The following is a 40,382-nucleotide window of genomic DNA, read 5'->3' on the forward strand; positions in this document are numbered from 1 at the left end:
TCCGGCGACGGCGGCTGGTTCTCGTCCGGCGACGACCGGATCGTTCTGGCGGCGAGCGAAGGCGGCGAGATTTCCGGCGACGATATCGACGGCAACAGCGGCGACGACGTGATCGCGCTGGTGGCTTCGGAAGGCGGCGACATCCGTGTCGACGACGTCGATGGCGGCTGGGGCGACGACACCATCATCCTGGCGGCGACCGACCGGCGCAGCGACATCCGCGCCGATGATGTTGACGGCGGCTCGGGCGACGACCGGATTGCCCTCTACGCCGACGGTGGTGATATCCGCATCGACGACATCGACGGTGGCTCGGGGGATGACGACATCATCATCGCCGCCACGGATGCGGAGGGGAGCTGGATCTCCCTCGACAATATCCGCGGCGGCAGCGGCGACGATCTGGTCGTGCTGTCGGGTCTCGACAACATGAACTCCAATTTCTTCATCGGTGGGGAAATTGACGGCGGTCGCGGCTTCGACACGCTCAGCGTCACCAATGGCAGCACGCTGTCGCTTGATGATGTCGAGCGCTTCCAGCAGCTCGGCGTCTCCGAGGGATCCTATCTCGAACTCACCCAGCGCTGGGTGAACTTCAACGGCAACAGTGGTATCGACGGGCTGGTGGCGGTCGACGCGACCTCCTATCTCCGCCTCTCGGACATCAATGCCGATCTCGACACTGGCACCTTCGTTCTCGAGGCCTCGCAGGACGGCGAACTGGGCTATCGTTCCATCTACACCGGTGCCGATGCTGGGTGGCTGGACCAGACCGGCGGCGTGCTGGATGTCTCCGGTACCACCGCCACCGGCCTCGCCTACACCCAGGTCGAGCTGTCCGACACCGAAGGCAGCGAGCCCGACCCGCTTCTGCCGGACGCGACCTTCATCAACCAGGGCACCATCGCCCTGCACAGCGGCCTCACGGTGGACGGCCAGTCTATCGACGTAGCGGGCGATCGCCTGACCATCAATGGTGACTATGTCGGCGGCGGCAACCTGCTGATCGATACCTACCTAGGCGCCTCGGACAGCCCGACCGACGTTCTGGTCATCAACGGCAATGTCGCCGCCGAGAGCACCACGACGATCTACGTGAACAACACCAATCCCGGCGAAGGCATCTACACCGGCACGGGTCTGGGCCAAGGCATCAAGGTGGTTGATGTCTCCGAAAGCGGCGTCTCGCCGGATGATGCGTTCCAGCTGGCGCGCAACACGGTCAGCGGCGAGCGCGAGGTCATGGCAGGCGCGTTCTCCTACCGCCTGTACCAGGACCCTGACAATGAGATGACCTTCAGCCGGTCCAGCGAGGACACGGGCGCCGGCGACTGGTACCTGCGCGCGGGCTACACCGCCCAGGCCACCGGCTATGCGTCGGCGCCTTCCGCCATGCAGCGCCACTTCTATGCCGGCCTCGACACGCTGCATAAGCGGCTTGGAGAGGTGCGCCAGCAGGACCAGCTTGAAGGCCGCAACGCCGATCTGGCCCAGGCTTCCGTGGAAAAGGCTCCTGCTTACCAGCCGGTGCCGGCGCCGAAGTTCCAGATGTGGGGCCGCGGCGGTGGTGCGGATCTCTCCTACGATGTCAGCGGCGGGTGGGACTTCTCGCAGCAGACCTGGGGCCTGCAGGCCGGCGGCGACTACACCTTCGACTATAATGACTGGCGCATCACCGCCGGCGCCTTCGGTGGCTATGGCTGGTCGGACGTCGACGTGGGCGGCGACTGGACGTCCTGGGGCGGCAGCTCCAGCATGGACATCAATGGCTGGAACGCGGGTATCTACGCCTCGATCCGCCAGGTTGGCCTGGTTCCCGGTGCCGGCTTCTACACTGACCTCGTCGGCAAGGTTGACGTGCTCGATCTCGACATCGCCTCCAGCAGCAACGTGACGGCGAACACCGACGCGACCGTCTGGGGTGGTTCGATCGAGATGGGCTACGGCTTCGAGCTGTCGAACGGGTGGGTGATCCAGCCGCAGGCCCAGCTTGCCTATGCCAGCGCCAGCCAGGATTCCTACTACGACTCGATCGGCACCTACATCTCGCCGGGCGACGCGGAATCCCTCATCGGCCGCCTGGGCCTGCAGGTCCAGTCGACCTTCGTCATGGAAACCGGCCAGACGATCACGCCCTATGCGATCTTCAACGTGAACTCTGAGTTCCTGGGCGACAACAAGACCAATGTTGCGGGCACCGTGCTCACCAGCGACATTAACGGCACCTGGTTCAATGCCGGCCTCGGCTTCACCGCCGATCTCAATGGCAGCGTGGCCCTGTTCGGCACCGGCGAATACAATTTCGGCGATGTCCAGGGTTGGGCGGGCCAGGGCGGCGTCAAGTTCCGCTGGTAAGTCCTGTCGGCTGGCGCGCGGCCCCGGCTGCGTGCCAACGAGTTAAGCCTGGGCCGGCCCTCGTGGCCGGCCCTTTGCTTTTTATAGAAGGCAATCGGGGGCAGGCGCGCCCGCGCAGCCAGCCGCGCCTCTGCCGCAGCGGCGAGGGGGCGGCCGGCATCCGTGCCGCTTCAGGCCGGCGAGCGGGCCTTGCTGCGCGCCCTGTGTCTCTCGGCACTGCCCCTCGCCATGTGCCCCGCGCAATGGCACAACAGACCCGTGATTCTCACCCCGCGGCGTCGATCGGCGGCGCAGAGCCGCTGTCGACGGGCCCGGGATATCCGCCGGAGGACATCATGACCACTTTCGCCAAACGGACCGCCGGACTGCTGCTGGTGCCCTGCCTTCTGGCCGGCATTCCCGCCGCCCTGGCACAGACGGCGCCGGCCAACGGCAAGCCGCCGGTCCGCACCGAAACCACCACCTATGACAATTGGGTCGTGACCTGCCGCGCGAGCGTCGAGAAGAGCGCCAAGAAGACCTGCGTCGCCACCATGAAGGTGACGGAGGCCAAGTCCAAGAAGACCGTCCTGCTCTGGCAGGTCGGCCAGGACAAGGCCGGGACGCCGACCTATCTGGTCCGCACCCCGCTCGGCGTACGGCTGAAGGATGGCGTGCAGATCACCATCGGCAAGGGCAAGCCGCGCAAGATCGACTACGCCTCCTGCAGCCGCGGCGGCTGCGAGGCCATCGGCCCGTTCGAGGACGCCTTCGGCAAGGAACTGCTCACCGCCAAGGAAGTGGTGGCGAGCTTCGTCCTCTCCAATGGCCAGACCGTGAACGTCACCCTGCCGATCACCGGCATCGCCCAGGCGCTGCCGGCGCTGAAGGGCTGAACCGGCCTCCGGCCGGCCGCGAATCGGTACGAGGGGGCGCGGGGGGCAGAAGAGGCCCCCCCCCTTGTCGCCGCGGTGACACGGGCGGCGCGCCCTTGCCCTGCGGGCCTTTGCGGCGCCGCCAGCCCCGCCTCCCGCGCCGGGCTGCCATGAAGTCGATTGCGCCAGCGCTCGCGAATGTTACATTTCGCCCGAGATGTTGAACAATGCGAGCCTGGGCCGCCTTTCTGCGCGGCCGGGTCGACGGCTTCGGCCGGGGAAACTGAAATGGTCGACGAGACCCAGATGTGGGCCGGGGAGCGGGTGACGGAAACGTCGGCCCGCGACGAGCGGCCCCCGGCGCGTGCGCGCCATCGCCAGGGCGGTGGGCCGGCCTGTGGCGGCGCGCCCTCCGGTGCGGCGGGGCGCGACCCGCGATCGAATGCGCGCCCGCGCAACAATGACCCCTGCTATGCCGCGCTGGACCTAGGCACCAATAATTGCCGGCTCCTCGTCGCTCGCCCGACCGGCAGCGGCTTTCGCGTCGTCGACGCCTTCTCGCGCATCGTCCGGCTGGGCGAGGGACTGATCGGCTCCGGCCGGCTGGGCGAGGCGGCGATGGACCGCGCGGTCGAGGCGCTGAAGGTCTGTGCCTCCAAGATCGAATCGCGCCATATCGTCGATCGTCGGCTGATCGCCACCGAGGCCTGCCGCACGGCGGTCAATGGCGAGGCGTTCATCGACCGCGTCGCCCGCGAGACCGGGCTGGAACTGGAGATCGTCGACCGCGAGACCGAGGCCCGGCTGGCGGCGTCCGGCTGCACGCCGCTGGTCGATCCCACCTCGGACGGGGCGGTGCTGTTCGACATTGGCGGCGGCTCAACCGAAGTGGTCTGGCTCGACCGGGTGGAGACGCACGATGGCGGCCCGCCGGCGGCGGTGATCCGCGCCTGGGTGTCGGTGCCGCTCGGCGTGGTCACGGTGGCCGAGCGCCATGGTGGCGTGAAGGTGACGCGCGACGATTTCGAGGCGATGGTCAACGAGTTCACCCCCCACCTCGCCGGCTTCGTGTCCGCGGTGGGGCCGCATAATTGCGGCCGGCTGCACCTGCTCGGCACCTCGGGCACCGTGACGACGATTGCCGGCGTGCATCTCGACCTGCCGCGCTATGATCGCTCGCAGGTTGATGGTACCTGGCTCGGTGCCGAGCAGGTGCGGGTGGTGGTCGACCGGCTGCTCGCCATGCCGTTCGCCGAGCGCGCCGCCAATCCCTGTATCGGCGTCGAGCGCGCCGATCTGGTACTGGCCGGCTGTGCAATATTGGAATCGGTGCGCCGGGCTTTTCCCTGCGACCGTCTGCGCGTCGCCGATCGCGGCCTGCGGGAAGGAATTTTGGTGGAATTGATGCGTGCCGACGGTGTGTGGCGTCAGAGGGCTGGAGCCCCGACGTGATCGACAAGCCCCAGCCCGGCAAGGGCGGCGAGGCGCGGCCGCTCAAGGTGCGGCTCAAAAAGGCCCGCTCGCTCAGTTCCTCCTCGCAGAAATGGCTGCAGCGCCAGCTTAACGACCCCTATGTCGCGCGTGCCAAGCGCGAAGGTTGGCGCTCGCGTGCCGCCTTCAAGCTCATTGAGATCGATGACCGGCTGAAGATTCTGCGCCCCGGCCTGCGCGTGGTCGATCTCGGCGCCGCCCCCGGCGGCTGGAGCCAGGTGGCGGCAAAGCGGATGAAGATGGAGGAGGGCCGGGGGCACATCGTCGCCATCGACCTTCTGGAGATCGACCCGATCACCGGCGTCGACTTCGCCCAGATGGACTTCCTCACCGACGAGGCGCCGGCGCGGCTCAAGGAGATGCTCGGCGGCGACGCCGACCTTGTCATGTCGGACATGGCGGCCAACACCACAGGGCACCGGGCGACCGATCATCTGCGGATCGTCGGGCTGGTGGAACTGGCGATCGACTTCGCCCGCCAGGTGCTGGCCCCGGGCGGGGCGTTCATCGCCAAGGTGTTCCAGGGCGGTACGGAAAACACGCTCCTCGCCGAGCTGAAGCGCGACTTCACCGCCGTGCGCCACATCAAGCCGCAGGCGAGCCGGGCGGATTCGTCCGAGCTCTATGTGGTGGCGACGGGGTTCAGGGGCCGACAAGCGGCGACCGATCCGGCGTCCGCCGTCGATTAGCCCGCGCTGCCCATCTCGCCAGCGGGCGCGGGGACCTGCGCCGGCTTCACCCGGCGCCGCGCGAGTTCGGCGCCGGCATCGGCCGGTAGGCGCAGGAAGAAGAACACCGAACACACCGCGATTCCCGCCACCACCAGGAAGGCGACGCTGAAATCGCCGAGCGCGATGGTGCCATCGCCGCGCCAGCCGCGCATGAGGTCGAGCACCAGCGCCGCCACCGCGACGCCGGTGGAAATCGACACCTGCTGCGCCACGCTGGCGAAGCTGGTGGCCCGACTCATCGCCTCGGAGGGGATGTCGGCATAGGAAAGCGCGTTGGTGCTGGTGAATTGCAGCGAGCGGAAGAAGCCGCCGAGCAGCAGCGCGCCGATCAGCAGCAGATAGGGCATGTCCGGCCGGAACAGCGCGCCGACCGCGATGAACGCCGCCGCGATGACGCAGTTCACCACCAGCACCCGACGGAAGCCGAAGGTTCTGATGATGGGGGCGGCGGTGAATTTCATCGTCATCGCCCCTGCGGCCGAGGCGAAGGTGATCATGCCTGAGGCGAAGGGGCTCAGGCCGAAGCCGAGCTGCAGCAGTAGCGGCAGCAGGAAGGGCAGGGCGCCGATGCCGACCCGGAACAGCGAGGCGCCGACCACGCCTGCGAAGAAGGTGGGAATCTTCAGCAGCGCGAGATCGAGGATCGGCTTTATCGTTCGCCGCGCATGGCGGACATAGAACCCCATCGACACCGCGCCAACGCCGATGACGGCGAAGGCGATCGAGGGGGCCACCGCATGCTGGCCCAGCAGCGCGAAGCCGAAGACGAGGCCCGCGAGCCCGAGGCCGGAGAGCATCATGCCCTTGATGTCGAAGGGCGGCACGTTCGGTTCGCGAATGTCGGGAATGAAGCGGCTGACCAGCACGAAGCCCAGCAGGCCGATCGGCAGGTTGAGGAAGAAGATGTAGCGCCAGTCGAAATAGGTGGTGATGAAGCCGCCGAGCGGCGGGCCGATTACCGGCCCCAGCAGCGCCGGAATGGTGAGCCAGGCCAGCGCCGAGACGAGTTCCTCCTTCGGTACGGTGCGTAGGATGACGAGGCGCCCCACCGGCACCATCATCGCCCCGCCCATGCCCTGCAGGATGCGGTAGGCGACGAAGTCCGGCAGCGCCTGGGCAAGGCCGCAGAGCAGCGAGCCGGCGCTGAAGATGACGATGGCGGCGCGGAACACCGTTCGCGAGCCGAATCGGTCGGCGAACCAGCCACTCGCCGGAATGAAAACAGCGAGGCTCAGCAGGTAGGAGGTCAGCGCCAGCTTCAGCGCGATCGGGTCCTCGTTGAGGTCGGCCGCAATGGCGGGCAGGGAGGTGGCGATCACCGTTGAATCGAGCTGCTCCATGAACAGCGCGCAGGCGACGATGAGCGGGACGAGACGTTCGGAGCGCACGGGCCGGTCCGGATTCGCGGGGCGGGGGAGAGACAGGCGGGTTCCGGCTATAACGCTGGCGCCGCCATCCGGCGATCGATATCGCACGCACAAATCTGTCATCACCGGCGGGTTACGCAGGGGCCGTGCGGCGCGCAGCGGCAATGCGCCAGACACAGAGATAGATGCCTAGGAAAGCGTGACGGGCCATGGTATGAGCCCTCGCCAACTCGAAGCGAGCGGGCGTTCTCTGCCAAGCCTTCCCGCTTCGTCCATCCATTCATCGGGCGGGTACGGAGCCATGCTCCCCTTGCCCCCAATCGGGAGTTGGCGATGTCGGTCTATGACGGCCTCGCGCGGGAAGCGCTTACCTTCGACGACGTGCTGCTGAAGCCCGGCCTGTCCGATGTCATGCCCGGTGAAGTCGACATCCGCTCGCGGGTGACGCGCACCATCTCGCTCAACATCCCTATTCTTTCCTCGGCCATGGATACCGTCACCGAATGGCGCCTCGCCATCGCGATGGCGCAGGCCGGCGGCCTCGGCGTGATCCACCGCAACCTCGATCCCGAGGTGCAGGCCGAGCATGTGCGCCTCGTCAAGAAGTTCGAGAGCGGCATGGTGGTGAACCCCGTCACTATCCATCCCGACCAGCCGCTGGCCGACGCGCTGGCGCTGATGAAGAACCACGGCATTTCAGGCATCCCGGTGGTCGAGCGCGGCCCGAACGGGCGCTCTGGCAAGCTGGCCGGCATCCTCACCAATCGTGACGTGCGCTTCGCCACCAATCCGGCGCAGCCGATCTCCGAGCTGATGACCAAGGAGCGGCTGATCACGGTGCGCGAGGGCGTCGACCAGGCCGAAGCCAAGCGCCTGCTGCACACCCACCGGATCGAGAAGCTGCTGGTGGTGGACGATGCAGGCCGCTGCGTCGGCCTGATCACCGTCAAGGACATGGAAAAGGCCGTCACCAACCCCAACGCCGCCAAGGATGAGCAGGGCCGCCTGCGCGTCGGTGCCGCCACCACGGTCGGCGAAGACGGCTATCGTCGCGCCGAGCTGCTGATCGAGGCCGGCGTCGATCTCGTCGTGGTCGACACCGCGCATGGCCATTCGCGCAAGGTTCTCGACCAGGTGAGCCGCATCAAGACGCTGTCCAACAGCGTGCAGATCCTCGCCGGCAACGTCGCCACCGCCGAGGGCACGCAGGCGCTGATCGATGCCGGCGCGGACGCGATCAAGGTCGGTATCGGCCCGGGCTCGATCTGCACCACCCGCATCGTCGCCGGCGTCGGCGTGCCGCAGCTCACCGCCATCCTCGACGCGGTGGAAGCGGCGCGGAAGAGCAACGTGCCCGTCATCGCCGATGGCGGCATCAAGTTCTCGGGCGATCTGGCCAAGGCGCTGGCCGCCGGCGCCGACTGCGCCATGATCGGTTCGCTGCTGGCCGGCACGGATGAGAGCCCGGGCGAGGTCTACCTCTACCAGGGCCGCTCCTATAAATCCTATCGCGGCATGGGCTCGGTGGGTGCCATGGCGCGTGGCTCGGCCGACCGCTATTTCCAAGCCGAGGTGAAGGACACGCTGAAGCTCGTGCCGGAAGGCATTGAGGGGCAGGTGGCCTATAAGGGCCCGGTCGGCGGCGTGCTGCACCAGCTCGCCGGCGGCCTGCGCGCCGCCATGGGCTATGTCGGCGGCGCCACGTTGCAGGATTTCCGCGAGAAGGCGAAGTTCGTGCGCATTTCCGGCGCCTCGCTGCGCGAGAGCCATGTCCACGACGTGACCATCACCCGGGAAAGCCCGAACTACCCCGGCGCTGTCTGAGCGCCGGGTTTCGCGCAACCGATGAGGGAGGGCTGATCCATGTACGTCACTGCCACTCTGCTGCCCGTGTTCGTGCAGGTCGCCCTCACTTTTGTCGTGCTGTTCCGGCTTGGGGCGGTGCGTCTCGCCGCCATCCGCGCGGGCGGTCTCGTCCGCGAGGAGGTGGTGCTTGATGACAGAGGCTGGCCGCCGAAGGTGCGGCAGGCCAGCAACTGCTTCCGCAACCAGTTCGAACTGCCGGTGCTGTTCTATGCGCTGGTCATTCTGGCGCTGGCGACGCGCCAGACGAGCGACTTTTTCCATGTGCTGGCGTGGCTGTTCGTGCTCAGCCGCATCGTCCACGCCTTCGTCTATGTGACCAGCAACCATATTGGCTGGCGCTTCGGCGCCTTCGCCTTCGGCGCGCTGGTGCTGCTCGCGATGTGGGTCATGTTCGCGCTGGCGATCCTGCTGGCGCCGGCCCTGCCGTGACGCCCTTTTTGATACTGGAGTTCAAATGACGCCGGCTGCCAGGCTATCCGCCGCTATCGAGGTGATCGGCACGATCCTCGCCGAACGCCGCCCGGCCGCCGACGTGCTGAAAGACTGGGGCCGCAGCCACCGCTTTGCCGGATCGGGCGATCGCGCGGCGCTGGCCTCGCTGGTCTATGACACGCTGCGCCGGCGCGCCTCCGCCGCCTGGGTCATGGGCGAGCGGATGGGGGAAGAGAGCCCGCGCGGGCTGGTTCTCGGCATGCTTAAGGTCGCCCGCGGACTCGACGCAAGCGCTATCGCGGCGCTGTGCGACGGCTCCCGTTTTGCCCCGCCGCCGCTGAGCGAGGCCGAGCACGCAAGCCTGGCGGAGGCCTCGCTCGACGACGCTCCGGCGCATGTGCGCGGCGACTACCCTGAATGGCTCGACGCGCCGCTCGCCGCCGTGTTCGGCGAAGCCCGCGCCGAGGAAGGCGCGGCGCTGGCCGAGCGCGCGCCGCTCGACCTCCGGGTTAATTCGCTGAAGGGCGATGTCGACAAGGCGGGCGAGTTGATCGCGCACCTGTCGCCCGCTCCCGGCCGCTGGTCGCCGCTGGCTTTGCGCATCGCGCTGGAAGCCGACGGCAAGGCGCCGCCGCTGACCTCCGAGCCCGCCTATCTCAAGGGGCTGGTGGAAATTCAGGACGAGGGCTCGCAGATCGCCGCCATCCTCGCCGCGCCGCCGCGCGGCGGGCAGGTGCTAGATCTGTGTGCCGGCGGCGGCGGCAAGACGCTGGAACTGGCCGCGCTGATGGACGGCGCCGGCCAGCTCTACGCCTATGACGACGATCTGCGCCGCCTCGCGCCCATCCACGAGCGGGTGCAACGTGCCGGCGCCCACAATGTCCAGGTCCGCTCGCCGCGCGGCAAGGCCGACGTGCTGGAAGACCTTGAGGACCGCATGGACCTCGTGCTGGTCGATGCCCCCTGCACCGGCACCGGCACCTGGCGCCGCAACCCCGACGCCAAATGGCGGATGCGCCCCGGCGCGCTCGCCGAGCGGATGAAGGAGCAGGCGTCGATCCTCGACAATGCCGCGCGCTATGTGAAGACCGGCGGGCGTCTTGCCTATGTCACCTGCTCGCTGCTCGACGAGGAGAATGTCGGCCAGGTGCGCGGCTTCCTCGACCGCCACCCCGCCTTCCGTCTCGTGCCGCCGGCCGAGATGGTGCTGGCGCTGGGCGAGCGCGGCATGACGCTACGCGCCGCCGCGCTGGAGCGGCCCGAGGGGCTGCTGCTGACGCCGCGCCGCACCGGCACTGATGGCTTCTTCATCAGCCTGATGGTGCGCGGTGAGCAAGCCGGATAAATGAACGCAACAGAGACCGCCCGCGCCGCCGAAAGCCACAAGACAGAGCCCGCCAGATAGAGCCCGTCATGACCCAGTTTGAACCGACCGCCGCCACCGCCGAGCACGACACCATCCTCATCATCGATTTCGGCTCGCAGGTCACCCAGCTCATCGCCCGCCGCGTGCGCGAGGAGGGGGTCTATTCCGAGATCGTGCCGTTCCAGAGCGCGGCCGAGGCGGTGCGGCGGCTCAATCCGGTCGGCATCATCTTCTCCGGCGGCCCGGCCTCGGTGATGGACGCAGGCAGCCCGCGCGCGCCGCAGGAGGCGTTCGAGCTTGGTGTGCCGATCTTCGCCATCTGCTACGGCCAGCAGACCTGCGCGCTGCAGCTCGGCGGCGAGGTGGAAGGCGGCCATGCCGCCGAATTCGGCCGCGCCGAGGTGACGGTGCACAAGCCGAGCGCGCTCTATGACGGCGTGTGGGAAGTCGGCCAGCGCTATCCCGTCTGGATGAGCCATGGCGACCGCGTGACCCGCCTGCCGGAAGGTTTCGAGGTGGTGGCCACCTCCGAGAACGCGCCCTTCGCCATCGCGGTGGACGAGGCACGCCGCATCTACACCACCATGTTCCACCCGGAAGTGGTGCATACTCCCCATGGCGCGGCGCTGATCCGCAATTTCGTCCGCAAGATCGCCGGCGCGCGCGGCGACTGGGGGATGAAGGCCTATCGCGAGGAATCCATCCGCCGCATCCGCGAGCAGGTGGGCGAGGGGCGTGTGATCTGCGGCCTCTCCGGCGGCGTCGATTCCTCGGTGGCGGCGGTGCTGATCCATGAGGCGATCGGCGACCAGCTGACCTGCGTGTTCGTCGACCACGGCCTGCTGCGCCTGGGTGAGGCCGAGCGGGTCGTCACCCTGTTCCGCGACGCCTACAACATCCCGCTGGTGCATGTGGACGCCTCCGAGATGTTCCTCGGCGCGCTGGAAGGCGTCACCGACCCCGAGGTGAAGCGCAAGACCATCGGCAAGCTGTTCATCGAGGTGTTCGAGGACGAGGCGAAGAAGGTCGGCGGCGCGGCCTTCCTGGCCCAGGGCACGCTCTATCCCGACGTGATCGAAAGCGTCAGCTTCACCGGCGGCCCCTCGGTGACGATCAAGAGCCACCACAATGTTGGCGGCCTGCCCGAGCGGATGAACATGAAGCTCGTCGAGCCGCTGCGTGAGCTTTTCAAGGACGAGGTGCGCGCGCTTGGCCGTGAGCTCGGCCTGCCGGAAGTCTTCGTCGGCCGCCACCCCTTCCCCGGGCCGGGCCTCGCCATTCGCTGCCCCGGCGAGATCAGCCGCGAGAAGCTCGACATTCTGCGCCTCGCCGACGAAATCTACCTCGAAGAGATTCGCCGCCACGGCCTCTATGACGAGATCTGGCAGGCCTTCGCCGTCATCCTGCCGGTGAAGACGGTGGGCGTGATGGGCGATTTCCGCACCTATGACTACGTGGTCGGCCTGCGCGCCGTGACCTCGGTGGACGGCATGACGGCGGATTTCTACCCGTTCGACATGGCCTTCCTCGGCCGCGTGGCGACGCGCATCGTCAACGAGGTCAAGGGCGTCAACCGCGTGGTCTACGACGTGACCTCGAAGCCTCCCGGGACCATCGAGTGGGAATGATTTTCGCCTATCCGGGCGTATCCAAAACTACGCTAGAGCACGATCTAACTCGCTGATAAAAATAAATAATTCGCTCGGCATCTATCGGCGCCATGGCCGTTTCGCCGCCGATTGCCGTCGATTGTTCGACCGCCTCAACAGATTCGTTGCTCACGGTGGGCTCGACATTCGACGCGCCCCGATCGGCGGTGCGCAACGGTTCGGGCAACCAGCCGGTATCGGCGAGCAGCGTCTGCGCTTCCGCTGCCATGTCGCCCTTCTTCAGATGCTCGATCCGATCGGCGGCGCGCTGCCCTTTCGCCTGGGAAACCGCCTGAAGAATGCGAGCCTTCGTCACCCTGCCGAGGAAGTTGTCCACGGTCGGCTTCCACCCGGCCGCCGCCATGTCGAGGTCGACCGTCTGGGCCAGCCGGTCGGCATGGGCGGCAGCACGGGGCCGCCGGTTCCAGGGCTCATACACGGCGTTCACCGAGAGGCTGACGATGTGGGCGAACAAGCCCGCCTGGCTGTCGCCGTCCCATTCCCGCAGCGCGTCCCAGAGATCGGCCGATTCCTTGGGAAGCGCCTTCGACCAGCTTTCGTGGCGCACGCGGATCGCCTCAGCCGATGCGCTGTCGTTTAGCCCCGGCGCCTGCGTCCCGAAGCTGACACTCTTCAAATCGAGGTCGAGGCAGCTATCCGAGCCGTAGTGGTAGAAGGTCTTCAGCGTCAGAACGTGCAGGGCAGCGACGAAGGCAACGTCCGGCCGCTCGCCCAGCGCGTGGCGCAGGCCAAGCGTCCGGTGCGAGGTCAGCTCGGTCATCAGGCGGTCGGATATGGGCGAGAGACCCTCATCCTCCTCCGGCTCGGCGTCGGGCTCCGCCGTCATGACGGCTTCGTCGCCCTCGTAGCCAGCGGCCATAGCGCGTTCATCGTCGCCGTCCGCGTCCGGCTCGGACGCAGGCTCGGCCGGCAATTCGTCTTCCGGTCGGACGTAGCCCCGCTCGACGCGAAGCTGACCGTCGGCGCCGATGCTGACGAAAGCGCCGGCGCGAGCGATCTCGGCGGCGTCGAACACCACGGGACGGTTGTCGAAACCCTCGATCAGCGTCTCCAGCTCCGACAGGCGCTCATCCACTTCATCCGGAAGCTCGTCGGCGTCCTGATATTCGTCCGAAAGGCGGTCCAACTCGGACTGAAGCGCGTTGCGGCTTGCCTCCTCCTCGGCGGTCAGCGCGACGGCCTCGCCACGAAGCTGGCGCATACCGAAGGCATGGCCGTAGGCGAAGTCCGGCGCGACTTCGATCCACTTCCAGCCTTCGGCGGCGACCACCTCGGCGTCCGCCTCCAGCTTGTCGGCGGTCATCTGGTCCACGAGCGGAACATCCTGCAGCCAGCCGCCATCGTCGCCTTGGAACAGGTCGCGCAGGACCGTGCCACCGGCCGCGATGTAGGCGTCGAGACCGATGAACTGCGCCCGCTTGTCGGAGGCGCGGACCGCGCCCTCAGTCAGCATCCGGCGGATGACGTAGGGTTGCCTGTCGTAGGAAGCCTTCAGGCGCTCGAAGACCTGCTCTTGGCGCTCGTGGTCGCCGGAGACGGTGAAGGCCATGAGCTGGTCGAGCGTCATGCCGTCCTCGGCATAGACGTCGAGCAGCGCCGGCGAGACCGACGCCAGCTTCAGGCGCTGCTTCACCACGTTGACCGAGACGAAGAAGGCGGCGGCGATATCTTCCTCGGACTGCCCCTTCTCGCGCAGCGCCAGGAAGGCCCGGAACTGGTCGAGAGGGTGCAACGGCGCGCGCTGGACATTCTCGGCGAGCGAGTCCTCCTCGGCGATGCCGCTGTCGCGGACGATGCACGGCACCGGCGAGGTCTTGGCGAGACGCTTCTGCTTCACGAGTAGCTCTAGCGCCCGGTAGCGCCGGCCTCCGGCCGGGATCTCGAACATGCCGGTCGGGGCGCCGGTCTGGTCGGTGACCGCGCGCACGCTGAGGCCCTGCAACAGGCCGCGGCGGGCGATATCGTCGGCCAGCTCCTCGATGGAGACGCCGGCCTTCACCCGCCGGACGTTCGACTGAGAGAGCAAGAGCTTGTTGAAGGGAATGTCGCGCGAGGGCGAGAGGGTGATCTTCTGAACAGTGGTAGCCATCGGGATGTACTCCGCGACGAGCGCCGAAAGCCTCTCTCTCGGCATCAACTCGTCACGAAGCGCAGCGCCGCGGGACCGACGATCAGGAAAGAGGGAACGGCACGGAGCCGGAGACTCGTAAAGCCGTGTCTCCGGCTTTCTGTGGGTCAGGCTGCCCGATCGAGAAGCTTCTTGGCCCGCGCCTCGAGAACGAGCCGCGCGTCCTGTTGGGTCTTGTCGCGGGCGACCGCGGTGATGCCCTGCACGAAATCGAACACGCTTTCGGGCTTACGGCCTTCTTCGGCCAGCACTGTCTCGATGATCTTTGCCGTCTCGGTCTTCGAGAAGCCGCGCTTGCGCAGGAAGTCGCTGCGATCTTCGTCGGTGCGGGCCACAATCTTTTCCCGCGCCGCCCTGATGCCGTTGACGAAGGGCATCGGCGAAGAATTGGCGAAGCGAGTCAGCGCCGGTGCCGCCTCATGCGCGAAGCGCGAGGCGGCGTATTTCGAGTGGCGGATGGTGATCTCCTCGAAATCCTCGACGCCCCACAAGTTCCGGTTCTGGCAAACGGCACGAAGATAAAAGCTGGCCATGCCGAGCGTCTTGGCGCCCACTTCGGAATTCCAGCAATAGAAGCCGCGGAAGTAGAGGTCGGGCGAGCCATCGGGCAGCCGACCGGCTTCAATCGGGTTCAGGTCGTCGACCAGGAAGAGGAAGACGTCGCGATCGGAGGCATAGAGCGTGGTCGTGTCCTGGGTGATGTCGACGCGCGGATTGTAGATGCCGGTCGACCAGTCGAGGACGCCCGGCACCTTCCAGCGGGTGTCGCCGGTGCCATTGCCGGCAATGCGCTGCACGGCCGCGACCAACTCGTGGTCGAAGATGCGGCCGTAGTCGGGCCCGGTAACGGCGCGCAGCTCAACGCGGCCATCTTCGATCTCGAGCGTCTTCACCTGCTCGGCGCGATGAGAAGTCAGGCCGTACTGCAGATTGATGCCGGCCAGCGGCGCCGGAAGCTGGCGCAAATAGGCCGCCGGCGCTCCGACCAGGCCGGCGAGCTGGCCGAAGCTCCAATGGGTGGGCTCGATCGGCGCATCCGACCCGGGCAGTATAAGCGCCAGGCGCTCGGCATCGTCGCGGCTGGCGTCTACCCGGATCGCCGCACTCTCGACGGTTCGGGTACGGCTCCGTTCGGTCCGGCCACGAACGGCGGCATAGAGGTCCGACAGGGACAGGTAACGCTCGTCCGCCGGCCGCGAGAACCATTCTGACGATACCCGGCCGATCCGCTGGCCGCGGCTCACATCCACTTTGTAGCCGTCAGCGCGATCGAGAGCGGCGTCCAGAATCTCCACATGGGTCATGGCTAGTCTCCATGACGGGCGCCGGAGGCCTCTCCTCCAACCCTCAACCCGTCACGGAGAACCCGTCCACACTCTCACTCTCAGGGGCGTTGCGGGGTCTCCCCGCAGAAGGGGTCGGCAGAGACCGATGGGCTCGGCCACAGGGGAAGACTTTCCCCTTTCAATCGGTGCCAACCCCATTCGTAAAATGGGGTGCTCTCCGCACAAGGCCGCAGTCACGCGTATTGCAGAGTGTCAGAAATCCGCGCATATTTCTGACAGGGGGATGGCCATGCAACGCTTGACCGAACAGATTCTTTCGCACGCGAAGGGGCTGCCTGAAGGTACGCCGCTCGCAGCCAAGAGCTTGCTCCATCTCGGAAGCCGGGCGGCGGTGGATCAGGCTCTGTCGCGCCTTGCCGAGCGGAGGCAACTGCTTCGGGCTGGACGGGGTGTGTACCTGCTGCCCGTTACTAGCCGGTTTGGTACGAGGGCTCCGTCAGTGGAGCAGGCAGTAGAGGCAATCGCTGCTCAGCGCGGTGAGGTCATCGTCTCGAGCGGCGCGGCTGCTGCTAACCGTCTTGGACTTACCGCACAGGTGCCGGCCCGGTCGGTCTATCTGACATCGGGGCGCTCCAGGAAGATGAGACTTGGAAAGCAGATCGTCGAGCTTCGCCACGCGCCACGATGGCAACTCACCCTGGCTCAGCGGCCCGTGGGCGAGGCGATACGAGCCCTGGCGTGGTTAGGACCGGATGGGGCAGAGGCAGCTCTCCAAACCCTGAAGCGGAAGCTTGCACCCACTGCATTCAACGAGTTGGTCGCAGCGGCGCCGCAGCTCCCGACATGGCTGGCGCGAAGTGTCGGAAAGGTCGCGCATGGCTGATGCTTTCCAACTCGCCTGGATCGAGTTCACGGATGTCGTGCCTTTCGGCAATAAGTTGACCGTCCCGCCGCTGTCCTGGTTCCGGAGCTAAGGCATTGCGACAGGCGGCGAAACGATCCCGAACAAGACGCGCACCGGCGATCGAACCTGCGCTTGGCTGGACCTATCTCTCGCGTGAAGCGCTCGCTCGCGCGAAGGCGCAGATGGACGAAGAGTCCATGGGCGTGCGCGACGAGATTGGCTTCCTGACGATACACCAGCGATACGCCGACCACTTCTTTCCCGGTACCTCGGTCCTGCATACCCGCGCGCGTTACGCGTTGTTCGTACCCTGGTTGTTCGAGGATCTCGCGGGTATAATCGGACCGGCTGCGCAGCGCGCCTTGCGTGAACGCGAGAGACTGCTCGCAGGACGGCTGAAAGCCAAGGGCGAAGCCCAGGTGATCGGCGGCCGCGTCTTTCCAAACCCCTCAAGTCAACCGCCGTCCACCGTCTATTGGAACGCGCTTGCGGTTTGGGGGATCTTGCGTCCGCGACTGGACGGTCGGACGATTTCTCGTGGACAGGCGCATCGTTTACTGAAGACCGTCGGCTCGCCCAGCGACGACGATGGTCAGCCTCTCCTGAGCTTCGAGCCGCCTTTTGTGCGACTTCCCGATCGTCCGAAGAATTGGCAGAGCGGACATATCTCGCTTCGTCTGAAGGAGGCGGAGGCCGGGTTCCTGCGTGAGCGCCTAGCGCAGTTGCGCGGCAATGGCGGCCGTGAACTGTCGCTGCTGGCAAGGCTTGTCAGGACCGAGGCAGCGGCTCCTGCAGAGATGTGGGCCGACGAAACATACGCCGTCGCCAGCGCAGATCATGGCCCGCTCATCCGCGCGCGGCAGGCAGCTAGTCTCGCGGGCATCGGCCGCGCCGTCTACGACGCGTTGCTGGAGCGGATTGTCGAGATCGACGACAAGCGGCAAATCTCGGCCCGTCACCGCGAGCATCTCGGGGTTATCCTCGCGGAGCAGGGTCCGATCGCAGCCGGGCTCGATGTAGCGGCGCTCGAAGCGGACATTGGGTCTCTGCCGGCGAAATTGCGTGCTGTGGTGACGGCGACGAGGGACTGGATTGCTGCGGGATCGGGGAATCCTGTCGCGCTTTCTGACGTCTATACCGCAGCCGAGGCGCGCAAGGGACCGCGCGCACGGCTTGCGCCGACCCCCAATGGGCGGGCGCGGCGACTCGAGTGGTCGAGCGATGAACATGGCTTGGCCGGCCCCCTCCATTACCGGTGGCAGCAGGTCAGTACGCTTCTCGACGATCTGGCTGATCCCGAATGAGCGGCGCGATCGACAGTTGGCCAGCTCTTTCGTTTCTGGAAGGCCTGCGTCCCGGTCCTGACGAGAATGTCGAATTGGCGTTGCTGGCGTCTTATTCGGCAGACCTTGGATCCATCGGCGCGGCCTTGCTAGCCCTCGCCGGCAAGGACAATGAGGCGGGGCGAGGGAGCCCCTCCGATTTCGCCGATGCCGTTGAACGCCTGCGCGGCAAGGTGCGGATCATCATCCAGCGCGGTCGGCTTGCGAAGATGCGGCGAACGCCGCGGATCGCGGCGGTGCTGGACCAATTCGTGCGGGAAGTCGATTTCGACGAAGCGACCCATAGCTGGCATCCCAAGGCAGCGCTGATACGGACGCGGAGCGAAAGCGGCGAGACCGGCTGGCGGCTCTGGATCGGAAGCCGAAATCTCACCGAGTGCGTCAACCGCGACATCGGGCTTCTGCTGGTGTCAGGGGAGAATGGCGGAGGCCCCATCTCCGGGGCAGGCGATCTGGCACGCGCGTTAGCTGAGCGTGCCGAGCTGAAGGGCGTCCGGCCTGCTTCCCTCGCGACTGCGGTTACGAAGATCCCGTGGCGAGCGCCCGCCGGCGTGCGCGTCGAGCGAATTCGCTGGTCTACGGGGACAGGAGGCCTGCAAGCTCCAGCTCCACCGGCAGGGGCCGATGAAATCGTCGTCGTTAGCCCGTTCATCGACAAGAATTTCTTGGCCGGACAAGTGTCGAAGGGGCCGAAGCCCGCCCGTCGCGTGCTGCTAACGACCATGCGCGAGATCGAGCGGGTCGGCCCGTCGCTCTCCTCGTTCGACGATTTGTTGGCGCTGGATGCGCCGGATTATCCCATCGGCGACCCGGAGCCGGAGCAGGCGAACACCGGATCGGCATCTGACGCAGACACTGCGGATGACGAGGAGGCAGAGATCGGCCGAGGCCTCCATGCCAAATTGCTGTTCGTGCGCGCGGGACGAAAGCGGACCCTATGGCTCGGAAGCGCGAACGCCACCATGCGGGCGTGGACGGGCCGCAACGCGGAGGTCATCGCCGAGTTGCAGATTACCGAGGCTCTGGAGAAAGGTCTGAAGGCGTTGCTCGACTCGGCGCGGATTGTCGAGGCGCCGGATACCGAATATCAGCCGGACGCCGCGGCGCTGGAAGAAGAAGCGCTCGAGCGAGCTCGGGCGCAGGTCGCAGCGCGGTGGGCGAGCACGCTCAGCATCGACGGGGATGAAATCCGTCTCGTCCATGGTTCCGATCTCTATCCCGATGGACCGCATCCCGAGGAAGCCGACATCCTGCTCGAAGTCGGTGCCTTGCACGGCGAACTCAAAGCATGGCCGCGGCGACAGACGACGGTGGCGCTTGGGTCGACGCTTCCTGCCGAACGGAGCGAATTCGTGCGCTTGCGTGTCAGCCGCGGTGCGAAGGGGCTTTCCTGGCTGCAGCGCGCCCCTGCCGACCCGCCTTTCGGCGAAGAGCGCGATCGTGCGGCCTTCGTGCGATTTCTGGGAGCGAGGGGCTTTCTTCTCTGGCTGGCAGGACTGTTGGCTGACGACGGCCGCGATGGGGAGGATGACTGGACGATCGAGAAGCAACAGGATCGTGCAGCCCCCGGTGCAAATCCAGCGCTTGACCCCGCACTGCCGACGCTGGAGGAGATGCTCGCGGCCTGGTCGCGCGATCAGAACAAGTTTCGCGAAATCGAACGCCGCGTTTCAGAATACCTGCCGGCGGTGCTGGAACAGGCCGGCCAGGAAGACCCGCAAACCGCTGCGATGCTGCGGCGCTTCGAGGAGCTTTGGGGCAAGCTGCGGGTCGGCCTCGGCGAAGAGCGGAGGGGGAAGCGTCGGTGAGCGTCCCCAAGCCGTTCCAGACAGCGGCCGTCGATGCCGCGCTATCCGCCTTTGCGAATCAAGGCGGGCGCCGACGCTTTCTCGTGGCCGATGAAGTCGGTCTGGGAAAGACCATCGTGGCGAAGGAAGTCGCGCGCCGTATGTCGGAAGACGGTGAGCGGCCTCTCGTTATCTATTACGTCGCCAACGGCCATGCGGTCTCCCATCAGAACAAGGGGCGCGTCGTCAGCTTCCTAGACGAGCCGGAACGTAAGGCGGCCGTTGCGACGCCGGATCGCCTTTCCCTCATCGCCGTCTCGAAGCGGCCCGACAAGCCGGTTCTGATCTATGCTCTGACGCCGGCAACGTCCTTCCCCGGCGCGCGTGCTCGTCTGACCGGCGGAAGAAAAGAGGAGCGGGCATTTCTCAAGGTGCTGCTCGACCGGGCTTACCCGGCGTTCGCTCGCGATCTCGATCCGGCCATAATGCGCCTGAGCGTTGGCGATTCCTGGGATTGGCTGGTCGAGGATGCCGAGAGGAAATTCGCCGCGGCGCCACCGCATCTGACACGGCGTTTTCGCGAGGCGCTGGCGGCTGAATTTGGAGAGCCCGTGCGCGAAAGGCTCGAGCAAGCTCTGTATGGTGACGAGGAGCGGAAGATAAAGCCGCTCAAACCGACCACCTTCGTCGGTCATCTTCGTCGGGCACTGGCGCTGGCGACCCTACGTCATCAGGCGCCCGATTTGGTCATTCTGGATGAGTTTCAGCGTTACAGGCAGCTATTGGACGAGAAGGACGCCGACCCGCTCCTCAAGGCCCTGCTGGAGCCGCACGGGTCAGTTGCTCGGCCAGCGATCCTGCTGCTCAGCGCGACACCCTACCGGCTGCTCAGTACCCGATGGGAGGAAGCCCAGGGCGCACTCGCGCACGCCGAGTTGCTGGAGTTGATCGAGTTTCTCGCCGGCTCCGATGTCCGTGACCGCGCAAAGTCTCTGTTTTCTGATTTCGGCGACAAGTTGCGGGACATCGCGGTGCATGCGGAGGCGACCGATCCCCGCCTGGAGATCGAGATCAACGAGGCTGCCGGACTCAGAGATGCTCTTCGCGCACTGCTGACACCGGTCATGTCCAGGACAGAGCGGGACAGCGTCGCCTCGGGCGATCCGTTGGCTGGAACGCAATTCCTTGCGGCGGAGCCGATAGCTGAAGACTTCCAAATCTATCGGCATCTGGCGGATAGCTTTCCTGAAGACGTGCGATACGAAGCGCTGCCCTATTGGTCGTCCGTCCCACTCCCGGCCCAATCCCTGGGGCCTCGGTACGCGGCTTGGAAGCTCGCAACCATCAAGGCCGCGCCGAAGCTAACGAAGATGACACGGGAGCGCCGCAACAAGCTGGATGCGCCAGCGAGGTGGCCTGACGCCAAACTCAGGGCGCTCAGCGCCGCAGCGCCGGCGAAACTTCTATCCCTGCCGTGGGTAGCGCCATCCCTACCATGGTGGCCGCTTGCCGGCGGCTGGAAGGGTAAAGTCGCCGACCCGAAGCTGCTGATGTTCAGCCGGTTTCGGGCGACTCCGCCGAGCGTGGCGGCGCTCCTGAGTTTCGGCGTCGAAGCGTCATGCCTTCCCCAGCAACGCGGTGGCTACGAGAAAGCCTATCGGCGGCGTCGCTTCAAACTGGCGGCCGTTCCCGGACCGGTCATGGCCGCCTTTCATCCGTCTCCATGGCTCATCCGGCATACGGATCCGCTCGCGAAGGCGGGAGAGACGGTCGGTGCTATCCGCAAGCAGGTGAGGCGGCAGATTCTCGCGGCGCTTCCCAAGGGGATCATCGGGAAGGACACGGTGAAGGCCCGTCGACGGCACCGATCCATCGGCCGGACCTTAGCCGCGATAGAGCGGGCGGCCGGGCTGTCGGAACAATCTGCCGCCGCTTGGAACGGCGCCGTCGGTGAAGATCGCGGCGCCCGGTCCGCTGTCCTTAAATGGCGACAGACGCCGACGATCGAGCGCCTCTCGCCAGCCGAACTCGACGATCTCGTCGACTATGCCATCGGCGCGCCGGGCGTGGTGCTCGGTCGGGCGCTATTGCGCCATGACCCGACAATCCTTGATCCGGCGCGCTATGGTGAACTCGTACAATTGAGCTGGCAGGGCTTGCGCGCGTATCTCGACAATCCGGTGATCCTGTCGTCCCTGCCGGGCAAGAACGCGGTCGATCAGGTGATGGGCGCCGTCGTCGATGGCGGTTTCGAAAGTGTCCTCGACGAGCATTTCTGGCTTCGCGCGCAGAATCTTCCAGAGGGCGCAGCGGGCCTCGCCAAGGATTTGCAATCTTCGCTCGGCCTGCGGGCGGGTAATTTTAGCTTTCACAGTGTTGGCGGGCCAGCACACAAGATACCGGTACGGTCCCATGTCGCTGTTCCGTTCGGCGACGCCGAGGCGGAACCGGCCGGCAAGGTGAATGGGGCACTCGCGTCATCCGCGCCAGCGCGGCCGGACGAAGTTCGCCGAAGCTTCAACACGCCGTTCTGGCCGCACGTGCTGGCAACGACCTCGGTGGGGCAGGAAGGTCTGGATTTTCATCCCTGGTGTTCGCATGTCGTCCATTGGGATTTGTCCTCCAACCCGCTCGACCTTGAGCAGCGCGAAGGTCGCGTTCAGCGCTATGCCGGGCTGGCGGTGAGGCGGCGACTTTCGAATATGTTGGGCGAAGAAGCTCTTGGACACGCGGTTGTGTCGGGCGGCTCTGCTTGGCATCACCTGCAGCGCCAGGCGGAGAAGCTGGTTGATGTGAGCGGCCTTCGACCTTGGTGGGTGCTTGAGAACGCTGAGATCAGCCGCCACGTCTTCGAACGTCCATTTGGCCGGGACATGAGCCGCTTCGCCCAACTTCGCGAGCAGCGCATGATCTACCGACTGGCGTTGGGCCAGCCCAACCAGGAGGACTTCATCGAGATTCTTGCGCGCGGCGGCGAGGCGACCCGCATACTGCTGAGCCCGCTTGTGCTGGATCTCTCCGCTATGGGGCTACGTCAGGCGCCCGAACCGGCCACCACAGATTGTCGCGGTGCCTCACGGTTCCCCCTTCCCTTGGAGGAAGGGGGATGATACAAATCCTCGGATAATAGATGCCACACTCCGAGCCTACATATCATGCCCGAAACCGCGTCCCAGCGCCACATTGCTCACTCCGTGCTGAAAGCGCGCGGTATTGCGCGTCTTGCCGAGCTGCGGACCGCGGGAGTGACCGCGGCAACTATGAGCCGCATGGAGCGGGATGGCGAGGTGCTCCGACTTGCGCGAGGGCTTTACCAACTCCCTGATGCGCCGCTCGACGCGCATCACAGTCTAGCCGAGGCAGCGAAACGGGTGCCTAAGGGTGTGGTCTGTCTCGTCTCGGCCCTCGCGTTCCATCAACTTACCGATCAGCTCCCAAGGCAGGTGTGGATCGCCATCGGCCAAAAGGATTGGGCTCCCAAGGGTGATGGGGCGCCAGTTCGGCTCGTGCGCTTCACGGATCGCCTCCTTACGGAAGGTGTCGAATCCCACACCGTCGAAGGGGTGCCCGTAAAGATTTTTGGGGTCGCCAAGACGGTCGCCGACTGCTTCCGGTATCGCAACAAGATAGGCCTGTCGGTGGCGATCGAGGGCCTCCAGGAGGCGCTGCGTCAACGCAAGACAACCCCTGGCGAAATCGTCAGGCAAGCCGATCGAGGAGCGATCGCGACGGTCATTCGACCCTATCTCGAGGCGCTGACCGCCAATGGCTAAGGAGATCAAGAATATCGGCGCCTCGGTGCGCGCCCGCCTCCTGCAGGTCGCCAAGGCAAGCGGTCAGAGCTTTGATCTTGTCCTGACGCGCTTTGCGCTCGAACGACTCCTCTTCCGGCTCAGCCAATCACCGCATGCGGACCGCTTCGTTCTGAAAGGCGCGATGCTGATGATGAGTTGGTTTGAGGATCCATATCGCGGCACGCGTGACCTCGATCTGTTGGGGTTTGGCGACCCTGAACCAGAGGCGATGCTCGCGACATTTCGAGGCATCCTGGCGCTCAACGATGATGATGGTGTGGAATTTGACGTCGATGCTCTTCGCGTCGATCGCATTCGCGAAGAGCTCGAATATGGCGGGCTGAGGCTGCGGACAACCGCCTCGATTAGCGGCGCCAGGATCAATCTGACGATCGACATCGGCTTCGGTGATGCGATGGAACCCGGTGCGGAGATGCTCGACTATCCCTCCATGTTGGCGTTTCCCGCACCGCGTCTGCGTGCCTACGCGCGCGAAACTGTTATTGCTGAGAAGTTTCAGGCGATGGTCGCGCTCGGACGCGCGAACAGTCGCATGAAGGATTTCTACGACATCTGGATCCTCAGCAAGTCGTTCGATTTCGCCGGCGACAGGCTCGCCCGCGCGATCGCTGCAACGTTTGCCCGGCGCGAGACAGCGGTTCCTGTCGATTTGCCCGATGCACTAACGCCGGCTTTCGCCAACGATGAACAAAAACAGCGACAGTGGAACGCCTTTGTCAGGGATGTTTCCGCTAATCCGGGAAGCTTGGAAGATGTCGTGAACAGCTTGGCTGATTTTCTGATGCCGCACGCTATACAAGCGTGAGCTTCAAATAATAATGGTTCAAAGTTGTAATTCGGATATCTCTTTTGGAGATGACTGAAGAGGGGGCGTCGTGGATATATTCGATCTCGATCAGGCGTTGATAGAGCGATACGAATCGTTCGCGCGCTCCTTTTCGGAGATTCATGCGCCGGAAATCCGTGCTCAGGTTGATGCTGCATATAACGAGCAGCGTTTTTGGCCGGAGCCGCTCATTACCATCAATCCGCATTTCGAGGCCGGTCATTCTGTCGAACAGCTTGTCGCTCAAGGCGTGTTGGATCCGGCCCTCAGCAAGATATTCGCCAGCGGTTCGGATCGGGCGCCGATCAAGCTTCACCGCCACCAGGAGCGTGCTGTCGCGAAAGCGCGCAATGGTGAGAGTTTCATCGTCACAACCGGTACGGGGTCCGGAAAATCGCTCTGCTTCTTCCTGCCGATCGTCGATGCAGTCGTGCGCGCACGGCGCGCAGGCGAGGCGCAGCGGACGCGCGCGATCATCATTTATCCCATGAACGCATTGGCCAACAGCCAACTTGAGGAGCTCGAAAAGTTCATCGGTGGCTCAGGGGTGGAAGAGGAGTTACGCCCGACCTTTGGTCGCTACACCGGCCAGGAGAGTGATGCGGATCGACAAGCCATCGCCAAGGCCAAACCCGACATTTTGCTCACGAACTTCATGATGCTCGAATTGCTCATGACGCGTCAGGACGAGCTCGATCGTGCCGTCATCGCCAATGCGCACGGCTTGGATTTCCTGGTCCTGGACGAACTGCACACATATCGCGGCCGCCAGGGCGCGGACGTCGCGATGCTGGTGCGTCGCGTCAAAGACCGCCTCGTCAAAGAGGGCAAGCTGCTTTGCATCGGTACGTCAGCGACGATGTCGAGCGCGCAGGATGAGATCGAGCGAGCAAGTGCCGTTGCTCGTGTCGGCAAGCTCATTTTTGGCGAAGAACTGAGTTCAGCCTCGATCATTGACGAGAACCTCGCGCGGGCCACGGACCCCAACATCAAGAGCACCAGCCTCGGAGCATCCCTCGTGGATGCAATCCGAGCGCCTATCCCGGCTACGCTCACGGATAAGGAGCTGTACGGCAATCCGCTCGCCTGCTGGATCGAGACTGAGATTGGACTGTCTGAAGGCGAAAAATTGCGGCGTCGCCCGCCTATGACGTTGAGCGACGCGACTGCCAAACTAGCGGCTCAGACAAAGATCCTCCCTGAGGAATGCAGGAGCGCTCTTGCCGGAATGCTGTCTTTGATGGGGCGTCGCGAAGATCTTCGCGGCGGCATCAGCGATCGTGCATTTCTGGCGTTTAAGCTTCATCGCTTTATTTCCGGCGCGGGGCATGCCTACGCAACGATCGAACCTGCCACCGGCCGGCGCGTCGTTTTGGAAGGGCAGGTCTTCCACCCCTCCGATCCGAATGCGCGCCTATATCCGGTCTTCTTTTGCCGGGAATGTGGCCAAGAACACCATAGCGTGCGCATTGAGAATGCGCTCGATGGTATCCGGGTTCTTGCGCGGGCCATCGACGAGCCGGCGAGTGAAGACCCAGAACCAGACGGTTCGCGAACCGGCTTCCTAATTCCCGCGGTCAATGCCGACTTTCAGTTCGGCGGCGCTGTCGCTGACTATCCGGACGATTGGCAGGAAACCACGCCGGCAGGCCAGGAACGCCTTAAAGGAGGACATCGCGGCAAGCACGAGGGGCAACTCCTCTTTGTGAAGCCCGATGGGTCGCTCGGCGACGATGGGGTGCCAGCATGGTTCTTCGGCGGCAAATATCGCTTCTGCCCCCATTGCCGCCATCAGCCGCCTCAACAGGCACGCGACATCAACAAGCTGGCGGGTCTGTCGGCTGAAGGCCGTAGTTCAGCGACGACGCTCATCGTCTCGACCATCCTGGCGTGGATGGAGGCCGACGGCACGCTTGAGGAAAGCACACGCAAACTCCTGGGCTTCACAGACAATCGCCAGGATGCGGCCCTGCAGGCAGGGCATTTCAATGACTTCATTTTCGTCTGCTTGCTCCGTGGCGGCATCTTACGTGCCGTGCGGGACGCGGGTCAGAAGGGCTTGGCGGACGTTCGGTTCGGGGAGGCTGTTCGCAAGGCGCTTGGTTTCGATCTGGAGGAATCTGAGCGGCTCTCCGATTGGATGGCCGATCCGCGCGTAAAGGGATTCCACAACCGGCAGGCGGCCGAGGAAGTGCTAACCTCGATCCTGGCACATCGCGTATGGGCGGATCTTCGGAAGGGTTGGCGTTTCACAAACCCCAATCTCGAAGAAGCCGGCCTCGTCGAGGTGCGGTTTCCCGGACTGGGTGAGCTGGCGGGCGACGACGAAGAGTTCGCTGGTAATCCACGGCTGGCGGCGAGCACACCCCAATTGCGGGCCAGACTCTTCACGCTGCTCTTCGACTATATGCGTCGCGGCCTTGCGATTGCCACCGAAGCGTTGGATCGCCAGCGGATATTGCAGGTCGCCGAGACGTCCAGAAATCACCTGCGCGATCCCTGGCTGATCGATCAAAACGAAGAACAGGAACTGCGGCAGGCCGGATTCCTAATGATTGATCCGCCGAGCAAAGCGGAGATTAGCGCTGCGGAAGATGTACTGATCGTGCGGGCCGGCTGGCGGACGGCGTTGGGTAAGAGCCTGCGCAGTAAGGATCTGTGGGGCGAGCCGCTGCCCGTTAAAGAATATGACGATGTTATCGCCACACTCCTGCGTGCTGCCGAAAATCACCAGGTCGTCCGGCGGGTAGTTACGGGTGGAGACGCTCCTGCGTGGCGTCTGTCATCGACTGCCTTGCGCCTATTTCCGGCAACCAAGAGGGCCGACGGCAAACGCGAAAATCCCTTCTTCCGTACGCTCTATGAAGACGTTGCGGGGATGCTGGGGCAGGAGGGCAACTTGCCCTTCGCCTTCGAGGCTCGGGAGCACACCGCCCAGGTCGATCAGAAAGTTCGTGCTTGGCGGGAAGATCGGTTTCGGTTCGGGAAGTCAGATATCGAAAGGATCGCCCAGAACCGCGACGAAATGCGCCAGGAAGGCGAACCCGCCAGTTTTCTTCCGGCGCTGTTCTGTTCACCGACGATGGAGCTCGGCGTCGATATCAGCGCGCTGAACGCTGTTTTTCTCAGGAATGCGCCGCCAACCCCGGCAAATTACGTGCAGCGAGCCGGCCGTGCCGGCCGCAGTGGTCAAGCAGCGCTTGTCGTCACCTATTGTGCTGCGCAGTCCCCCCATGACCAATATTATTTCAACAACAGGCAAGGGCTTGTTGCGGGCGTCGTAAAGCCACCAGCCCTCGATCTTGCCAATCGCGATCTGCTGCGGAGCCATCTCCATGCCGAATGGCTGGCGGCGGCCGTGGTGCCGCTGAAGCCGTCCATCCCTGAAAACTTGAACATGGCAACACCGGAGATGCCGATCTCCGATCCAATCCAAGCGGTGTTCGAAAAGCTTGCCGCAAGCGGAGCCGCAAAGCCCACGATGCGGCGCCTTCTTGATCAGACTGTCAGCGCGGTAGAGTTGGCCGACGCGCCGTGGCTGGCCGATATTGACGCCTTCGTCGATGAAACCAACCGGGAAGCCGCGCAGAATTTCGCAAGCAGCTTCAGTCGGTGGCGTGAGCTCTACCGAAGCGCACGCCGTGAGCAGGATGAGGCGCATCAAATCCAGCAGAAGACGTCCTTCAAACCGGGCGAACGCAAAGAGGCTGCGCGCCGTCATTTCCGGGCGACTGAAGAACTCGACATGCTTGAGCGCGGACAGGCTTCGAACGGGTCCGATTTTTACACTTATCGATATCTGGCGACCGAAGGATTTCTACCGGGATACAACTTCCCGCGTCTCCCGCTCTATGCTTTCATTCCTGCGACCAAACGTGCGGCCGTCCTGCAGAGGCCGCGTTTTCTCGCCATTTCCGAGTTCGGTCCCAACAGTCTGATTTATCACGAGGGGCGCGCCTACCGGGTTGTCCGTGCGAAGCTGCCGGCGCACGGTCGCCTCGACGATGGCAAACTGGCAACCACCAGCCTCATCCTGTGCGGCGAATGTGGAGCGGCTCACACTGATGACAAGCTCGAGCGATGTCACGCGTGCGGGGCGTCGTTGGCCGGGGTGGATCGGCTCGACAATGTCTATCGGATCGACAATGTCGAAACCGCGCCGTCGTCTCGCATCACGGCGAATGATGAGGACCGGCAAAGGCGCGGTTTTGAGATCCAGACCGTTTTCCAGTGGCAATTCGAAAAAGGCGTTCCCGATATCCGCACGCTCACCTTGCGTTCGGAAGCAGGGCCGTTGTTGCTTCTCGATTATGGCGCGCGCGCGAAGCTATCGCGCGTCAACAAGGGGCTTCGCCGTCGGAAGTCAAAGTCGATAAACGGGTTCTGCATCGATCCGACGTCAGGCCGGTGGGTAAAGGATACGCTCAACGGCGGGGATGATGATGACATGGACGTCACGATCCCGAAGTCGCAGCGGATCGTGCCGATCGTCGAGGACCATAAGAACGCGCTTCTGGTACGGCCGCTTGCAAATTTTGACGAGCGGCAGATGGCAACCCTGCAGCATGCTCTTCTGCGGGGCATCCAGATTGTCGCCGAGCTTGAAGAAGGCGAACTCTTGGGCGAGCCGTTGCCTGCGCGCGAGGACCGCAAAGCGATCCTGCTTTACGAGGCGACGGAGGGGGGAGCAGGTGTTCTGAACCGCCTTGTCTCCGATCCGCGCCGAACGGCGGAGATCGCCCATCAGGCCCTAGATCTCATGCACTATGATTTCGCGCCGGACAGCGGCGGCCTCAAGGAGCGGACGGATGCTTGCGTCGCCGGCTGTTACCGCTGCCTGCTTTCATACTTCAACCAGCCCGATCATAATCTGATCGATCGTCGCGACGCGGAGGTCACGGCTTTTCTCTGTCAGCTTGCGGAGCCTAAGGTCCTGCCCGCTGGACAGGTAGAGGCCGCAAGCGGCTGGCTTAGTGCGATAGGCCGTTGGGGATTGCCAGCACCATCCCCGCGCAAGGTCGACGGCACTTTATACGAGCTTTATTGGCCAAGCTTTCAGGTGCTCGCGGTGTCAGGTCGTGTACCGGACAGGCTTGCCACGGCATGCGCCGATTTGGGGGTGGATGTCGTCGAGCTTCCGGAAGTGCCTGGCGAAGCCGCGCCGAGGGAATTGGTTGAGTTGTTGGGGGCGGCGTAGTGGAAGCGGTCAAATTTTCACCGGGAGATCTTGTCGAGGCGCGGGGACGCGAGTGGGTCGTCCTTCCGTCCCCGGATGACGACATCCTCAATGTGCGGCCCTTGTCGGGCTCGGAGGCCGATGCGCAACGAATTGCGCTAGCGCTTGAAGTCAATCCCGTCAGGCCTGCGCGATTTGCACCACCAACACCCGAGCGGCGAGACACCCAGGACGGTGCGCGGTTGCTGGCGGATGCGCTGCGTCTGTCGCTTCGCCGAGGCGCCGGCCCGTTCCGGAGCGCTGCGCATCTCGGCGTGGAGCCGCGCGCCTATCAGCTTGTGCCGCTGATGATGGCTTTGAAGCTGCCGGTGGTGCGGTTGCTGATCGCCGACGATGTGGGGATCGGCAAGACGATCGAGGCGGGATTGATCGTTCGCGAGATGCTCGACCGTGGCCTGATCGACCGCTTCTCCGTGCTGTGTCCGCCCCATCTCGTCGAGCAATGGGTGAGTGAGCTTGCAGAAAAGTTCGACATTGACGCCGTGGCCGTGACCTCGGCCAGGGCGCGCAGCCTAGAGCGTGGTCTTCCAGCGGCTCAAAGCCTATTTGAAGCCTATCCGCACACTGTCGTCAGCCTCGACTATATCAAGGCTGACAACCGCCGCGACGAATTTGCCCGGGCGTGCCCGTCCCTGGTGATCGTTGATGAAGCGCATGCGTGTATCGGCGGAGATCGCGGCAGACATCAGCGTTTCGAGCTTCTCGAACGCCTCGCCTCCGATGAGGAACGCCACATGCTGCTGCTGACGGCAACGCCGCACAGTGGTGATGAAGCGGCGTTCGATCGTCTGCTGGGACTCATTAGCCTGGACTTCGCGGGAGGTCCCCAAGGCGATGAGAATGCGCGCATGCGATACGCACGCCGCCTCGCTCAACATTATGTCCAGCGGCGCCGACCCGATATCACGGAGTCCGGTTGGCACGAGGAACGGACTTTCCCTGTTCACCAGGTGAAGGATGAGCCTTTCACTCTCAGCGGCGAGTTCGGCGCCTTCCATGATCGCGTTTTGGATTATTGTCTCGCTGTTACGCAGCGCGCCGGTTCTGACCAGCGCAGCCGACGGCTCGCTTTTTGGGGGACGCTCGCGCTCATGCGATGTGTCGGCTCCTCGCCGGCGGCGGCGATCAACGCGCTGCGCAATCGGTTGTCCGGTGTGGTCGACGAAGAGGCGATGCAGCCCGTCGTCTTCGATGAAGACGAAGGCCTGCTCGACCAGGGTGATGTGGAGCCCGGTACCGCCAGCGACAATGCCGAAGAGCGCGGCGAACTTACCGAATTGATAGCGATTGCTGAATCCCTTGATCGCCGTCGCGGCGAGGATCCCAAGGTGGCACGGCTACTGAAGGTTCTAAAAGGGCTGCTTCCGGAAGGAGCCAAACCGGTCATCTTCTGCCGGTTCATCGCAACGGCGGAGGCGCTAGGCGAAGAGATCAAGCGTGCTTGGCCAAAGACCGACGTGGCGGTCGTGACAGGGCGTCTCCCGCCTGAAGAGCGGCGAACTCGCGTCGACCAGCTTGAAGACTCCGAGAGCCGAGTCCTCGTCGCGACGGACTGCCTGTCCGAGGGCATCAATCTGCAAGCGCTGTTCGATGCCGTCGTTCACTACGATTTAAGCTGGAATCCGACCCGTCACCAGCAGCGCGAGGGGCGCGTCGACCGATTTGGCCAGCGCTCGCCTGTGGTCCGCTCGGTGACGATCTTCGGCGACAACAGCGCGATTGATGGCGCAGTCTTGCAGGTCATCCTGCGAAAAGCGGACGCTATTCGGAAGGCGACGGGCATTTCGGTGCCGATGCCCGAAGACAGCGAAGGCGTGACCTCCGCGCTCATGCAAGCACTTATGCTTCGCGCTGGCGGACACCGAGAGCAGTTGGCTTTCGATTTCGGCCTTTCAAGCGAGCGCCTCGACGGCAAATGGCGCGACGCCGAGGAAAACGCGAAAGCAAGTCGCGCGCGCTACGCGCAAGGCGCGCTGAAACCCGACGACGTGCTTCCGGAGTGGAGGCAGATGCGGGCGCTAAACGGGGGGCCGACGGAAGTTGCGCGCTTTACGGAACGCGCTTTGAAGCGCGCGGGCGCACCATTGGAGAAAGCCGGTCAACATCATCTGGTGCATCTGGATGCGATGCCTGACGCCATTAAGGAACGCTTGGAAGCGCGTGGTCTGCGGGGGACGCGAAGGGTTGGCTTTGAGGATGATCCGGCGCCGGGTGTGACGCACCTCGGGCGGGTCCACCCCCTGGTTGCAAGTTTGGCAGAAAGCTTGGCGGAGGGTGCGCTAGATCCGGAAGGGGCAGCATTTCGTCCCCTTGGCCGGTGCGGCGCCTGGCGAACCCGCGCCGTCACCCAGATGACAACACTGATGCTGTTGCGCCTTCGTTTCAAGCTCATCACCAGCGGTCGCACAAACCGCCTGCTGCTGGCCGAGGAAGCGACGGGGATCGCGTTCGGCGGATTGGCTGCGGCGCCGATTCTCGAAGGACCTTCTGCCATTGAGCTTCTCGAGGCGGAGGCGACCGGAAATCTTGATGAACTCGCCGCCGTGCGTCAGCTCCAGAGAGCTCACGAACGACTGGTGAGCTACCAACCGGCGATAGAGGCCTTCGCAGCCGAACGCGGAGCGGCGCTTTCGGCCGACCATCTTCGGCTGACGGAAGCCGCGCGCGGCGGGGCGACGGTCGAGGTCGTTCCTGTTTTGCCAGCGGACGTCATAGGTCTCTATGTTCTCCTTCCGGAGGGCGAGTGATGGCCCGTCATCTCAAGCGCGCTGCCAATATCGGGCTCACTGCCGTCTCGATCGAGGGAGGATTGATCTCTCCCGATCAGGTTGCGGTGATCGCCTCCACCGCTCCCGACCAGAAAGCGGCCGCGGAATACGGCTGCCCCAAAGGGACGAACCTGCGAGACGAGATCACGCGCTATTTCAGGATCGGCCAAGCGCATTGGCAGGCATATGCCAGATTAGCAGCGCCGACCGAGGTTCAGACTGGCGCCTTTGTTAAGAGCCTGCTCGAGGAGGCGTTCGGGTTTGAAGGCCTGCACGGCCCAAATCTGCACCAGCAAGATGGTCACACTTATCGTATCACCCTTGAGGCAAAGGGCGGCAGGGTGCCCGTCGTCGTGGCCGCACCTTTGTCTGAAGCAGATGCGTTCACTAAATCGCTTCCGAACCTTGGCGACGATCATGGTGGCACGATCCCGAGGCGTTCGCCGAGCGTGTTACTTCAGGACTGGCTAAACGCGAACGCCGAATTCTTATGGGGTCTAGTCTTTGCCGGCGACCGCCTCCGCCTCATGCGGGACAACGCCAGCTTCACCCGCCCAACCTACATCGAAGCGGATTTGGGGGCGATATTCCGGGACGAGATGTTCGCAGACTTCACTGCGACGTGGCTGCTGATCCATGCGACCCGTTTCGGCGGGGAAAATGCTGCGGCGGCCGATTGCGCGTTGGAGCGCTGGCGCGAGGCTGGATTACGAGCCGGAACGGCGGCGCGCCATCGACTTGGCAAGAGCGTCAAGGAAGCATTGCTGGCGCTTGGCCAAGGGTTCCTGGATGCGAACCCTGACCTTCGGGTGAAGCTCGATGAAAATCATACCAGCATGAATGCCTGGTTTGAGCAGCTCCTACGCATTGTCTATCGGTTGATCTTCTTGGCGGTCGCGGAGGATCGTGAGCTTCTACATGGACCGGACGCGTCGGAGGCAGCTCGTGATCTCTATGCATCCGCTTACGGCTTCAGCCATATGCGAGATCGGTCGGCTCGACGTTCCTCGCACGATCACCATCATGATGCCTGGGAGGCGGCGAAGATCGTCTTCCGAGGGCTGGAGCACGGCGAGAAGCTACTCGGATTGCCAGCGCTAGGTGGGCTTTTCACGCGCGGTGAGACTCCCGATCTGGACGAAGCGAAGCTGCCGAACCGCGCATTCCTGCGGGCTATCTTCCACCTGAGCTGGCTCATCGAAGATGGGCGGCGCGTGCGGGTTAATTGGCGGGACATGGCGACGGAAGAGCTTGGCTCCGTCTACGAAGGTTTGCTTGAGCTTGTTCCTATTCGGGAGGACCATGGACGACGCTTCGGCTTTGCCGAGGCCGATGAAGCGAAGGGCAATGCACGCAAGACTTCCGGCAGTTACTACACGCCGGACAGTCTCGTGCAGACGCTGCTCGACTCCACGCTCGAACCTGTGCTCATGCAGGCGGAAGCGGAGGGAGGGGCCGAGGCGATCCTTAGGCTATCGGTGATCGATCCAGCATGCGGCTCGGGTCATTTCCTGCTTGGCGCCGCGCGCCGGATGGCGGCACGAGTGGCGCAATTGCGCGACAGCGAGGCTCCCGATTACCCGGCGGCGATGCGCGATGTCGTCCGCCATTCGATCTATGGCGTCGACCGCAATCCGATGGCGGTTGAACTCGCAAAGGTCGCGCTTTGGATTGAGGCGCTGGAGCCAGGAAAGCCACTTACCTTTCTCGACAACCATATCCGCTGCGGCGACAGCTTAATAGGTGTTTTCAGCATCGAGGCGTTGCGAGACGGCATTCCCGATGAAGCTTACGAGCCCTTGGCGGGAGACGACAAGGAGCTGTCGAAGGTCTATCTTCGGCGCAATAAGGAACAGCGCGAGGGCAAAGGCTCAACGGGCTTCCTCGCCGGCCTTAAACCACCGGCGGCGCTTATCGACGCAGCGCGCACGCTGGCGGAGATGCCCGAGAATACACTAGCCGAGATTGCTGCCAAAGAGAGGGCCTTCAACCAACTTCACAAAGGGCCGGGCTGGTTCAATCTGAAACTGGCCTGCGATGCTTATGTGGCTGCGTTCTTCCAGCCTAAGACCGGTGCTGCGCCAGGGCCAGCCAACATAGCGACAACGATGCCCGAAACTGATCACATGTGGGCGGCAGCGCGGGGCGACGCACTCCCGGGCCCGCTCGTAGGGACGATCGACAGGACGGCAAGCGGAGTGAGTGCATTCCATTGGCCGCTTGAATTCCCCGCCATCATGGCACGCGGCGGTTTTGATGTCGTGGTGGGCAATCCTCCATGGGAAAGGATCAAGCTGCAGGAGCAGGAGTTCTTCGCAGCGCGGGATCCCGAGATTGCCACGGCGCCGAACAAAGCAGCGCGCTCAGTGCTCATAAAGGCGCTGAAACAGGCCGAAGCCGGCACTGCTCGGGCAGATCTCGCCGCCGAGTTTGAGTTCGCAAGTCGTGCGGCGGAGGCTGCCAGCGTCTTTGTGCGGAAGAGCGGTCGGTTCCCACTCAGCGGCATGGGCGACGTGAACACCTATGCATTGTTTGCGGAACATTTTGCTCGTCTGGTCCGAGCGCGGGGACGGGCCGGCGTCATCGTTCCGACAGGGATTGCGACCGATAGTTCGACGAGTGCCTTTTTCGGCAATCTCGTCGCGAACAATCAACTCGCGACGCTGTTGAGCTTTGACGAGATCAGGAGGTGGTTTCCAACCACGGACGATCGAAAGTCTTTCTCTCTGCTGAGTATCGGCGAATCTAACCGCGGAGTCCGTGCGTCGTTTGAGATCGGACAACTCGACCATTTGGCCGACGAGCGAAGGCAGATCGAACTCACACCTGAAGATTTCGAGTTGTTCAATCCAAACACGCTCACCGCGCCACTTTTCCGCACAAGGGGCGACCGCGATCTGACCCGCAAGCTTTACCGGGCAGCGCCGGTGCTGATCCGCGACCGGCCCGGTCATCCGGATGGCGATTTGAATCCTTGGGGCGTCACCTTTCAAACGCTGTTCCACATGTCGAACGACAGTGGGTACTTCCGCACAGCCGCTCAGCTTACCGGGGAGAACTTCCGACGTGACAGGACGGATTGGTGCCATGCCGACGGGCGGCGCTATGTTCCGCTCCTAGAAGCGAAGATGATTCATCATTTCGATCACCGCTTCGGCTCGTATGCCGGTCTTTCCGAGCGGCCGGGCGACGGTTCACTGCCCTCGACGCCGGATGCGATCAAGGCCGATTCGAGCTATGAGGCGGAACCTTGGTACTGGGTGCCGCTCGCCGAGACGGAACTGCGGGCAGCTCGCGTACCCGCTCGGCTTAAGCAATACTTCCGGAAAGACAACGCCGAGGGCTGCCTGAAGGTGCTGGCGCAATGGGTGCTCGGCACACTCGACTCAAGCGATCTCCAAGCAAGCAATTTGGCCCGCTCCGCTGACCGGGCACGGTCGCATTTGCGCGACGTGCTGGGTCCCCGTTCCCTTGAGCGCGGCATCGTCGGTGGCACATTTGCGACTTGGCTCAATAAGAACGCTGATGGCGCGCGCGAGATGGGCCGCGAGACGCCATTATCGGAAGACGATATCGCTTTCATCAAGGCGCAGGGCGCAGACCCGCTTGCGCTCACGGCCGCTCTTATTAATCGTAAACAACCGCGTTGGCTGATGGGCTGGAGAGATATCTGTCGCTCCACAGACGAACGGACTGTGATTGCGTCCGTCTTTCCCAAGGTGGGAGCGGGCGACAAAATCTTGATGATGCATCATACGCGCGGCGTTGAGACTGCGGTCCCGCTTCTGGCGAATTTGATCTCCTTGCCACTCGATTTCGCTGCACGACAGAAAGCTGGCGGTACGTCCTTTAAATATTACTACATGAAGCAGCTGCCTGTTCTGAGCCCACACCAATTCACCCGCGAGGATCATTCTTTTATCGCATCGCGCGTGCTCGAACTCACATATACCTCGCACTCAATGCGCCTTTGGGCAGAAGACCTTGGCCATTCGGGGCCGCCGTTCGCCTTTGATTTGCTGCGCCGCGCGGCTTTGCGTGCCGACCTCGATGCGCTGTTTGCTATCAAGTACGGACTTACGCGGGATGAGCTTCGCTATGTGCTCGATCCAGCCGACACCAGTGGGGCGGAATATCCCTCGGAAACCTTCCGCGTTCTCAAGCGCAACGAAGAGACTGGCTTGGGCGAGTTTCGCACGCGCCGCCTTGTGCTCGAAGCCTATGATCGATTGTCGGGATCGCACGTAGCAAGCCAACCAATTGAGCTCCACTCTATCCGGCCAACGTCGCTCGATGTCACTCTGCCAGATGATGTATGGGCTCGGACTCAACAATCCAACGCTGGAGATACGGGGGCCATCTTGGCTGCGGTTCTCAAGGCGATGGATGGGCCGAGGTCGATCCGAAACGTTCGTCTCGCTGCTGCATTCATCATGGAGCCGCGTCTGCTTGTTCCGCTCCTGCCTCCCGCCAAAGCGGCTGAGTGGCGTCGCCTGATAGGGGTGGAGTCCGATCCTCTTGCCAGCAATGTCGCGACATTCGTCGCGAGGAACAACACAGCGTGGGGCGCCGCTCTGCGAAACCACCGCGGCAATGGACGGCTGGTTGAGGATCTCCAGCGCGGGACATGGGCATCTGGTCCCGGTTTGGAGGCCATCGATACTTCCGGATGGCCTGACGGTCGCGCAAGCTTCGTGTTCGGTGCTCTGGAGAACATCAACTTAGACGCGGCGGTGGATTCGCTGCCCGCTGACATACAGCAGTGGGTGATCAATGCCGCAGCAGCCTGACCTTCTCGACCCGCAGCTTCTGACGGTAAGCCCAGCTGAAGGGTTCGAAGGGCCGCGGCTTTGGGTTCGACGACTTGTCATATGGAAGGAGCCTGGTGGGGAGAAGGTGCGGGACATCGAGCTTCGCCCCGGCCTGAACATCGTCTGGTCACCGGATGGAGCAGATGATGCCGCCCTGGCGGGTCAAACAAATGCCGTCGGGCATGGTAGCGGCAAAACGCTTTTCTGCCGGCTTATCCGCTATTGCCTTGGCGAGGATCGCTTCGCCACCGAGCCCCAACGTGATCGGATCGGCACCGCATTCTTGAATGGCATCGTGGGTGCCGAGATCATACTAGACGGAATCTGCTGGGCGATCGTTCGCCCACTTGGCGTGCGTCGGCGACATATGGCTGTACCGGGCGGAAATCTCGATGAGATCGCCGCTGGCGAGGGCGCTTCAACGGGAATGGAGCCGTTCGTCGAGGCGATCGATCAGCAAATCATCACCCCCGCGCTTGCCCAATTGGTTCGCCCGCAAGCAAACGGGCCTATATGGCCGATCGCGCTCGCCTGGCTGACCCGGGACCAAGAGTGTCGATTTGACGATGTCCTTGACTGGCGATCGCCGACCTCGGACTCCGATTCACCGATGCCCGCGAGCGGACAGGAGAAGGGACCAAGGCTTGAAGCGCTCCGTTCGTTTCTGATGGCGATCACGCCTGAGGAACAGGCCACGCGTGGTGAAGTGAATAGCCTCAGCGAGGAACGCCGAGTCCTGGATCAAGAGATTGGCCATCGCCGGTGGGAAATCGAACGCACGCAAACACGGCTCGTTACGGGTCTCGGCCTTGAGGGGCAGTCGCTTCCAGAGATGCCATTGCTGATCGACCTCATGCGCAGGTCCGCCAGCACGCGCTTGGCGTCGGCAAGCAAGATTCCGACTGGCGGCGACGCTGAACTCGCCGCAGCACGCGAGCAACGAGAGGCCGCGAGAAATGAATGGGCGCGCCTAGAAGGCGAACGTATCCGTATCGGGGCGCTAATCCCCGCTGAAGAACGCACATTGGCGATGATACGCGGGGAATTGTCGGGGCTTTCCTATTCGAAAGTCGAAGCCGAAAGCCCGATCTGCCCGATATGCGAAGTCCCCATCGACCGCGCTCTGGCAGAAGGCTGCAAGCTCTCGCACAAAATTCCGGATGCCGACGCCTGTCGGCAGCGTTGGTATCAACAACAAGCTGATCACGACTCCCAAGCGAAGCGAGTTGAGGATCTGCGGCAAGAGCAGACGAAGCTCTTGCCCCAGATTGCTCTGGCCAAGCAGCACTTCGATCGATCCGTCGATCACGTCACGAACATCGAGAAGACCCGGGATGCCCGAGAGTCCACTTGGTACACCGCCCGCAGGCTGCAAGACGATGTTGAGCGCCTTGCAGAACTCCTCGAAACGCAGGAGGCGGGTATCAAGCGCCTGCGCGAATTGGGCACAAAACTAGAGACTGAGAGAGAGCGGCTGGGCACCTTTCGTGACAAACAGGCCCGGGTTTTCGGACGCTTGAGCGAGAAGTTCGACCCGATCGTCCGACGGTTGGTCGGCCACGACGCAAAGGGCCGGATCACCCTTAGCGGGAACGGGCTTGATCTGTCGGTAGACATGGGCGGCGACCGCAGGACGGCCGCGATCGACTCTCTCAAGGTTCTGGCTTTCGACCTCGCTGCGATGTGCGTGAGCATCGAAGGAGCGACCCGTGTGCCGCCATTTCTGCTTCACGACAGCCCGCGTGAGGCCGATCTTGGCTTGTCAATTTATGGACGGCTTTTCGATATCGTTCAGGATTTGGAGCGCGTCGGCGGAAAGCCACTGTTTCAGTACATCGTAACAACAACCACGGCACCTCCGACCGAGTTCAGGGAACGTCGCTACCTGCAGCTAAAATTGCATGGCGATCCGCCCGTGCAGCGCTTGCTCAGGGTTGACCTATGAGCGGCACCGAAGAGCGTCTTCTGGCTTATCCCTTCGTCCTTCTTTCTGAGCTGCGCGATGCCGCGAACGAGCATGGATACCGTATTGGTCCTGAAGAGGCTGGTGGATGGATCTTCTTCCGGTCGGCCAGTGCGCCGGGGGAGATCGGACTGGCCGCCGCAGACGGCACCGGTCCATTCTTTCTGTCTCTGATGCTTCCGGGAGTGGCGCGGGCGCTGGACGCCCAACCCGCGGCACCTTGCGCCAAAGGTCATGCAGGGGCCTTCATGTTTGCAACGCGTGATGAGTTGCATGCCGGGGTCCAAGCTGTGTACCGCCTGTCAGTTAGCTTGCCCAACTTTCCCCTTGAGAAGTACGAAAACGCTGTCGCGGGGGTCGGCGAGACTGAAGGCGAACGCGCGCAAAAATTCAGGATCGGGCAGAACATCTTTCGCGATGCCTTGATGGAATACTGGAGCGGAACCTGTCCGTTGAGCGGAATTTCCAGTCCCGAGCTGCTGAGAGCCTCGCACATGATCCCATGGTCCGATTGCACGACCGACGCACAGCGCCTCGACGTGCATAACGGACTTCTGCTGTCCGCTCTGTGGGACGCTGCATTCGATGCGGGGCTAGTGACATTCGACGACGATGGCGCGATTTTAACCTCTCCTCAGTTGGAGGTCGCCGCGCATCAAGCGTTGGGTTTAGGAAAGACGCTACGGTTGGCACTACGGGACGAGCATCGGCCCTATCTAGTCTATCACCGTAACCACGTTTGGATGCAGAGATAGGCAAGGGAAGCCGGAGCGCTCGCGATACGTCCGGTCGCGGCCTAATGGCGCTGCGTGACGAAGCGTGATATGGCTCTAGTGACGGTACTTCTTGAGGTGCGCAGAATGGCGCAGTGGAGCGCCGCGTCATTAGTCATCGGGCGATTGATGTCGATAGATGGCGAAGTCGCAAGATTTTTTTCCCGACGATTTTTCCTTTAAAATCAACACCGTAAGATTTTGACGGCCCATGGGTCGGCTTCCGGTGTCGAAGACAAGAAAAAAGCCAGATATATCAACAACATATCTGGGTTCAGAATGACGTTGCCCCTCCTGTCTAATCCAGATTGAAGTTCGTTCTGGCCCATTTAGAGGACCAGGACATGAGGCGCAGCCGCTTCACGGAAGAGCAGATCATCGGCATCCTGAAGGAGCACGAGGCTGGGGTGCCGGTCTCGGACCTGTGCCGGAAGCACGGGGTCAGTGACGCCAGCATCTACAAGTGGAAGGCCCGTTTCGGCGGGATGGATGTGTCGGAGGCCAAACGGCTGCGGGCGCTCGAGGATGAGAACGCCAAGCTGAAGCGCATGCTCGCCGACGCCATGTTGGACAACGTCGCGCTGAAGGATCTGCTGGGAAAGAAGTGGTG

General features: G+C 63.7%; 23 protein-coding genes. 20 read left to right on the forward strand and 3 right to left on the reverse strand.

Annotation, left to right across the window (positions count from 1 at the left end):
* The 4 genes from BLO63_RS20215 to BLO63_RS20230 form a co-directional block, all read left to right on the forward strand.
* The coding region (locus tag BLO63_RS20215; RefSeq protein ID WP_091444524.1) for an autotransporter family protein at positions 1-2,355 on the forward strand (2,355 nt) is incomplete at its 5' end.
* A 335-nt stretch (positions 2,356-2,690) separates the two neighbouring features.
* Complete coding sequence (locus BLO63_RS20220) at positions 2,691-3,230, forward strand: invasion associated locus B family protein (RefSeq protein WP_091444527.1); 540 nt, start codon at positions 2,691-2,693, stop codon at positions 3,228-3,230.
* 267 nt (positions 3,231-3,497) lie between these two features.
* Entirely contained in the window at positions 3,498-4,661 is a 1,164-nt protein-coding gene (locus tag BLO63_RS20225; RefSeq protein ID WP_091444530.1) for a Ppx/GppA phosphatase family protein, read from the forward strand.
* Positions 4,658-5,389, forward strand: a complete 732-nt coding sequence (locus BLO63_RS20230; RefSeq protein ID WP_091444533.1) for an RlmE family RNA methyltransferase — start codon at positions 4,658-4,660, stop codon at positions 5,387-5,389. The genes BLO63_RS20225 and BLO63_RS20230 overlap by 4 nt, the downstream gene beginning before the upstream one ends.
* Here the strand turns inward: BLO63_RS20230 and BLO63_RS20235 are convergent.
* Complete coding sequence (locus tag BLO63_RS20235; protein ID WP_091444535.1) at positions 5,386-6,819, reverse strand: MFS transporter; 1,434 nt, start codon at positions 6,817-6,819, stop codon at positions 5,386-5,388. The genes BLO63_RS20230 and BLO63_RS20235 overlap by 4 nt on opposite strands.
* Positions 6,820-7,131: 312 nt before the next feature.
* Here BLO63_RS20235 and guaB point away from each other — a divergent pair, with 312 nt between their 5' ends.
* The 4 genes from guaB to guaA all read left to right on the forward strand — a co-directional run bounded on the left by guaB (position 7,132) and on the right by guaA (position 12,090).
* Positions 7,132-8,622 (forward strand): IMP dehydrogenase, encoded by a 1,491-nt coding sequence (guaB, locus tag BLO63_RS20240; protein WP_091444538.1) that lies wholly within the window; start codon positions 7,132-7,134, stop codon positions 8,620-8,622.
* A gap of 39 nt (positions 8,623-8,661) precedes the next feature.
* Positions 8,662-9,093 carry an MAPEG family protein gene (locus tag BLO63_RS20245; protein WP_091444540.1) on the forward strand — a complete coding sequence of 144 codons (432 nt, stop codon included), beginning with the start codon at positions 8,662-8,664 and terminating at the stop codon, positions 9,091-9,093.
* 25 nt (positions 9,094-9,118) lie between these two features.
* The gene (locus BLO63_RS20250) at positions 9,119-10,441 is read left to right on the forward strand and encodes an RsmB/NOP family class I SAM-dependent RNA methyltransferase (RefSeq protein ID WP_091444541.1); all 1,323 of its coding nucleotides are present in this window, start codon (positions 9,119-9,121) and stop codon (positions 10,439-10,441) included.
* Between the two features lie 68 nt (positions 10,442-10,509).
* Complete coding sequence (gene guaA / locus BLO63_RS20255; RefSeq protein WP_091444544.1) at positions 10,510-12,090, forward strand: glutamine-hydrolyzing GMP synthase; 1,581 nt, start codon at positions 10,510-10,512, stop codon at positions 12,088-12,090.
* A gap of 7 nt (positions 12,091-12,097) precedes the next feature.
* On the opposite strand, the gene BLO63_RS20260 is transcribed toward guaA, so the two are convergent.
* Together BLO63_RS20260 and BLO63_RS20265 are read right to left on the reverse strand one after the other, a co-directional pair.
* Positions 12,098-14,221: a ParB/RepB/Spo0J family partition protein gene (locus BLO63_RS20260; RefSeq protein WP_162841864.1), complete on the reverse strand. Its 2,124-nt coding sequence runs from the start codon at positions 14,219-14,221 to the stop codon at positions 12,098-12,100.
* 146 nt (positions 14,222-14,367) lie between these two features.
* Positions 14,368-15,564: a DUF932 domain-containing protein gene (locus BLO63_RS20265; protein WP_091444548.1), complete on the reverse strand. Its 1,197-nt coding sequence runs from the start codon at positions 15,562-15,564 to the stop codon at positions 14,368-14,370.
* Between the two features lie 271 nt (positions 15,565-15,835).
* Between BLO63_RS20265 and BLO63_RS21385 the strand changes: the two genes are divergently transcribed.
* The 12 genes from BLO63_RS21385 to BLO63_RS20325 all read left to right on the forward strand — a co-directional run.
* The gene (locus BLO63_RS21385; protein WP_091444578.1) at positions 15,836-16,429 is read left to right on the forward strand and encodes a DUF6088 family protein; all 594 of its coding nucleotides are present in this window, start codon (positions 15,836-15,838) and stop codon (positions 16,427-16,429) included.
* A gap of 95 nt (positions 16,430-16,524) precedes the next feature.
* Positions 16,525-17,754, forward strand: a complete 1,230-nt coding sequence (locus tag BLO63_RS20275) for a DUF6361 family protein (protein WP_091444550.1) — start codon at positions 16,525-16,527, stop codon at positions 17,752-17,754.
* Positions 17,751-19,601, forward strand: a complete 1,851-nt coding sequence (locus tag BLO63_RS20280) for a phospholipase D family protein (protein ID WP_091444553.1) — start codon at positions 17,751-17,753, stop codon at positions 19,599-19,601. The genes BLO63_RS20275 and BLO63_RS20280 overlap by 4 nt, the downstream gene beginning before the upstream one ends.
* Positions 19,598-22,690 (forward strand): C-terminal helicase domain-containing protein, encoded by a 3,093-nt coding sequence (locus tag BLO63_RS20285; protein ID WP_091444556.1) that lies wholly within the window; start codon positions 19,598-19,600, stop codon positions 22,688-22,690. Before BLO63_RS20280 ends, BLO63_RS20285 begins: the two co-directional genes overlap by 4 nt.
* A 45-nt stretch (positions 22,691-22,735) precedes the next feature.
* Positions 22,736-23,353, forward strand: a complete 618-nt coding sequence (locus BLO63_RS20290) for a type IV toxin-antitoxin system AbiEi family antitoxin domain-containing protein (protein ID WP_091444558.1) — start codon at positions 22,736-22,738, stop codon at positions 23,351-23,353.
* The gene (locus BLO63_RS20295; RefSeq protein WP_091444561.1) at positions 23,346-24,200 is read left to right on the forward strand and encodes a nucleotidyl transferase AbiEii/AbiGii toxin family protein; all 855 of its coding nucleotides are present in this window, start codon (positions 23,346-23,348) and stop codon (positions 24,198-24,200) included. Before BLO63_RS20290 ends, BLO63_RS20295 begins: the two co-directional genes overlap by 8 nt.
* A gap of 70 nt (positions 24,201-24,270) precedes the next feature.
* A complete protein-coding gene (locus BLO63_RS20300; protein ID WP_091444565.1) occupies positions 24,271-29,418 on the forward strand; it encodes a DEAD/DEAH box helicase in 5,148 nt (1,715 codons plus the stop codon).
* Positions 29,418-32,204: a DEAD/DEAH box helicase gene (locus BLO63_RS20305; RefSeq protein WP_244517998.1), complete on the forward strand. Its 2,787-nt coding sequence runs from the start codon at positions 29,418-29,420 to the stop codon at positions 32,202-32,204. The genes BLO63_RS20300 and BLO63_RS20305 overlap by 1 nt, the downstream gene beginning before the upstream one ends.
* A complete protein-coding gene (locus BLO63_RS20310; protein WP_091444569.1) occupies positions 32,204-37,015 on the forward strand; it encodes an Eco57I restriction-modification methylase domain-containing protein in 4,812 nt (1,603 codons plus the stop codon). The genes BLO63_RS20305 and BLO63_RS20310 overlap by 1 nt, the downstream gene beginning before the upstream one ends.
* Positions 36,999-38,981 carry a chromosome segregation protein SMC gene (locus tag BLO63_RS20315; protein ID WP_162841865.1) on the forward strand — a complete coding sequence of 661 codons (1,983 nt, stop codon included), beginning with the start codon at positions 36,999-37,001 and terminating at the stop codon, positions 38,979-38,981. The genes BLO63_RS20310 and BLO63_RS20315 overlap by 17 nt, the downstream gene beginning before the upstream one ends.
* Complete coding sequence (locus tag BLO63_RS20320; RefSeq protein ID WP_091444575.1) at positions 38,978-39,754, forward strand: HNH endonuclease; 777 nt, start codon at positions 38,978-38,980, stop codon at positions 39,752-39,754. Before BLO63_RS20315 ends, BLO63_RS20320 begins: the two co-directional genes overlap by 4 nt.
* A gap of 362 nt (positions 39,755-40,116) precedes the next feature.
* Positions 40,117-40,382, forward strand: a 266-nt coding sequence (locus BLO63_RS20325; protein WP_143007100.1) for a transposase, incomplete at its 3' end; no start/stop codon positions are given.

The sequence above is a fragment of the Ancylobacter rudongensis genome, assembly GCF_900100155.1.
Taxonomy (GTDB): Bacteria; Pseudomonadota; Alphaproteobacteria; order Rhizobiales; family Xanthobacteraceae; genus Ancylobacter; species Ancylobacter rudongensis.

What these genes read in the sequence shown, in the direction of transcription:
- BLO63_RS20220 (WP_091444527.1), top strand. Translation starts at nt 2,691, where the DNA reads ATGACCACTTTCGCCAAACGGACCGCCGGACTGCTGCTGGTGCCCTGC.
- BLO63_RS20225 (WP_091444530.1), top strand. Translation starts at nt 3,498, where the DNA reads ATGGTCGACGAGACCCAGATGTGGGCCGGGGAGCGGGTGACGGAAACG.
- guaB (WP_091444538.1), top strand. Translation starts at nt 7,132, where the DNA reads ATGTCGGTCTATGACGGCCTCGCGCGGGAAGCGCTTACCTTCGACGAC.
- BLO63_RS20245 (WP_091444540.1), top strand. Translation starts at nt 8,662, where the DNA reads ATGTACGTCACTGCCACTCTGCTGCCCGTGTTCGTGCAGGTCGCCCTC.
- BLO63_RS20250 (WP_091444541.1), top strand. Translation starts at nt 9,119, where the DNA reads ATGACGCCGGCTGCCAGGCTATCCGCCGCTATCGAGGTGATCGGCACG.
- guaA (WP_091444544.1), top strand. Translation starts at nt 10,510, where the DNA reads ATGACCCAGTTTGAACCGACCGCCGCCACCGCCGAGCACGACACCATC.
- BLO63_RS20260 (WP_162841864.1), bottom strand. Translation starts at nt 14,221, where the DNA reads ATGGCTACCACTGTTCAGAAGATCACCCTCTCGCCCTCGCGCGACATT.
- BLO63_RS20265 (WP_091444548.1), bottom strand. Translation starts at nt 15,564, where the DNA reads ATGACCCATGTGGAGATTCTGGACGCCGCTCTCGATCGCGCTGACGGC.
- BLO63_RS21385 (WP_091444578.1), top strand. Translation starts at nt 15,836, where the DNA reads ATGCAACGCTTGACCGAACAGATTCTTTCGCACGCGAAGGGGCTGCCT.
- BLO63_RS20280 (WP_091444553.1), top strand. Translation starts at nt 17,751, where the DNA reads ATGAGCGGCGCGATCGACAGTTGGCCAGCTCTTTCGTTTCTGGAAGGC.
- BLO63_RS20290 (WP_091444558.1), top strand. Translation starts at nt 22,736, where the DNA reads ATGCCCGAAACCGCGTCCCAGCGCCACATTGCTCACTCCGTGCTGAAA.
- BLO63_RS20295 (WP_091444561.1), top strand. Translation starts at nt 23,346, where the DNA reads ATGGCTAAGGAGATCAAGAATATCGGCGCCTCGGTGCGCGCCCGCCTC.
- BLO63_RS20310 (WP_091444569.1), top strand. Translation starts at nt 32,204, where the DNA reads ATGGCCCGTCATCTCAAGCGCGCTGCCAATATCGGGCTCACTGCCGTC.
- BLO63_RS20315 (WP_162841865.1), top strand. Translation starts at nt 36,999, where the DNA reads ATGCCGCAGCAGCCTGACCTTCTCGACCCGCAGCTTCTGACGGTAAGC.
- BLO63_RS20320 (WP_091444575.1), top strand. Translation starts at nt 38,978, where the DNA reads ATGAGCGGCACCGAAGAGCGTCTTCTGGCTTATCCCTTCGTCCTTCTT.